Origin of the sequence: Aminobacter sp. LjRoot7 (genome assembly GCF_964252895.1) — a bacterium.
GTDB classification, from domain to species: Bacteria; Pseudomonadota; Alphaproteobacteria; order Rhizobiales; family Rhizobiaceae; genus Aminobacter; species Aminobacter aminovorans_B.
Genome location: NZ_CAXUPX020000005.1, coordinates 217,662 through 272,898, shown reverse-complemented (window position 1 = coordinate 272,898; position 55,237 = coordinate 217,662). Strand labels below are relative to the sequence as shown.

55 protein-coding genes (2 of these 55 only partly in view) are annotated in these 55,237 nt (G+C 64.7%); 29 read left to right on the top strand and 26 right to left on the bottom strand.

Translation table 11 applies throughout. The features are described from left to right. Positions 1-626: the 5' portion of a maleylacetoacetate isomerase gene (gene maiA / locus ACSQ3E_RS16850; RefSeq protein ID WP_436123586.1), read on the bottom strand. It extends 16 nt beyond the left edge of the window; only the first 626 of its 642 coding nucleotides appear in the window; it begins with the start codon at positions 624-626; the stop codon falls past the left edge of the window. 11 nt (positions 627-637) lie between these two features. Next, positions 638-1,006 carry a hypothetical protein gene (locus tag ACSQ3E_RS16845; protein ID WP_436123585.1) on the bottom strand — a complete coding sequence of 123 codons (369 nt, stop codon included), beginning with the start codon at positions 1,004-1,006 and terminating at the stop codon, positions 638-640. A 211-nt stretch (positions 1,007-1,217) separates the two neighbouring features. Here ACSQ3E_RS16845 and ACSQ3E_RS16840 point away from each other — a divergent pair, with 211 nt between their 5' ends. Further along, entirely contained in the window at positions 1,218-1,778 is a 561-nt protein-coding gene (locus tag ACSQ3E_RS16840; RefSeq protein ID WP_436123584.1) for a MarR family winged helix-turn-helix transcriptional regulator, read from the top strand. Between the two features lie 30 nt (positions 1,779-1,808). Here the strand turns inward: ACSQ3E_RS16840 and ACSQ3E_RS16835 are convergent, their stop codons facing one another. The 7 genes from ACSQ3E_RS16835 to ACSQ3E_RS16805 form a co-directional block, all read right to left on the bottom strand. Next, complete coding sequence (locus ACSQ3E_RS16835; protein WP_310320307.1) at positions 1,809-2,810, bottom strand: ABC transporter ATP-binding protein; 1,002 nt, start codon at positions 2,808-2,810, stop codon at positions 1,809-1,811. A 13-nt stretch (positions 2,811-2,823) separates the two neighbouring features. Further along, positions 2,824-3,852, bottom strand: coding sequence for an ABC transporter ATP-binding protein (locus tag ACSQ3E_RS16830; RefSeq protein WP_310320305.1), 1,029 nt, complete (start codon positions 3,850-3,852; stop codon positions 2,824-2,826). Continuing rightward, entirely contained in the window at positions 3,849-4,874 is a 1,026-nt protein-coding gene (locus ACSQ3E_RS16825; RefSeq protein WP_436123583.1) for an ABC transporter permease, read from the bottom strand. Before ACSQ3E_RS16825 ends, ACSQ3E_RS16830 begins: the two co-directional genes overlap by 4 nt. A 1-nt stretch (position 4,875) precedes the next feature. Beyond that, a complete protein-coding gene (locus ACSQ3E_RS16820; RefSeq protein WP_310320301.1) occupies positions 4,876-5,796 on the bottom strand; it encodes an ABC transporter permease in 921 nt (306 codons plus the stop codon). A gap of 99 nt (positions 5,797-5,895) precedes the next feature. Beyond that, positions 5,896-7,380, bottom strand: a complete 1,485-nt coding sequence (locus ACSQ3E_RS16815; RefSeq protein WP_409014569.1) for an ABC transporter substrate-binding protein — start codon at positions 7,378-7,380, stop codon at positions 5,896-5,898. Positions 7,381-8,039: 659 nt separating this feature from the next. Continuing rightward, positions 8,040-9,410, bottom strand: a complete 1,371-nt coding sequence (locus ACSQ3E_RS16810) for an amidase (RefSeq protein ID WP_436123582.1) — start codon at positions 9,408-9,410, stop codon at positions 8,040-8,042. After that, the gene (locus tag ACSQ3E_RS16805) at positions 9,407-9,574 is read right to left on the bottom strand and encodes a hypothetical protein (protein ID WP_436123581.1); all 168 of its coding nucleotides are present in this window, start codon (positions 9,572-9,574) and stop codon (positions 9,407-9,409) included. Before ACSQ3E_RS16805 ends, ACSQ3E_RS16810 begins: the two co-directional genes overlap by 4 nt. A 101-nt stretch (positions 9,575-9,675) precedes the next feature. Here ACSQ3E_RS16805 and ACSQ3E_RS16800 point away from each other — a divergent pair, with 101 nt between their 5' ends. Beyond that, positions 9,676-10,935, top strand: coding sequence for an NAD(P)/FAD-dependent oxidoreductase (locus ACSQ3E_RS16800; RefSeq protein WP_436123580.1), 1,260 nt, complete (start codon positions 9,676-9,678; stop codon positions 10,933-10,935). Positions 10,936-10,949: 14 nt separating this feature from the next. Here ACSQ3E_RS16800 and ACSQ3E_RS16795 read toward each other — a convergent pair whose 3' ends face one another. Together ACSQ3E_RS16795 and ACSQ3E_RS16790 are read right to left on the bottom strand one after the other, a co-directional pair. Then, entirely contained in the window at positions 10,950-11,714 is a 765-nt protein-coding gene (locus ACSQ3E_RS16795; protein WP_436123579.1) for an SDR family NAD(P)-dependent oxidoreductase, read from the bottom strand. A 46-nt stretch (positions 11,715-11,760) separates the two neighbouring features. After that, entirely contained in the window at positions 11,761-13,233 is a 1,473-nt protein-coding gene (locus ACSQ3E_RS16790; protein ID WP_436123578.1) for a gamma-glutamyltransferase family protein, read from the bottom strand. Positions 13,234-13,402: 169 nt separating this feature from the next. Between ACSQ3E_RS16790 and ACSQ3E_RS16785 the strand changes: the two genes are divergently transcribed. The 7 genes from ACSQ3E_RS16785 (at position 13,403) to ACSQ3E_RS16755 (ending at position 18,386) form a co-directional block, all read left to right on the top strand. Continuing rightward, positions 13,403-14,161 (top strand): TenA family transcriptional regulator, encoded by a 759-nt coding sequence (locus ACSQ3E_RS16785; protein WP_436123577.1) that lies wholly within the window; start codon positions 13,403-13,405, stop codon positions 14,159-14,161. Between the two features lie 21 nt (positions 14,162-14,182). Further along, on the top strand, positions 14,183-14,479 hold the full coding sequence (locus tag ACSQ3E_RS16780; RefSeq protein ID WP_436123576.1) for a 2Fe-2S iron-sulfur cluster-binding protein: 297 nt from the start codon (positions 14,183-14,185) through the stop codon (positions 14,477-14,479). A 99-nt stretch (positions 14,480-14,578) separates the two neighbouring features. Then, on the top strand, positions 14,579-14,878 hold the full coding sequence (locus tag ACSQ3E_RS16775) for a ferredoxin (RefSeq protein WP_436123575.1): 300 nt from the start codon (positions 14,579-14,581) through the stop codon (positions 14,876-14,878). 25 nt (positions 14,879-14,903) lie between these two features. Continuing rightward, complete coding sequence (locus ACSQ3E_RS16770; protein ID WP_018425848.1) at positions 14,904-15,197, top strand: 2Fe-2S iron-sulfur cluster-binding protein; 294 nt, start codon at positions 14,904-14,906, stop codon at positions 15,195-15,197. Positions 15,198-15,254: 57 nt separating this feature from the next. Continuing rightward, entirely contained in the window at positions 15,255-16,709 is a 1,455-nt protein-coding gene (locus ACSQ3E_RS16765) for an aldehyde dehydrogenase family protein (RefSeq protein ID WP_436123574.1), read from the top strand. A 1-nt stretch (position 16,710) separates the two neighbouring features. Beyond that, positions 16,711-17,466, top strand: coding sequence for a sulfite exporter TauE/SafE family protein (locus ACSQ3E_RS16760; protein WP_436123573.1), 756 nt, complete (start codon positions 16,711-16,713; stop codon positions 17,464-17,466). Further along, positions 17,463-18,386 (top strand): ornithine cyclodeaminase family protein, encoded by a 924-nt coding sequence (locus ACSQ3E_RS16755; RefSeq protein WP_436123572.1) that lies wholly within the window; start codon positions 17,463-17,465, stop codon positions 18,384-18,386. Before ACSQ3E_RS16760 ends, ACSQ3E_RS16755 begins: the two co-directional genes overlap by 4 nt. Before the next feature lie 58 nt (positions 18,387-18,444). Here the strand turns inward: ACSQ3E_RS16755 and ACSQ3E_RS16750 are convergent, their stop codons facing one another. The 7 genes from ACSQ3E_RS16750 to ACSQ3E_RS16720 form a co-directional block, all read right to left on the bottom strand. Continuing rightward, entirely contained in the window at positions 18,445-18,711 is a 267-nt protein-coding gene (locus tag ACSQ3E_RS16750; protein WP_310320278.1) for a YjhX family toxin, read from the bottom strand. Between the two features lie 239 nt (positions 18,712-18,950). Continuing rightward, a complete protein-coding gene (locus tag ACSQ3E_RS16745; RefSeq protein ID WP_436123571.1) occupies positions 18,951-19,259 on the bottom strand; it encodes a hypothetical protein in 309 nt (102 codons plus the stop codon). A gap of 53 nt (positions 19,260-19,312) precedes the next feature. Beyond that, complete coding sequence (locus ACSQ3E_RS16740; RefSeq protein WP_436123570.1) at positions 19,313-19,600, bottom strand: hypothetical protein; 288 nt, start codon at positions 19,598-19,600, stop codon at positions 19,313-19,315. Positions 19,601-19,886: 286 nt separating this feature from the next. Beyond that, the gene (locus ACSQ3E_RS16735; protein WP_436123569.1) at positions 19,887-20,144 is read right to left on the bottom strand and encodes a hypothetical protein; all 258 of its coding nucleotides are present in this window, start codon (positions 20,142-20,144) and stop codon (positions 19,887-19,889) included. Between the two features lie 171 nt (positions 20,145-20,315). Continuing rightward, the gene (locus tag ACSQ3E_RS16730) at positions 20,316-21,830 is read right to left on the bottom strand and encodes a S8 family serine peptidase (protein ID WP_436123568.1); all 1,515 of its coding nucleotides are present in this window, start codon (positions 21,828-21,830) and stop codon (positions 20,316-20,318) included. Further along, positions 21,827-22,489 carry an anti-sigma factor gene (locus ACSQ3E_RS16725; protein ID WP_436123567.1) on the bottom strand — a complete coding sequence of 221 codons (663 nt, stop codon included), beginning with the start codon at positions 22,487-22,489 and terminating at the stop codon, positions 21,827-21,829. Before ACSQ3E_RS16725 ends, ACSQ3E_RS16730 begins: the two co-directional genes overlap by 4 nt. Continuing rightward, positions 22,486-23,058: a sigma-70 family RNA polymerase sigma factor gene (locus ACSQ3E_RS16720; RefSeq protein WP_310320267.1), complete on the bottom strand. Its 573-nt coding sequence runs from the start codon at positions 23,056-23,058 to the stop codon at positions 22,486-22,488. The genes ACSQ3E_RS16725 and ACSQ3E_RS16720 overlap by 4 nt, the downstream gene beginning before the upstream one ends. Before the next feature lie 223 nt (positions 23,059-23,281). Between ACSQ3E_RS16720 and ACSQ3E_RS16715 the strand changes: the two genes are divergently transcribed. The 5 genes from ACSQ3E_RS16715 to ACSQ3E_RS16695 all read left to right on the top strand — a co-directional run bounded on the left by ACSQ3E_RS16715 (position 23,282) and on the right by ACSQ3E_RS16695 (position 27,956). Continuing rightward, on the top strand, positions 23,282-24,010 hold the full coding sequence (locus ACSQ3E_RS16715) for a TenA family transcriptional regulator (protein WP_067954995.1): 729 nt from the start codon (positions 23,282-23,284) through the stop codon (positions 24,008-24,010). Positions 24,011-24,099: 89 nt separating this feature from the next. Next, a complete protein-coding gene (locus ACSQ3E_RS16710; protein ID WP_436123566.1) occupies positions 24,100-24,579 on the top strand; it encodes a GlcG/HbpS family heme-binding protein in 480 nt (159 codons plus the stop codon). Positions 24,580-24,615: 36 nt separating this feature from the next. Further along, entirely contained in the window at positions 24,616-25,629 is a 1,014-nt protein-coding gene (locus ACSQ3E_RS16705) for a 2Fe-2S iron-sulfur cluster-binding protein (protein ID WP_436123565.1), read from the top strand. A 32-nt stretch (positions 25,630-25,661) separates the two neighbouring features. Continuing rightward, on the top strand, positions 25,662-27,221 hold the full coding sequence (locus ACSQ3E_RS16700) for a carboxylesterase/lipase family protein (RefSeq protein WP_436123564.1): 1,560 nt from the start codon (positions 25,662-25,664) through the stop codon (positions 27,219-27,221). Between the two features lie 93 nt (positions 27,222-27,314). Further along, the gene (locus ACSQ3E_RS16695) at positions 27,315-27,956 is read left to right on the top strand and encodes a GntR family transcriptional regulator (RefSeq protein WP_184769882.1); all 642 of its coding nucleotides are present in this window, start codon (positions 27,315-27,317) and stop codon (positions 27,954-27,956) included. 12 nt (positions 27,957-27,968) lie between these two features. On the opposite strand, the gene ACSQ3E_RS16690 is transcribed toward ACSQ3E_RS16695, so the two are convergent. Further along, on the bottom strand, positions 27,969-28,988 hold the full coding sequence (locus ACSQ3E_RS16690; RefSeq protein WP_436123563.1) for a LacI family DNA-binding transcriptional regulator: 1,020 nt from the start codon (positions 28,986-28,988) through the stop codon (positions 27,969-27,971). Positions 28,989-29,344: 356 nt separating this feature from the next. On the opposite strand from ACSQ3E_RS16690, the gene ACSQ3E_RS16685 reads away from it, so the two are divergent. The 5 genes from ACSQ3E_RS16685 (at position 29,345) to ACSQ3E_RS16665 (ending at position 35,875) form a co-directional block, all read left to right on the top strand. Beyond that, entirely contained in the window at positions 29,345-30,700 is a 1,356-nt protein-coding gene (locus tag ACSQ3E_RS16685; protein ID WP_310320255.1) for an ABC transporter substrate-binding protein, read from the top strand. 192 nt (positions 30,701-30,892) lie between these two features. Continuing rightward, positions 30,893-31,909 (top strand): carbohydrate ABC transporter permease, encoded by a 1,017-nt coding sequence (locus tag ACSQ3E_RS16680; RefSeq protein ID WP_436123562.1) that lies wholly within the window; start codon positions 30,893-30,895, stop codon positions 31,907-31,909. 1 nt (position 31,910) lies between these two features. Then, on the top strand, positions 31,911-33,065 hold the full coding sequence (locus ACSQ3E_RS16675) for a carbohydrate ABC transporter permease (protein WP_436123561.1): 1,155 nt from the start codon (positions 31,911-31,913) through the stop codon (positions 33,063-33,065). A 17-nt stretch (positions 33,066-33,082) separates the two neighbouring features. Continuing rightward, entirely contained in the window at positions 33,083-34,735 is a 1,653-nt protein-coding gene (gene bglA / locus ACSQ3E_RS16670; protein WP_436123560.1) for a beta-galactosidase BglA, read from the top strand. Between the two features lie 27 nt (positions 34,736-34,762). Continuing rightward, the gene (locus ACSQ3E_RS16665; protein ID WP_310320247.1) at positions 34,763-35,875 is read left to right on the top strand and encodes an ABC transporter ATP-binding protein; all 1,113 of its coding nucleotides are present in this window, start codon (positions 34,763-34,765) and stop codon (positions 35,873-35,875) included. A 206-nt stretch (positions 35,876-36,081) separates the two neighbouring features. Here the strand turns inward: ACSQ3E_RS16665 and ACSQ3E_RS16660 are convergent, their stop codons facing one another. Genes ACSQ3E_RS16660 through ACSQ3E_RS16645 form a run of 4 tightly spaced genes read right to left on the bottom strand, consistent with a single transcriptional unit; the run spans position 36,082 to position 39,498 of the window. Further along, positions 36,082-36,924, bottom strand: a complete 843-nt coding sequence (locus ACSQ3E_RS16660) for a metal ABC transporter permease (RefSeq protein WP_436123559.1) — start codon at positions 36,922-36,924, stop codon at positions 36,082-36,084. Further along, positions 36,921-37,781 (bottom strand): metal ABC transporter permease, encoded by an 861-nt coding sequence (locus ACSQ3E_RS16655; RefSeq protein WP_436123558.1) that lies wholly within the window; start codon positions 37,779-37,781, stop codon positions 36,921-36,923. The genes ACSQ3E_RS16660 and ACSQ3E_RS16655 overlap by 4 nt, the downstream gene beginning before the upstream one ends. After that, positions 37,778-38,689, bottom strand: a complete 912-nt coding sequence (locus tag ACSQ3E_RS16650; RefSeq protein ID WP_436123557.1) for a manganese/iron ABC transporter ATP-binding protein — start codon at positions 38,687-38,689, stop codon at positions 37,778-37,780. The genes ACSQ3E_RS16655 and ACSQ3E_RS16650 overlap by 4 nt, the downstream gene beginning before the upstream one ends. Beyond that, positions 38,686-39,498: a metal ABC transporter substrate-binding protein gene (locus ACSQ3E_RS16645; RefSeq protein WP_310320495.1), complete on the bottom strand. Its 813-nt coding sequence runs from the start codon at positions 39,496-39,498 to the stop codon at positions 38,686-38,688. The genes ACSQ3E_RS16650 and ACSQ3E_RS16645 overlap by 4 nt, the downstream gene beginning before the upstream one ends. A gap of 1,178 nt (positions 39,499-40,676) precedes the next feature. Here ACSQ3E_RS16645 and ACSQ3E_RS16640 point away from each other — a divergent pair. Continuing rightward, complete coding sequence (locus tag ACSQ3E_RS16640; RefSeq protein ID WP_310320241.1) at positions 40,677-41,117, top strand: Fur family transcriptional regulator; 441 nt, start codon at positions 40,677-40,679, stop codon at positions 41,115-41,117. Between the two features lie 135 nt (positions 41,118-41,252). Continuing rightward, a complete protein-coding gene (gene gndA, locus ACSQ3E_RS16635; RefSeq protein WP_436123556.1) occupies positions 41,253-42,671 on the top strand; it encodes an NADP-dependent phosphogluconate dehydrogenase in 1,419 nt (472 codons plus the stop codon). Here the strand turns inward: gndA and ACSQ3E_RS16630 are convergent. Continuing rightward, the gene (locus ACSQ3E_RS16630) at positions 42,668-43,723 is read right to left on the bottom strand and encodes a LacI family transcriptional regulator (RefSeq protein WP_436123555.1); all 1,056 of its coding nucleotides are present in this window, start codon (positions 43,721-43,723) and stop codon (positions 42,668-42,670) included. The genes gndA and ACSQ3E_RS16630 overlap by 4 nt on opposite strands. Before the next feature lie 364 nt (positions 43,724-44,087). Between ACSQ3E_RS16630 and ACSQ3E_RS16625 the strand changes: the two genes are divergently transcribed. The 8 genes from ACSQ3E_RS16625 (at position 44,088) to ACSQ3E_RS16590 (ending at position 52,018) form a co-directional block, all read left to right on the top strand. Further along, entirely contained in the window at positions 44,088-45,326 is a 1,239-nt protein-coding gene (locus ACSQ3E_RS16625) for an ABC transporter substrate-binding protein (RefSeq protein ID WP_436123554.1), read from the top strand. Positions 45,327-45,456: 130 nt separating this feature from the next. Then, positions 45,457-46,359: a carbohydrate ABC transporter permease gene (locus ACSQ3E_RS16620; RefSeq protein WP_436123553.1), complete on the top strand. Its 903-nt coding sequence runs from the start codon at positions 45,457-45,459 to the stop codon at positions 46,357-46,359. Next, positions 46,352-47,305, top strand: a complete 954-nt coding sequence (locus ACSQ3E_RS16615) for a carbohydrate ABC transporter permease (protein WP_436123552.1) — start codon at positions 46,352-46,354, stop codon at positions 47,303-47,305. Before ACSQ3E_RS16620 ends, ACSQ3E_RS16615 begins: the two co-directional genes overlap by 8 nt. A gap of 4 nt (positions 47,306-47,309) precedes the next feature. Beyond that, positions 47,310-48,392, top strand: coding sequence for an ABC transporter ATP-binding protein (locus tag ACSQ3E_RS16610; RefSeq protein ID WP_436123551.1), 1,083 nt, complete (start codon positions 47,310-47,312; stop codon positions 48,390-48,392). Between the two features lie 29 nt (positions 48,393-48,421). Then, positions 48,422-49,165, top strand: coding sequence for a sugar phosphate isomerase/epimerase family protein (locus ACSQ3E_RS16605; protein ID WP_436123550.1), 744 nt, complete (start codon positions 48,422-48,424; stop codon positions 49,163-49,165). A gap of 10 nt (positions 49,166-49,175) precedes the next feature. After that, positions 49,176-50,318, top strand: coding sequence for a Gfo/Idh/MocA family protein (locus ACSQ3E_RS16600; protein WP_436123549.1), 1,143 nt, complete (start codon positions 49,176-49,178; stop codon positions 50,316-50,318). A 57-nt stretch (positions 50,319-50,375) separates the two neighbouring features. Next, positions 50,376-51,428, top strand: coding sequence for an L-glyceraldehyde 3-phosphate reductase (gene mgrA / locus ACSQ3E_RS16595; RefSeq protein WP_436123548.1), 1,053 nt, complete (start codon positions 50,376-50,378; stop codon positions 51,426-51,428). A 176-nt stretch (positions 51,429-51,604) separates the two neighbouring features. After that, positions 51,605-52,018, top strand: coding sequence for a Fur family transcriptional regulator (locus ACSQ3E_RS16590; protein WP_436123547.1), 414 nt, complete (start codon positions 51,605-51,607; stop codon positions 52,016-52,018). Positions 52,019-52,024: 6 nt separating this feature from the next. On the opposite strand, the gene ACSQ3E_RS16585 is transcribed toward ACSQ3E_RS16590, so the two are convergent. Both ACSQ3E_RS16585 and polA read right to left on the bottom strand, forming a co-directional pair. Beyond that, positions 52,025-52,654, bottom strand: coding sequence for a LysE family translocator (locus ACSQ3E_RS16585; protein ID WP_436123546.1), 630 nt, complete (start codon positions 52,652-52,654; stop codon positions 52,025-52,027). A gap of 1 nt (position 52,655) precedes the next feature. Next, on the bottom strand, positions 52,656-55,237 hold the 3' portion of the coding sequence (polA, locus tag ACSQ3E_RS16580) for a DNA polymerase I (protein ID WP_436123545.1). 400 nt of this gene lie beyond the right edge of the window; only the last 2,582 of its 2,982 coding nucleotides appear in the window; its start codon lies off the right edge, out of view — the gene reads right to left on this strand; it ends in the stop codon at positions 52,656-52,658.

Below are 55,237 nucleotides of genomic sequence, written 5' to 3'. Positions count from 1 at the left end.
TGGAGGCTCGGATGCGCCGCAGCGAAGGCGGGCAGAGCGGCAGCTGAGCCCGCGATCTCGACCGACAGCGGGAATGCGGAAAGATCGCAGTCGAAGCGGCGGGCGTTGGCCACCTGCGGCACCAGGCAGATGTCGGCGATGGTGATCGTGTCGCCGAGGCAATAGCGGCCATGCCGGCCGGCGGCGCGGAGCGTTGCCTCGAAGGAGCGGAACCCTTCCTCGATCCAGTGGCGGTACCATTCGTTGGTGTCGTCGTCGGACAGCTGCCAGCGCGATTTGAGGTATTTCAGCACGCGCACATTGTTGAGCGGGTGGATGTCGCAGCCGATGATCTGGGCGAGGCCCCTGACATAGGCGCGCCCGGCCGGGTCAGTGGGCCGCAGCGGCGGTTCGGGATGGGTTTCGTCGAGATATTCGAGCACGGCGAGGCTCTGGGCGAAGACATGGCCGTCCTCGACCAGCGCCGGCACAAGCCCTTGCGGGTTGAGCGCCATGTAGTCGGCGGTGCGGTGATCCATCCTGGGCAGGCTGATGAAGCGGGGCTCGTAGTCGAGCCCCTTGAGCGCGAGCGCGATGCGCAGCCGGTACGAGGTCGACGACCTGAAGAAGGTGTAGAGCATGCGCATCGCTTTTGCCGTCAGTGTGACGCGGCGTTGAGGATCTCGTCCGGTGTCGACGAGACGACCTCGACATATTTGGGCACGAACTTGCGTCCCTCGATCAGGCCGACAAAAGCCGGCTTGAGCTCTTCCGCCAGCACTTTGCGAATCTTGGCATGCTCGACGATGTCGGACCACTCGGCGATGAGGAAGAAACGCTGCGGATCCTCGGTGTCGCGGCACAACACGCCGTCCTTCACCTGGGCCCAGGATTTATGCATCGGATTGCCGTCCGAATAGTCGAATTCCTCGAACAGTTGAACGAATTCGTCTTCGCGTCCGGCCTCCACACGGAAGTCGTAGATGTGGAGGAAGTTGCCTTTGGTGGCCAGCGGTTCCTGCGCCATGCTGCTTTCCTTTCCTGTGTTCTCAATAATCATCAGTATACCGCCTTTTATTGCGCGCGCAAGACGCAACGCCTTGCCGGGCAAGGCTCTCGGAGCGGGCAGGCGTCCCGCGATTGCTGTTCGGGTGGTCGGAAATATGAGGCGGTACCGCTCTTTCCCACTGGTCCGGCAGGGGCTAGACAGGGGGCAGCGACAAGCGAGGGAATTGAGCGTGGCCAAGTCGGCAAAGACGGACGGAACGCGGAAGACAAAGGCAGCGGTTGCCTCGCCGAGCGAGCCCAATCCCGAGCTGCAGCAGCTCATCGAGCGTCTGCCGCTGTGGAAGCGGCCGGGCTATCTCATCCGCCGGCTGCACCAGGTCCACTACGCCCTGTTCTTCGAGGAGTGCGAGGGCTTCGGCATCACCCCGGTGCAATACGGGCTGCTGACAATCCTCTCGGGCAATCCCGATTCCGACCAGATATCGCTTGCCCAGGCGCTCGGCATCGACCGCACCAATGTTGCCGATGTGCTGTCGCGGCTGGCGCAGCGCGGGCTGGTCGAGCGCACCCGCAGCACCGAGGACAAGCGCATGGTGCTGGCACGCCTGACCGGCGAGGGCGAGAAGCTGGTGGCGGCCATGCATCCGGCGATGAGCCGCGCCCAGGAAAGGCTGCTCGACACGCTCGGCGACAAGGAACGCGAGGCGTTCCTGGCGACGCTGATCAAGCTGCTCGAGGCCAACAACAAATACGGCCGGGCGGCGCTTGCCACCGCCAAGTTCGGCGACTGACCGGCGCTCGCCGGCTCCCCTGAAGAAAGTCTACCTGTTCCAGCAGGCGACGAGATGGCCGGCGGAACGCTCCGACAGCTTCGGCGCTTCCTTGTGGCACTGGTCTGTTGCCAGCGGGCAGCGGGTCGAGAAGCGGCAGCCGGCCGGCGGGTTGACCAGATCGGGGATCTCGCCGCCATAGACGATGCGCTTGCGCTGGCGCTGGGTGCGCGGGTCGGGCACCGGCACCGCCGATAGTAGCGCCTCGGTATAGGGGTGGATCGGATGGTCGTAGAGATCGTCGCGGTCGGCGATCTCGACCATGCGCCCGGCATAGAGGATCGCCACGCGATGTGAGATGTGGCGCACCACCGAGAGGTCGTGGGCGATGAACAGGTAGCTCAGCCCCAGCTCCCGCTGCAGGTCTTGCATCAGGTTCACCACCTGCGCCCGCACCGAGACGTCGAGGGCCGACACCGGCTCGTCGGCGACGATGAATTCGGGCTGCAACGCCAGCGCCCGGGCGATGCCGATGCGTTGACGCTGCCCCCCAGAAAAAGCGTGCGGAAAACGGTCATGCGCGTCCGCCGGCAGGCCGACGATGCGCAGCAGCTCGGTGATGCGGTCGCGCGCCTCGTCGACATGGCGGATCAGCCCGTGCACCAGAAGCGGCTCGGCGACGAGGTCGATCACCCGCATGCGTGGGTTGAGGCTGGCATAGGGGTCCTGGAACACCAGTTGCATGTTGCGGCGGAGCTTGCGCAGCGCCTCGCCCTTGGTGTGGGTGATGTCCTTGCCCTGGAACACGATCTTGCCCGACGAGGCCGTGATGCGCCGCAGCACGGCGCGGCCCGTCGTGGTCTTGCCGGAGCCGGATTCACCGACAAGTCCCAGCGTCTCGCCCGGGTGGAGGTCGAAGGAGATATCTTCCAGTGCCTTGAACGCCTTGGGCCGCCCCCAGAAGCCCTGCGCCCCGGTTTCATAGGTCACGTCGAGGCCCTGCACGCTGAGCAGCGGCGGTGCTGGCGGCTGGGCTGGCACGGGGTTGAGCATCGAAAAATTCCTGTCAGGGGAAGGTTGGCGACATCAGCGGCGTCGCCCAGGCCGGCACCGACGGCTGCCAGCAGGCGGCCTCGGCATCGGGGCGGATATGTTCGAGCTTGGGCGCCTTGCGGCAGGCCTCACCCGACAGCGGGCAGCGCTGCTGAAACGAGCAGCCCTCGGGCGGTGTCACCAGATTGGGCGGCGTGCCTTCGATCGAGACGAGCCGGTCCGAGACCTCGTCGAGCCGCGGCGTCGAGCGCAGAAGCCCTTGCGTGTAGGGATGGGCCGGGCGCTCGAACACGTCTTCGGCAAGGCCGGTCTCGATGATCTGGCCAGCATACATCACCGCCACGCGGTGGCAGAGGCCGGCGACCACGCCGAGGTCGTGGGTGATCAGCACCACCGACAGGCCGAGCGATTGCTGCAGCTCGGCGAGCAGTTCGAGGATCTGTGCCTGGATGGTGACGTCGAGCGCCGTCGTCGGCTCGTCGGCGATCAGCAGCTGCGGCTCGCAGGCGATCGCCATGGCGATCATCACGCGCTGGCGCATGCCGCCGGAAAATTCGTGCGGATACTGGTCGAGCCGGCGGACAGGCGCGCTGATGCCGACGGCGGCGAGCAGGTCTGCAGCACGGTTGCGCGCCTGCGCGCGCGTCATGCCGAGATGCCGCTCCAATACCTCGCCGATCTGCGTGCCGATCTTGAGCACCGGGTTGAGCGAGGTCATCGGGTCCTGGAAGACCATCGCCACTTCCTTGCCCCTGATGTCGCGGGCGTAACGCTCGCCGTCGGGGCCAAGCAGCGAACGGCCCTTCCACCTGATGTCGCCGGAAGCGATGCGGCCAGGCAGGTCGATCAGCCCCATCACCGCTTGCGCGGTCACGCTCTTGCCCGAGCCGGATTCGCCGACCACGCCGAGCGTCTCGCCGCGACCGATGGACAGGGTCACGCCGCGCAGGCCCTGGACCAGCCCACGCCTGGTGTCGAACTCGACCTTCAGCTTTTCGACCTCGAGCAGCGGTTCCTGGTTGCTCATGGCGCTGATATTCATGACCGGCCTCCCTGGCTCGTGGCTTTGGGGCTTTGGGCTTTTGGGCTGCGGCGCGCCTGCCGGGCGGCAAGCTTGGCGCGCTGGTAGGCGAAGCGCTTCTCGCGCTCCTGTGGGTCGGTGGTGACGCGCACCCAGCTGGCGAACAGATTGACCGCAAGCACCGTGGTGGCAATCGACAGGCCGGGGAAGGTGATCAGCCACCAGGCGACGAAGATGTAGTCGCGGCCGTTGGCGACATCGAGCCCCCAGCTCGTTGCCGGCGGCTGCACGCCGAGGCCGAGGAAGGAAAGTGCGGCTTCCGCCAGCACGATGTTGGTGAATTCGAGGATGCCGAGTGTCAGAAGCGGCGACGTCAAATTGGGCAGTATGTGGCGGAAGATGACGCGCGAGGTCTTGCAGCCGATCATTTCGGCAGCCTCGACATAGGGAGTCTGCCGCACCGACAGCACGATGCCGCGCACGACGCGGGCATAGACCATCCAGTTGGTGACGACGAGCACGATGATCATCGTCGTCATGCTCGGGCCGATGACCGAGATGACCAGCAGGATCAGCAGCAGGCCCGGGAATGCCACCTGCACGTCGACGATGCGCATGATGATCGAGTCGGTGCGTCCGCCCCTGAAGCCGGCCCACAGGCCGAGCACGACGCCGAAGCTGCCGGCGAAAAGCACCACCAATACGCCGACAAGCAGCGAGGCGCGGGCACCGTAGATGACGCGCGAAAGCACGTCGCGGCCGAGATGGTCGGTGCCGAGAATGTGCTCCCAGCTTCCCTTGGGCAGCCAGGCCGGCGGCTTGAGGCGCGAGATCACCGACTGCGCGGCAGGATCATAAGGCGCGATCAGCGGCGCGAAGATCGCCATCAGCAAAAGGCCGACGATGACGGCGAAGCCGAGCGTACCGAGCTTGTCCTGCCAGAGCTCGCGACCGAGCTCGTCGAGCTTGGTCAACAGCGTCGGGCGCTGCGTGGCCTTGCGGGCGGTTGCCACCGGCGTCGTCACAGGCATGGGTATAGCCATCTCAAGCCAACCTTATCCGTGGGTCGATGAGTTTGTAGAGGATATCGAGGCCGACATTGATGACCACGATCAGCACGGCGACGGTGAAGACGATCGCCTGCATCAAAAACAGGTCGCTCTTCTGGATCGCCTGCATCGCTGTCAGCCCGAGGCCGGGCCAGGCAAACACCGTCTCGACCACCACCGTGTAGCCGGCCAGCGCGCTGATCAGCTCCCAGCCGGCCAGCGTCACGAACGGCACCAGCGTGTTGCGCATCGCATGCACCATCACCACGCGCTTGAAATGCAGGCCCTTGGCGCGCGCGGTGCGGACATATTGCTGGTTCAGCTCGTCGATCATCGACGAACGCACCAGCATCACCAGCCGGGCGAGCGAGGGCAGGGCCAGCGTGATTGCCGGCAAGATGTAGTAACGTGCGCCGCCCATGCCCGATGTCGGCAGCCAGCCGAGGGTGACGGCGAAGAACACGATCATCAAAAGGCCGAACCAGAACTGCGGCAGGGACAGGCCGAACAAGCCGACAAAGACGGTTGTCCGGTCGACCCAGCCTCCGGGCCTGAGTGCGGCGATCGCGCCGAGCGGCAGCGACAAAAGGATCGCCAGGCCGAGGCCGGCGCCGATCAGCTTGAGCGTGTTGGGCAGGCGTTCGAGCACGACGTCGAGGGCCGGCCGGCGCTGCCACAGGCTGTCGCCGAAGTCGAGGCGGGCCATGTCGCTGACAAAATCGACGAATTGCGTGGCGATGGGCCGGTCGAGGCCGATCTGCTGGGCAAAGGCCGCGCGCTGGGCGTCGGTTGCCGACAGCGGCAGCATCACCTTGACCGGATCGCCGACCATGCGTGTGGCGATGAAAACGATCACGGTCACGCCGATCACGACAAGGAGACCTTGTCCAATACGGCGGAGCAGAAAACCACCCATATTCCTCTCCATTGGCTGGAGCCGGCTCTCCCTTTTTGAGCCGGCTCCAGAACTGTTGGGGTTCGCTTATGTTTTTGTTCGAACCCGCAATTGTCCCGGTTATTCCGTGACCTTCATCTCCTTGACCAGGAGCTTGGAGTCGACGCGCGGCTGCCATTCCAGGCGCTTGGAGAAGCCGTAAATGTCCTGCTGGTTGAGCAGCGGGACGAGATAGGACAGATCGTACGACTTCTTGGTGATGGCGTCATACATGGCCTGGCGCTTCTCGATGTCGGTCTCGGTCCTGGCGGCGCTGATCTGGTCCGACATTTCCTGGTCGCTGTTGGACGCGGAGCTCGCCTTGCTCTGTAGCACGGCGGTCATTTCGCGGTCGACGTCGAGCAGTTCGTTGGAGTTCGACAGGAAGATCGCATCCGGCCGCGTGTTCTTGTCGAACAGCTGGTTCAGGTACTCGCCGAAGTCCTCGATCTTGATGTCGACGTTGAGGCCCGCGTCCTTCCAGTAGGCGCCGACGGCCTCGATCAGCTCGCGGTCCTTGAGCCAGCGGCCGGCCTCGCCGACGAGCTTGATTGTCTTGCCCTCGGCGCCCGCCTCCTTGATCAGGGCCCTGGCCTTGTCGACGTCGAAGACGTAGTCGGGCAGCGACTTGTTGTAGCCGAAGGCCTTGGGGTTGACGACCTGGCCCTTGGCCGGCGTGGCATAGCCACCAAACAGGCTCTCGGCCAGCGCCTTGCGGTCGACCGAGATGTTCATCGCCTCGCGGACTCGCGGATCCTTGGTCACCTCATTGTCGGTCGACACGATCATCAGGCTGGTTTCGAGGCCGCTGACGGCCGCGAATTTCGGCGCCTGCTGGGCGAATTCCGGCAAAAGGTTGGTGATAACGTCGAGTTCGCCAGCCATCAGGCCGGAAAGGCGCGTGCCGGATTCGCCAACGAAGCGGTAGGTCACCTTGTCGATCGACGCGGCATCGCCCCAATAGTCGGCGTTCTTCTCCAGCACGATGTCCTGGCCGCGGTTCCAACTGGTGAACTTGTAGGGGCCGGTGCCAACAGGCGCCTCGGCGAACTTCGCGTCGCCTGCATAGGTCGCGGGGATCATCTTCATCCAGTACATGCGCGACGGCAGGATCGGATCCGGACCCGAGGTGATGATGCGCACGGTCAGGTCGTCGACCTTTTCAGCGCCGGTGATGGTACCGAAATAGGCGGCCTGCTCCGACTTCAGCGCCGGATCGATGACGCGCTTGACGCTGTTGACGACGGCGTCCGCATTGAACGCCTCGCCATTGTGGAACTTGATGTCGGGCCGGAGCTTGAACTCCCAGGTCTTGGCATCGACCGCAGTTGGTGCCGCTGCGGCCAGTCCGGCGACCAGTTCGCCGTCCGGCGTGCGCGCCATCAGCGTCTCATAGACATTGTCGTTGATCGCACGCTCGCCGCCATCGTCGCGGACCTGCGGGTCGAGCGTCGAGGGCTCGGAACCGATCGCGATGGTGATGTCGGCGGCCTGCGCCGACAGCGGGGAAAGTGCCATGATTGCCGCTACGGCGGCGCTGCTTGTCAGTCTCGTCAGTACGTTCATTGGTCCACCCATTCGCCAAAGACAACAAAATCGACCTGATGCGCGCAGTCTTGTGCTGCGTTGATAGTGTGGGCCGCCACATCCCTCGACCAGAAGAGTGGATTGTATGCAATCGACTGTCAAGCGATTGTTGATCAACTTTGCTGACGATGCCGGGTCGAGTTTCGGAAATTCACCTAAAGGCAGTGTAAATTATTGAAAATGCACAAAATTTAGAACGTGATTGCTGAAATTTCGTTCACGAATATCACGCGAGCAGTCGACTTGACCGCCCTTTTCGGCAATTTCTTGCATATAGTATACCAAAAATGATTGCTGCAAGGAGGATGCCGGCAATCCCCGACCTTCCCCGGTGGTCGCGTCGGCAGAAAATACATCGTCGCGACAGATGCGGCCGCACTTGATTTCAACGACAAGAGTGCAAATTGCGCCAGCCTGTTGGTGCAGCAGGAGACGTTATCCTGTTTAGATGATCTCCGACGCGGCATGAGATTGCTGGCCAATACTCGTTTCGAACAAGGAAATGCTTGTACGTTCTGTTATCGCGTTTCTCGCTGGCAACGATGTTGAACTGTTGCCCGCGCCTGCGGTGCTACGCGGGCAGCGCTCGGCTGTTACGGTGGTTCAAGGAGTGCGCCGCCAGATCGGCGGCGCTGGCGTCAGCTGAAATAGCGCGGCGGCAGCCGGACTGCCACACCGTCGAGGCGCTCGAACATGGCCGCGATGTCGAAGAGGCGGCTTTCATTCCCGGTTGCCCCGACGATCTGCAGCCCCAGCGGCATGCCGTTTCTGGCCTTGCCGAAGGGAAAAGCAAGTGCGGGGTGCCCGCTCAGGTTGGCCAGGATGTTGGGGATAGGCTCCTCGAGGAAATAGAACTTGTCGACCGTCTTGAGCGGCCCCGCAGGCGCCAGCGCGCCGGGTAGCAGGATCGCGTCGACAGTGGCGAGGCTGGCGTCTACCTTCTTCCGCAGCACATCGCGCAGCTTCCGCGCCGCGATGACGTCGGCGGCAGCGAGGCTCTCGCCGACAAGCGCGCGGCCGCGGAACATCTCGCCGAAGGCGGAGAAATTGCCGCGCACCTCGGCGCCGTAGTGCTCGGCGATCTCGGCCATCATCACCACCGCGCCGGGCGCGTGGAAGGTTTCGAGCGGCGGCAGGTCGAGTTCGACGATTTCGCCGCCATTGCTGGCAAACAGGTCGAGCGTGTTTTGCATGGCCGTTGCCATTTCGGGCCGCAGGCTGGCGCCCAGCCCCCAACCGTCAGGGGATACACCGAGGCGCATGCCGGCAAATGATGGCGTCTCTCCCAGGAGCATTGACCTGATTTCGGTCGCCGACATCGCGGCATGGAGCCTCCGGCAGTCGTCAACCCGCGCGGCGATCGGCCCGCAATGGTCCATCGAATGCGCCAGCGTGTCGATGCCTTCCACGGGAACGACGCCGAAGCCCGGCTTGAAGCCGACCATGCCGCACATGGTGGCCGGCAGCCGGATCGAGCCGGCAGTGTCGGTCGCGACCGACCCCAGGCACAGCCCCCCGGCGACCGTGACGCCCGACCCGCTCGACGAGCCGCCGGGAAACATCTCGGGGTTCCATGGATTCCGTGCCGGCGGAAACGGCAGGTCGAAGGACGGCCCGCCGAAGGCCAGTTCGTGGCAATTGGCCTTGCCGATGATGATCGCGCCCGCTTCGCTGAGCCGGCGGACGACAGGCGCATCCCGCGTCGGCCTGCGGTCGAGCCGCGAATGCGAGGCGCCGGTGTTGGGCATGCCGGCAACCTCGACGATGTCCTTGACCGAGATCGGCACGCCGGCCAGTGGACCGACGGTCTCGCCGGCCGCGAGGCGCGCGTCGAGACGCCGTGCCTGCGCCAACGCCGCCTCGTCGGCGACGTGGACGTAGCCCGAAAGCTCGCCATCGAAACGTGCGATGCGCTCGAGGAAGTAGCCCGTTACCTCGACGGCTGCGATCTCGCGGCTGGTCACGGCGCCTGCGAGTTCCGCGATGGAAAGCTGTTCCAGCCTGCTCATCGCTTGTCCTCCCGCTCCTGCGCGTGGGCCAGCTCGGCGACGCGCCTGGCCAGCCGGTCGAGCACCGCTATGCCGCGCGCGAAATCGGCGGCTTCGGCAGCGCTGGCCTCGGGCGGCAGCGCAATCTCGCGAAGGTCGGGAGCAGGCGGGGTCACGTCGCGCATGTTTTGTCCGGGGCTGAGAGATTGGAATTGATCAGTATACGTCTGTTATGCATTGTTGGAACCGGCCGGGATCGAACCGGCCGGGGCATCGGGTGGGCAGCGTGAAGCAGAATGAAAAGCCGTTCGACGTGGTCATTGTCGGCGGCGGCATCGTCGGGCTGTCGGTGGCGCTCGAAGCGCAATCGCGTGGTCTCACCGTCGCCGTCATCGATCCTGACGTTGCCGAGGCCCGCGCGTCCTTCGGCAATGCCGGCGTGCTCAGCCGCGGCTCGATCTTCCCGATGGCCGCACCCGGCATCCGCGCGCGCCTGCCACGTTATGCGCTCGGCCGTGATATCGCTGTGCGCGCTCGCCTGCGCTCGCTGCCTTATCTCGCGCCCTGGCTGGTGCGCTTTCTGGCTGCTGCCGAGGAAGACTCCTGGCGCCGCGCGGCGGCGGCACTCAACCCGATGGTCGCCGAGGCGTTCGACCGCCATGTCGCGCTGGCCAACCTCGTCGGCGGCCGCCACCTGATCAAGCGCAATGGCTGGCTGAGACTCTATCGCAGCACCGAGGCTTTCGCCGGCAGCGCGCTGGAGCAGGCGGTCCTGAAAGAGAACGGCGTCCGCATCGACTGCCTTGGCGAAGACGAGATCCGCCAGCTCGAACCGCATCTCGCCCGCCGTTTCAGCAATGGCATCTTCTTTCCCGATACCGGTTCCGTCGAAAGCCCCGGCGAGCTGGTCGAGCTCTACCGGCAGGCCGCCGAAGCGCGTGGGGCTGTACTGGTCGCCGGCAAGGCCGACACCATTGCAGATGCCGGCGAGACCATGGCGGTCATCGTGGCGGGCCGCAGGATCGAAGGTCGCCATGTCGTGCTCGCCGCCGGTGCCCGTTCGGCCGTGCTTGCCCGTACGCTCGGCTACCGTTTCCCGCTTGCCGCCGAGCGCGGCTATCACCGCCATTTCGCTTTGGCCGACGGTGTCGAGTTGCGCCGCCCGGTCTATGATGCCGGCGGCGGCTACGTGCTGTCGCCGATGAATGGCAACGTCCGCCTGCTCACCGGCGTCGAGCTGGCGCGGCCCGACGATCCTGCAAATCACGCCCAGATCGACGGCGTCGAACCCGACGCACGAAAGACGCTTTCCTTCACCACGCCGGTCGACGGCAAGACCTGGCTCGGCAGCCGGCCGTCGACACCAGACGGGCTGCCGGTCATCGGCCGCGCCGCCCGCCATAGCAGGCTGATCTTTGCCTTCGGCCATGGCCATATCGGCTTTGCCAACGGCCCGATGACCGGTGCTGTCGTCGCCAGCCTGATCAAGGGCGAGCGGCCGGCGGTGCCGATTGCCGCCTTTGCCCCGGCACGTTTCGGCGGCTAGGCGACTGACGGGCGTCACGGCAGCGTCAGCCCGCCGTCGACATGCAGCGACTGGCCGGTGATCTGCCTGGCGTCATGCGACAGCAGGAACAGGATCGCCGCCGCCACGTCGGCTGGCTCGGTCAGCCGCCCTGTCGGGGTGACGGCGATGGCCTTTTCGAGCGCCGAGGTCGTCGCGGCGAAATGGCCCGTCGGATCCTTGCGGGTGAAGCCGGGTACAACGCAGTTGACGGTCACGCCCTTCGGCGCGAGCTGCACGGCCATCGATTTCGCCAGCGCCTCGAGCGCGCCCTTGGCGGCCGACGTTGCCGGGAAATGGATCTCGGCGGTACCGAAGATGTGGGCGACGAAGGAGCTGACCACCACCACGCGCCCGCAGGCCGAGGCGACGAGGTCGGCCATCGCCGCATTGACGAGACGCAGCAGCGCGGTTGGCATCGTCTCGAACGCCTGCGCCAGGTCTTCCGGCCTGACCTCGCCGAGCGTCGAGCGTGTCGCCTGGGCGGCGTTGGAAACGATCTGGTCGACGCGGCCGAAGCGGGCGCGGGCGGCAGCGACCATCGCCGCGGGCACGTCAGGATCGGCGAGGTCGCCGAGCACGATCTCGGTTATGGCGCCCGATGCCTGGCAGGTCTCGGCGACGCTCTTCAGCCCTTCGGCGTTTTTGCGCGTGTGCAGCACGAGCCCGGTTCCCGGCGCGGCAAGCCGGCGGGCGGTTTCGGCGCCGATGCCGCTGCCGGCACCGGTGATGAGCACGATGCGATCGAATGGTGTGGTCAAGTCTCTGTCCTCGAAGCTGTTGAGAGTGATGTTGCAGGCGCCCGGCTCAGGCGCCTAGGGCCACGCCGTCCTTGCGCTTGTCCGAGCCGCCGAGCAGGCTGCCGTCTTCGTCGCGCACGACGAACTGCGCGCCGCCGAAATCGCTGCGGCCGGCCAGTTCGCCGGCACCTTCCGGATCACTGTAGCCGGCATTGCGCAGCGTCCTGATGATGGCTTCCGGCGTGCCCGGCTCGATCGCCAGCGCCATGTCGCCCTCTAGCCGCCAGCGCGGTTCGTCGATGGCCGGCTGCAGCTTCTCGCCCCAGGCGGCGAGGCGGACCATCATCTGGACATGGCCTTGCGGCTGCATCGCGCCGCCGACGACGCCGAAGCCGGCATGGAACCGGCCGTCCTTGAGCGCCGCTGCCGGGATTACCGTGTGATAGGGGCGCTTCGACGGTCCCGGCCCGTTGATGTGGCCGGGTTCGGAAAAGCCCAAGCCCCGGTTCTGCAGCACGAAGCCGTCGCCAGGCACGGCGATGCCGGAGCCGAAGCGCTTGAAGATGCTGCTCATCAGCGTCACCGCGAGGCCGTCTTTGTCGACGACCACGGTGCAGACGGTATTGCCCGAGGGATCGGCGACGGTCTTCTTGGCCTTTGCCATGGCGCGCCCGACGGCTTCGACCATGGCCAGGGTGGCCGCCGGATCGTCGCGGTCGAGCGGCAAGGCATCGAGCTCCTCCAGCGCGTCGAGCACGGCAACGCCGTGGGTGTTGGGCGGACATTCGAGCACTGTCAGGCCACGGAACTTACGTTCGAGCGGCAGGACGAAATCGCCGCGATGGCTGGCGAAGTCCTCTGCCGTCAGCAAGCCGCCCTTGGCCTGGGTCGCCGCCGCTGCCTGCCGGGCCGGGGCGCCGAGGTAGAAGGCGTCGGGGCCGTCGGCCGCGATCGTCCGCAGCACCGCCGCCAGCTCGGGATTGGCGAAGCGCTCGCCCGCGCACGGCGTGCTGCCGGCGCGATAGAGCTTGGCCGTGATCGGATCGAGCTTGATCACCGGCTCGAACACCGCCCATTCGCGCGCGGTGATCGGCAGGACCGCAAAGCCGTCCGTGGCGAGCGCGATTGCCGGAGCCAGCAACTGGGCAAAGGGCAGGCGGCCGAAGCGGGCGTGCAGGTCGAACCAGCCGCGCACCGCGCCGGGCACGGTGACCGCCAACCCGTGCCGTTCGGGGATGCGTTGGTTTGGCAGCTTCGCTATCGCCTCGACCGACAATGCGGCCGGCGAGCGCCCGGTGCCGTTGTAGCTGATGGCATGGCCATCCGGCTCGACAAGCATCGCCAGGAGGTCGCCGCCAATGCCCGTCGCCATCGGCTCGACCACGCCGAGGATCGTATCCGCCGCAATCGCCGCGTCGACCGCGGAGCCGCCGGCAGCCAGCATGTCCTGCGCGGCGCGAGCGGCGAGCGGGTGCCCGGTCGCCACCATCGCGGTGGTGCCGCGAACGCCTGCGTTGCCGTGTGTTTCGGAGCTGTCCATCGCCATTGTCCTAACCTGTTTCAGGCCTTTGATCATCGCCTCTGCAACATACTGTATGCGTGTGTCAGCCGCGATCACTGATACGACAGTAGAATGCGGCTTGCGTCGATGTCAATTTGGTATACAGTATTCTAAATCGAGTTTGACACATCGACGACAGGGGAACCGCATGACCAAGCCGATGAACCCGGATGAATTTCGCACCGCGCTGGAAAACGCCATCAAGGGCAAGAGCGCCAACAAGTCGCCCTTCAGCCTCGCCTGGGCCAGCGGCAAGCTCAGCCGCGACCATCTCTCGCGCTGGGCCGAGAACCACTACCACTATGTCGGGCCGTTCGCGGACTACCTCGGCTACATCTACTCCCGCATGCCCGAGCAATATGTCGAGGCCAAGGATTTCCTGCTCGCCAACATGTATGAGGAAGAGATCGGCGGCGACCGCCACACCGATCTTCTGATCCGCTTCGGCGAGGCTTGTGGCACCAGCCGCGTGCGCATGACCGATCCGGAGAACATGTCGCCGACGACGCGCGGCCTGCAGAGCTGGTGCTATGCGGTGGCCATGCGCGAGGACCCGATCGTCGCGGTTGCCGGCCTCGTCGTCGGCCTCGAATCCCAGGTGCCGTCGATCTACCGCAAGCAGACGCCGACCTTGCGCGACAGCTACGGCTTCACCGACGAGGAAGTCGAATTCTTCGACCTGCACATCGTTTCCGACGAGATCCATGGCGAGCGCGGCTACCAGATCGTGCTTGAGCACGCCCGCACCGTCGAGATGCAGGAGCGTTGCCTCAAGATCTGCGAAGTCGGCGCCCAGATGCGCCTGCTCTACACCACGGCGCTCTACAACGACTACGTCGCCGAGGATGTGAAGCTCGGCCGTATAGCCCCCATGGAGCCCGAGCTCGACGGTATAGGCGGGGTTTGAGGCACGCACATGCCGACAGTCGTGATCCATAGCAAGGGTGAGGCCTTCTCAGGTGAGGTCAAGGAGGACACCAACCTCGTCGTCCGCGCCGGCATCAAGCAGTTTCCCTATCCGCACCTCGCCTACAAATGCGGCATGGGAAAATGCGGCACCTGCGCCAGCCGTATCCTCGCTGGTGCCGAGCATCTGCCGCCGCCCAACTGGAAAGAGAAAAAGCAGCTCGGCGACAAGATCGACGAGGGTTTTAGGCTCGTCTGCCAGCTGTGGATCAAAAACGACATCGAGCTTCGCCAGGAAAAGGTGACGGAGCAGGCCTAGCGCCCCCGCCGCGCCGGAAGGCGGGGCACTTCCCAAGCAATCTTGCCGGCAACGCTTCGGTGGTGTCGGCGTGACCAGCAATCAGCATGAGGTGGACAAATGTATGTGGTTCTGACGACCAAGCCGGGCGAGTTCCGGACCGAGATGAGCCCCGGCGTGCAGCCGGTCGAGACCTACGACTACATCTTCTACGGCCGCAAGCGCGCCAGCTTCACCATCGCCAAGCTGACCGACCAGGACCAGACGCGCATCCGCATCGTCGAGGACGAGCCGCCGCAGATCGAAAACAACGTGCCGTGCAAGCTGTTCGAGAAATTCGACTCGGTCGAGGACGCCCGCCACGAGCTCAAGACGCTGACCACCTACGGCAGCATGGACATCCAGCTCAAGCTGGTCTGACCGGCCAACAGCATCGAGCGCGCCGATGATCAACATCACCTTCATCACCAACGACAACAAGCAGGTGTCCGCGCCCGAAAACAGCAATCTGCTGCGCGTGTCGCTGCGCGAGAAGGGGGGCATCCCCTTCAAGTGCGGCGGCGGGCTGTGCGGCACCTGCAAGTGCCGCATCGAGACCGGCATCGAGAACACCGATGCCGTCAAGCCCAAGGAACGCAACCACCTGACTGCCGACGATCTCGCCGCCGGCTTCCGCATGGCCTGCCAGACCTTCGTGCTCGGCGACGTCGCCGTCTCCTGGGTGCCCAAAGGACGCTGAAGCACGACGCGCCGAGGCGCATTCCCGAAGTAGAACGACCCCGAAAGCAAACTACTAATGACTGAGCGACACCTGAACTACATCGCCGGCGAGTGGCAGCCCGCTTTTTCAGGCGCCACCTTCGAGGACCGCAATCCCGCCGACGAGCGCGATCTCATCGGCCTGTTCCCGGATTCCGATGCCGCAGATGTTGCCGCCGCCGTGGCGGGCGTTTCAGCGGCCTGGCCGGCCTGGGCGGCCCAGTCGCCCGAGGTGCGCGCCGACGTGCTGTTTAAAACTGCCGACATCATGGCCCGACGCGCCGACGAGATTGCCTCCGAATTGACCCGCGAGGAAGGCAAGACGCTGACCGAGGCGCGCAACGAGGCCAGGCGCATCGCCGCCAATTTCCGCCTCTATGCCGGCGAGGCGCTGCGCCTAAATGGTGAGACCTATCCGAGCGAGAGTGGCCAGCTGGTACTCTCCGTGCGCCAGCCTGTCGGCGTGGTCGCCGTCGTCACGCCGTGGAACTTCCCGCTGTCGATGGCCGCGCGCAAGCTTGGCCCGGCACTCGCCGCCGGCAATGGCGTCGTGTTCAAGCCGTCCGAAATCACGCCGCTGATGGGCCAGCGCCTCGTCGAGGTGCTGCTTGAGGCTGGCCTGCCGCCGAAACTTGTCGCGCTCGTCCAGGGCAAGGGCGCCAAGGTCGGCCAGGCGATCACTGCGCAGCCGGGCGTCGACGCGCTCACCTTCACCGGCTCTTACACGGTCGGCAAACAGATCGCCGCGTCGCTTTCCACCGACACCCGCGTCCAGCTCGAAATGGGCGGCAAGAACGCGACTGTCGTTCTGGCCGACGCAAGCATCGACAAGGCCGTCGCCACCATCGAGCGCGGCGCCTTCGGACTGACGGGACAGGCCTGCACCGGCACCAGCCGCGTGCTCGTCGCCCGCCCGCTCTATGCTGAGCTCGTGGCGCGGCTCGAAAAATCCGCAGCAAGCATCAAGGTCGGCCCGGGTACGGCAGAAGGCGTGCAGATGGGCCCGCTCGCCACCCGCGCGCAATATGACAAGGTCTTGGCCTATGTCGGCATCGCCCGCGAGGAGGGCGGCCGCGTCGTCGGCGGCGATGCGCTGCGCGAGGCCGACTCGAGCCTGGCGCATGGCTATTTCGTCCGGCCAGCTGTCGTTTCCGACCTGCCAGATGACAGCCGCCTGTGGCGCGAGGAGATCTTTGGGCCGGTCGTTGCCATCCGTCCCATCGACAGCCTCGACGAGGCGATCAGGCTTGCCGACGACACCGAATACGGCCTCGCCGTCTCGCTGGTGACGGGCGACCTGCCATCGGTGCTGCGCTTCGCTCGCGAGACCCAGCACGGCATCGTCAAGGTCAACAGCCCGACCACGGGTGTCTCGCTCAACGCACCGTTCGGCGGCCTCAAGCATTCGAGCAACCAGGCGGCCAAGGAGCAGGGTGGCGCCAACGTCATGGACTTCTACAGCCGCATCAAGAGCATCTATCTTGGGGCCTGACATGCTCCAGTCCCTGACTGAGCTGATGCCCGGCGACTTCGTGCCGGGACATCTGTTCGGCATGGGCGCCATGGTTTTTGTAGCAGCACTTCTTCAGGGCATAGGCGGCCTAGGCTTTGCCATGGTCTCGGCGCCGCTCGCGGTGCTGTTTTTCCCCGAGATGGCGCCCGGGCCGTTGCTCGTGCTCGGCGCTGGCCTTGCGCTGCTTGGCCTTCTCCGCGACTTCGACGCCGTCGACTGGCCGAGCGTGACGACGTTGATGGCCGGCCGCGCCGGCGGCACGCTGGTTGCCGGCGCCACGCTCGCCGCCTTGCCGACCAATGCGTTTTCGATCGTCTTTGCGCTCTTGATCCTCGCCGGCGTCGGCCTGAGCTTCGCCGGCTGGAAGGTCAGGGCATCGCACCCCAACATGGCAATCGCCGGACTTGCCTCCGGGCTGATGGGCACCATCACCTCGTCGGGCGCACCGCCCTTCGCCATCGTCATGCAATATGTGCCACCGCGCCAGATGCGGGCGACCATCAGCTGCGTCTTCTTCGCCGGCGCCATCCTGTCGCTGCTGATGCTGGCCTATGTCGACCGTTTCACCCTGCCGCAGCTCTGGCTCGGCATCCTGCTGTTTCCGCTGATGCTCGGCGGCTTCTTCGTCTCCGGCCGGTTCCACCGCTATTTTTCGCCGCGCGGCGTCCGTTTGCTTCTGCTCACCATGTCCGGCCTCGGCGCGCTCGGCATCCTCGCAAGGACGCTTGTCCAATGAGTCTGCCCCACATCACGGACGAACTGGTCGAGGCCGCCGTCTCCGCCGCCGACGCGCGCGAGGCGCTGGCCGACGCCTTCCTGCGCTTCGGCCGCGAGGAAGCGTCGATGCAGGCGCGCATTCGCAGCGAGGCCGGCGGCGTCAAGCTGTCGACCCTGGGCGCGGTGATCCCCGGCCAGGAGGTGGTTGGCGCCAAGGTCTACACCACCATCAAGGGCCAGTTCTCCTTCATCATCCTGCTGTTCTCGTCGGTCGACGGCCGCGCGCTCGCCACCTTCGATGCCGGCGCCATCACCAGGCTCCGCACCGCCGGCTGCTCGGTCATATCAGCCCAGCGCCTTGCCCGCCCCGAGGCGTCGACGCTGGCCGTCTTCGGCTCCGGCCCGCTCGGCCGGGCGCATGCCGTGCAGATGGCCGAAGCCTTTCCGCTCAAGCGCGTGCTGCTGGTCAGCCGCTCGTCCGATCCAGCCCTTGCGGCCGAGCTGGAAGCCGCCTGCGGCATCCCCACGCGACTGGCCACGGCCGAACAGGCGGCCGCGGAGGCCGACATGATCGTCACCGCCTCGCGCGCGCCGACCGCGCTGTTTTCGGGCGATTTGCTCAAGCCTGGCTGCTTCATTGCTGCCGTCGGTTCGAGCCTGCCCAACACCCGCGAGCTCGACGACCGGGCGATGGCGCGGGCCTCGCTTGTGACAGTCGAATGGCGCGAACAGAGTTTGCGCGAGGCAGGCGATCTCGTGCTCGCCGATCCCGCGGCGCTCACTTCGGACAAGATCGTCGAGCTCGGCGAGATCCTCGCCGGCAAGGCGCGCGGCCGCACCTCAAACGACGAGATCATCATCTACAAGTCGGTCGGCGTCGGCTTGCAGGACATCGCGCTGGCAGGACTGGCCTACCGGCGGATCGTCGGCCTGGACTGATCGGCGATTGCCCGCAAATGCCGGAACCGGCGATTGCCGGCCCCGGCATCTGATGGGGCTATCCCTTCTTCGCGGCCTGTCGCGCCTGCTGCAGGCTGACCACGCCTTCCCTTGAGATGGTGTAGTTGCCGCCGTTGCGGGAGACCACCAGCCGCTTCGCCTTCAGCACCTTGAATTCGGCGAGGCCGGCGCCTTCGAGAGACCAGCCTTCCCGGGTGACGAACGAGGCTTCCAGCGGTCGGTTCCTGGAGTCCTTTTCAAGGATGATGGTGCCGCCAAACGACAGCAGTTCGAGCGCTTTGCGCTCCTTCTTCGAGATGTTCATGATGTTGTGAGTCCGCAGTCCCGGCGCCAAGGCACCGGGCGTCATCCACCTGGGCGAGCCGAAGGCTCACCGGTTTGGCTGAACACGGCCCCGGTCCACGCGAAGCGTGAAGCGGGGCTTTAGCGGGACTCAAAAGAACAGGTCATGATGGCGCGGAGCTATAGGTCCGATTGCGGCAGGCTCAAGGCACGACGCCAAGCATTGCGATGCCAGCTATTCTATGAGGCAGGACGGTCCGTCTACTGCTGGTTCTTGAAGCAACGCAGTTCGACTTCGTTGCGATAGTCCTCGACAGCGCGCTGCTGCATTGGGGCTGTCGAAAACCGTGGATGCTCATAAGCCGCCAGGATTTCATCCCGCGTGCCGGCGCCGGGCGCGTTTTCCAGGTGCAACTGGCTGCTCAAGGGAATGCCTGCCTGTCGCGCGGACATGACGGTTGCTGCCCACGACCCGCGAAGGTGGCAAAGCTGGTCCGGGCTGTGGTTGTTGGAGGACGCCTGCACGGGAAGGGGCGCCAACAGCAAGAGTGTAAGAACTGTCCTGCGCATTGCTGGTCAAGTCTCCTGTGACGGCGGGCGCACGTTAGGAAATCTGCCGTGGCTCAGCGGCCCTGCAGCACGCGGATCAGCTTGCTGTTGTCGGCTGTGGTGGAGTCGAGGTTGCGATAGTCCTGGTAGGTAATGCGGTTGCTGGCCATGCCGTTGATCATGCGCCTGCAGAAGGTCTGCGCGTAGTTGGCCGGGTTGATATTGAACACCGCTGCCATTTCGGCCTTGTCCTTGGCGGAGCGTGCGTTCTCGTCCTTGACGCAGCTTGCCATGATCTCGCGCTTGAGCGACGGGCTGCCGCTGAGCGCGGTCTGCGCTGTCTTGTATTCTCCTTGTGACATGGTCGTGCAGCCCGCAACAATTGCGGAGAGGCCAAGCAAGCTTATCTTACGGATCATGTCGTGCGCCCAGACGTGAAAATTGATTGAAGCAAATGGTCAGAACAAGTCGCCTACTGCAACAGGTCAGGTGCGTTCGTCAACTGTCAGTTGAAAATAAGATAGCGCAACAGGTTGCGTAAGTGCAGAGCGATCTCATGCTTAGTATTATTTAGAATAGGCTATATTAGCGATTGTTGCGTGATCTACATCCCGCCTTGTCGTAGCCACTAGCGGCGTAGCGACACGATCACCAGCCCAGCTGGGCTCCGCAGACGATGAGATAGCATTCGGCGTAGCGCTTGTACTCCGGCGTGCCGTATGCGGGTTTCGTGCCGCTGTCGTGGTAGCTATTGAGCAAGCTGGTACACTGAGCCGCTTCGACCGACGCCTGAGAATTGGTGGCCTTAACCTCTGGCGACAGCAGGGTCATGGCGGCAATGATGAAGCATCCAAGGCTGGCTGCTGCGAAAAGAGAAGCGTTGCGCATGGAGATAATCATGTACATCGCTTGACTATCGCCTGCAACTGGCGATGAGGTTCATGATGAACGCAGTAGTTCGTCAGAACGATGCCGGAAATACTGAGCAACCATCAAGCAGGCGAAGCATTTCAGCGCGAGGTGAGTCTCAACGGAGCCTCACCGGCGTCGCGCAACTCTATGTCGACGGGGCTATGCCTATTCCTTCGCCGCTTCCGCCGCCTTGGTGTTGATCAGCCCGAAACCGAAATCTGTGTCGCGGCCCTTGTCGCCGAGGTCGGTTGCGGTGCTGGCCAGTGCCTTTTCGATCGAGTCGGCGCTGCGCTTCGGCTCGGCGTGCAAAAGGTTGGCGATCGCGCCACTGACGACGGCCGCGGCAAAGGACGTGCCGGTGACGAGGTCGGTGCCGCCGCCGACGGGTGCCATCAGGTCGACGCCGGGCGCCGAGATGTAGACATAAGGGCCGCGATTGGCCTGCTTCATGATCGCGTCCTTGGCGTCGGTCGCCGTCACCGCGATCACGCCCTTGTAGGCGGCGGGATAGCCGTAGGGCGCGCCGGGGCCGTTATTGCCGGCGGCAGCGACGAGGATCATGCCACGCGCCCGTGCGCCGCGGCTCGCCTGCTCCAGCAGCGCGTTCTTGGGCCCGACGAAGCTCATATTGACGATCTGGACGTTCTGCTCGGCGGCCCAGTCGAGCGCGTTGAGGATGATCTCCATGTTCGACTTGCCGCCTTCGAAGGCACGGGCATGGAAAATCTTCGAACCCGGCGCCATGCCCTTGAAGTCGCCGGTGCCGGCGATGAGCCCGGCGACCGAGGTGGCATGGTCGCGGGCGGTGACGGCAACGCCCGGCATGGCGTCGAAGCTCTCTACGATGACGCCCTTGAGCGCCGGATGGGTCTCGTCGATTGCCGTGTCGATGACCGCGACATTGACGTTTTCGCCATTCGCCGCCGCCTCGTCGAGCGAGATGCGCTGGAAGGCGAAGCTGGGGCCCGCCGCTGCCTGCTGCAGTTCGTAGATGTGGTTGGGTTCGCGCTCGCTGGTGCGGCCGTCGCCGGCCAGTTGCGCCAGCACCACGCCGACCGGACGGCCGTCGGGAATGCCGAAGCGCACCAGGCTGGTGCCGAGCAGCGTCGACTGGCGCTGCGAGCGGATTTCGAGGCCATAGGCGGTGGCCAATGCCTGGGCGTCGGCGGCACCACCATCGACCGTCACCAGCACTTCGTCGGGAACGAACGCGCCGGAGATGGCGCGTGGCGCCGCGGTGATGGCGGGGCCAGGCGGTGTCGCATCGGCTGCCGGAGGTGTCGGCGGAGGAGGAGATCCGGCCTGCCCGCCACCGCCGGAAGGCGCGGAACCGCCTGCGGGGTCGCGCAGCGGATTGGGCGTCGGCACCGGTGTCGCCGGCTGTCCGCCCGAGGCGACACCGGGAAAGTCGCCGGGATTGGGAAACAGGTCGACGATCAGCTCAGGCAGCCCGACGGCGCCCGGTAGGCCGCTGCCGCCCGAGGGACCTCCCGGGGTGGAACCACCAGGCGCCGGGCCGCCCGGCTGCAGGCAATTGGCATTGCCGGCCGCGGTCGTCTGGTTGAGGCAGTCGAGCTGCTGCGGCGTCAGGCTGGGGTCGTTGGTCTGGGCGAAAACAGGCGTGGCGGCGAACAATGCCGCGGCCAGCACAAGCTGCGCTATTCGCCCTGACGTGGTCATCCAGCCGGTTTCCTTCCTGCCGTCACCGTGTCCGCGAAGGGTGCGGCCGCAATCACGCCGACGATGCGGTCGTAGTCGGCGACCGTTTCGGACGGGATGGCGATGCGGAACACGCCGCTGGCCGTCGGGCCGTCGATGATCGAGGCGCCATTGTCGCCGAGCAGGCCGGCGATGTCGGCCATTTTGGCGTCCGGCTTGAAGGTCACCAGCGCAAAGGGCAGCTTGCTCTGGTCCTCGCCGGTGCCGGCGACCTGGACGTCGTTGCCGCGGCCGCCGGGTTCGAGCACCGACTGCACCATGACCAGTGCCAGCAATGCTGCTGCGGCTCCCCAGGCGACGCCAACCGGCAGGCCCATGAAGCGTTCCCAGACACGCGACAAAAGCGACTGCGCCTGTGGCTCGCGCACCGGCCCGGCTTCGGCGTCGAGCAGCTTGGAGAAGCGGCTCAGCGCATCGGCGGGCGGGCGGATCGCCTCGTTGGAGGCCATCGTGCCGGAGAATTCGGCCTCGGCGGCTTCAAGCGCCGCGGGCGCCGCCGGATCGCTGGCAAGCCAGTCCTCCACGGTTGCCAGTTCGGAGCCTTCGAGCGTGCCGTTCAGGTAGAACGGCAGCAGCGTTTCGATCTCGTCGCGGCGCGACATCTTTTCGGCAGCGCTCATGGCCAGCCCCTGTCATATCCGGCGGCCTTCAAGGCTTCGCCGAGCTTCTTGCGGGCATAGAACATCCGCGTCTTCACGGTGGCGACCGGAATGTCGAGCACCTCGCCGATCTCGGTGACCGACTTGCCATGATAATAGGCGAGGTCGATGACCGTGCGATGCTCGTCGGCGAGCGTGTCGACAAGGCGGCGCAGGGCAGCACCCTTGTCCTGCTTCATCGTCGCCACTTCGGGCGTGTCGTTGTCGTCGGGTACCGCCGCCGCATCGTCGTCGTCGAGCCACTCTTCCTTGCGCTTGCGCAGCGACGACAGCGCCTTGAAGCGCGCTATGCCGAGCAGCCAGGTCGAGACTTCCGAACGGCCTTCGAATTTCGGCGCCTGGCGCCACAATTCGAGAAACACTTCATTGGCTACGTCATCCGCCATTGCTTCCGACCCCGTCTGGCGCGCCACGAAACGGTAGACCCGTGCGTGGTGCCGCGTGAACAGGAGCCGCAAAGCAGCGCGGTCGCCGTTTGCGACGCGGCTCACGAGATCACGATCGGACATGGGGTCTGATGCGATGTTCATGGCCGGTGCTACCGCCGGGCTCCTGTCTGCTTGGTCGTTGTTGGCCGCAAAAAGGTTCACCGGAATGTTTCGGATGCAAGAAAGCTAGCGGAACTTCCGCGGCATGGCCAGTCCGCCGCCACACACTACCCCAGAGTATCCTTTACCACCCCTTGCACTCAGGTCATTTTGGTATACAGTATTCCAAAATGACCTGCAGGCGACACCTCAAGGGGAACAGTGAATGACCGTTGCAATGAACCCGGACGAGTTCCGCACCGCGCTGGAAAACGCCATCAAGGGCAAGAGCGCCAACAAGTCGCCATTCAGCGTCGGCTGGGCGAGTGGCAAGCTCAGCCGTGACCATCTCGCCCGCTGGGCGGAGAACCACTATCACTATGTCGGGCCGTTCGCGGACTACCTCGGCTACATCTACGCCCGCATGCCGGAGGGCTATGTCGAGGCCAAGGATTTCCTGCTCGCCAACATGTATGAGGAAGAGATCGGCGGCGACCGCCACACCGATCTGCTGGTGCGTTTCGGCGAAGCCTGCGGTACTTCAGGCGACAGGATGCGCGACCCCGACAACATGTCGCCGACCACCCGCGCGCTGCAGAGCTGGTGTTATGCGGTGGCGATGCGCGAAGACCCGATCGTCGCCGTTGCCGGCCTCGTTGTCGGTCTCGAATCCCAGGTGCCGTCGATCTACCGCAAGCAGACGCCTACACTTCGCGACAAGTATGGCTTCACCGACGAGGAGGTCGAGTTCTTCGACCTGCACATCGTTTCCGACGAGATCCATGGCGAGCGCGGCTACCAGATCGTGCTCGAGCATGCCCGCACCGTCGAGATGCAGCAGCGCTGCCTCAAGATCTGCGAGGTCGGTGCCCAGATGCGGCTGCTCTACACCACGGCTCTCTACAACGACTACGTCGCGGCCGAACTGCCGCTCGACGAGCTGCTCGCAGCCTGATCCCGCCACAGTGGGGAGCGCGCGGGGCGGCCTGCCGCGTGCGTTCCCTCGGCGGCCTAAAATGCCAACAATTGCCGGACGATAACGACGTGAAACAGGTCCTGAAACTCGAAATCGAAGAAGCCCGTGTGATGGTGGCCGCGGCGGTCGCCAAGGCGCTGGAGCTCAACGTTCCCGAAACCGTCTGCATCGCCGACGACGGCGGCTATCCCATTGCGCTCGAACGCATGAACGGCGCGCGCGTCACCGGACCGCAGATCGCCTGGAACAAGGCTTTCACCGCCGCTGGCCACAAGCGCTCGACGCATCTGTTCACCACCCCGCCAAACGGCCCCGCACTGCCTGGCAACGAGGCCTTTGGCATCCAGCTCAGCTTCGAGGGCCGCTTCGCCGCCTTCGTCGGTGGTTTTCCCGTAGTCGTCGATGGCGAGGTGATCGGCGGCGTCGGCCTGAGCGGTGGGAATGGTGAGCAGGACATCGCCTGTGGCGTTGCGGCGCTCGCTGCACTGCAGGTGCTGCTCGAGCCCAAGGGCCACAAGGTCATGGTGCAGGCCGACATCAAGAAGTAGCGGCACCGCCGCATCCCAACCGTAGTGGAGACATGGATGGACCATGTTGTGCGCGTCCTCGAAACTGAGGACCAGTTTACTGTTGCCTCGGAAGAATCCGTGCTGATGGCGGCGATCCGCCAGGGTGTCCAGCTGCTGCATGACTGCACCGAGGGCGGCTGCGGCACCTGCCGTATCAGGCTGATGGAAGGCTGCGTCCGCTATGAGGAGTACCCACTGGCGCTAACGCCTGAGGATGAGGAGGAGGGCTTCGCGCTTGCCTGCCAGGCACGGCCCGAAAGCGACCTGCTGATCTCGACCGAACGGCCGATGGAACCGTGCTCCGATCCCGAACGGTATACCGCGACAGTCCAGTCCGTCCGCAATGTCGGCCGCGATGTCGTTCACCTGACGCTGGCGCTTCCCGGCGCGGAGGAGCTGGTCTACCGGCCGGGGCAATATCTCAACGTGCTGCTCGACGACGGCAACAAGCGCAGCTTCTCGATGGCTTCGGTGCCCAATGGCAAGACCGTCGACCTGCACATCCGCCGCGTCCGCGACGGCCATTTCACCGGCGGCCAGCTGACGCGGCTCGGCCCCGGCGACAGGCTCGACGTCGAGCTGCCGCACGGCCTGTTCTGCTGCCGCAAGGAGGATTTCCGGCCGATCGTGATGGTGGCGACGGGCACCGGGCTCGCTCCGATCAAGAGCATCCTGGAATCGCTGATGGACGATCCCGACTGTCCGCCCGTGTCGCTCTACTGGGGCATGCGGTCGGAGGAGGATCTCTATTTGCATGACGAGATCCAGTCCTGGGGCGAGCGGCTGAGCGACTTCCAGTATGTGCCGGTGCTGTCGCGGCCGAGCCCGTCCTGGACGGGTCGGCAGGGTTATGTCCAGGAGGTCGCTGCCGAGGACATCGGCGATTTTTCCGAGCACGCGATCTACATGTGCGGTTCGCCCAAGATGATATCGAGCGCGAAAAAGCTGTTCATCGAGAACGGCGCCAATCCCGGCTTCATTTACGCCGACGCCTTCAATTTCCAGCACACGCTGGTGCCGGCGGAGTAGCGGCGAACAGCGGGCGCGGGGCGGGGGGCAACATGGAAATCTCAGTCGCAACGCCCGCCGGCCGCGTCGCCGGGCGACGGCATGGCGACGTCGACCATTTCCTCGGCATTCCCTATGCGGCAGCACCCGTGGGCGCTTTCAGGCTGCGCTCGCCCAGGCCAGCGCCGCACTGGACCGGCACACTGCCGGCCGACCGCATCGGTCCTGCGGCGCCACAGCATCTCGCCGGCAGCCAGACCTGGCTCAACGAGCCGATCGCGCGCATGGACGAGAACTGCCTGACGCTGAATGTCTGGGCGCCCGCCGACGCCCGCGATGCGCCCGTGCTGGTCTGGTTCCACGGCGGGGCGACCCGCAACGGCCATGGCGGTGCTGCCGCCTGCGACGGTTTTCGCCTCGCCCGCGAGCACGGCATCGTCGTCGTGACGGTGACCTACCGGCTCGGGCCGTTGGGCGGTCTGGCGCATCCTGACCTTGCCGACCCCGACACGGGGACCTGCGCCAACTGGGGCATGCAGGACAAGATCGCGTCTTTGCGCTGGGTGCGTGAGAGTATTGCCGGCTTCGGCGGCGATCCCGGCAAGGTGACGATAGCGGGCCAGTCCTCGGGTGCCGCCAACGTCGTGCTGATCGCCCAGAACCCGGGCTGCAGGGAGCTGTTTTGCGGCGTCATCGCGCAGAGCCCGCCCTTGTTCCAGCCGCCGATGTTCGTCGGGCTCGACGAAGCAGCCGAATACACCGAGGCCGTCGCTGCAGCCCTCGGCACCTCGGTCGCCGGCCTGCGCGACCTCGATGGCGCCGACCTCGTCCGTCGAGAAGTCGCGTTGCTGCGCGATGCCGATTTCGCCAGGCGGTTCCCCCGGCCGCGCACGGCGCCGACACTCGATGGCAGGCTGGTGCATGCCTGGCCGTATGATGGCGTGATGGCCGACGTGCCGCTGCTGATCGGCTTCACCCGCGACGAGGCGAAGTTCTGGTACGACCTCGCTTTGCCCGACGGCACCAGGTTGTCGGCGCTGACACCACCCGAACCGGGTGCGCCGTTCGACGCGGCACTCGCGCGCTTGGTCGTGCTGCACTATCCCTTCGAGCCGTCGCCTTCGCCAGCGGCCATCCTCGCCGGCTATCGCGCGGCCATGCCGGACGCCGGCTCCGATGCGCTGTGGCTGGCAATCTATTCAGACCTCGTCTTCCGTGCCCCGATCTGGCGCTATGCAGCCCGCCATGCGCAGCGCGGCTCGCCCGCCTTCCTCTACGATTTCGCCTGGCCGCTCGCCGTTACCGGCGGCACGCCGCACGCCGCTTGCGTGCCATTCGTCTTCGGCACCCACCTCCATCCGCATCTAGCGCCCAAGATCGGCGCCGATCCCGAAGCTGCAGCCAGCGCCATGATGGCCGCCTGGGCGGCATTTGTCCGTGATGGCATGCCCGCAACGCCAACCTTTGAATGGCCAAGGCTCAACCCCGAGTTGCCAGCGGGCGACGCGAAGGCGATGAGCATCGGGCGTGACGGTATGCTGTTTGGGCCGCTTCATGGCGCAGCGCGGCTCGCTTCATGGCTGGCGATGGGCATATCTGATGGCGCGGATTGAATATTGTACTCCAAAGCCCGGACGCTATATCATCCGGCACAAGGCGTTGCTTCCGCAGGTTGATTCGACCCTTGCCACAGGAAGTGTAAGACCATGACCGTCGTACTCGGGGAAATCCACGCTCCGCTCACCAAGCTGATCACCGCCGCCTTGCGCGAGCGCATCGTCAGCGGCGAAATCGGTGTCGGCGAAAGACTGGTCGAGGGCCGCCTCTCCGAGGAGATGGGCGTGTCGCGCATGCCGGTGCGTGAGGCGCTGCGCGAACTCGCCGCCGAAGGCATCGTCACCATCGAGCCGCGCCGCGGCGCCTCGGTCACGGTGTTCAGCGAAGACCAGAAGCGCGAGCTGGTCGAGGTCCGCGCCACGCTCGAAGCGCTCAACGCCAAGCTGGCCGCCAAGCGCCACGATCCCGAACAGATCGCCGCCCTGCAGCGTATACTCGACGACGGCGCCAAGCTCGCCGACACTGACGATCCGGTGTTGTTGTCGCGCCAGAACACCGAGTTCCACGAAGCGCTGGCGACCGTTGCCGCCAATTCTGTGCTGCAGGACATGGTGCGTTCGCTGCGCGACCGTACGGTCATGCTGTTCGCGCCGATCAGCAAGCGCCGTGGCCGCCAGAACTGGGAAGAGCATGCCGGCATCCTGCGCGCGGTGATCGCCGGCGACAGCGAACTCGCCGCCCTTTTGGCCGCCCGCCACGTCTACAACGCCGCCGAGATGCCGCAGGAATAGCCTGCGCGTTTCCTACCTCACGCCTGAAATGGACCCGCGCACCACCAGGTCGACCGGCCAGATTTCGCCGCGCGCGCCATCTTCCAGTCCCGAGATGCGGGCTGCCAGCCTTTCGGCGACACGGGCGCCGGCTGCGCGGATCGACGAGCGCGTTGTTGTCAGCGGCACCGAAAAATGCTCGGGCTTCAGCCAGTGGAACACGTCGTCGTGGCTGACCAGAGAGAGGTCCCGCGGCATCGAAAGGTTGAGGTCGCGCGCGGCGCGCACGATGCCGAGCGCCATCAGCAGGCTGGAGCAGACGATCGCCGTTGGCGCATCCGGCCCCTCGAGCAGCCGACGCGCGGCGCGATAGCCGTTCTCCTCGGTCATGACCTCCGAGCGGATGTTCTTCGGCTCCAGCACCAGCCCGCTTTCGGCCAGCGCGCGTCTCACGCCGCGCTCGCGGAAGATGGCGAAGGTCTGGGTGTCGTCGCCATTGATCAGCGCCACCCGCTTGTGGCCGAGTTGGACGAGCAGCCGCGTCGCGTCGTGGAAGGCGCCTTCATTGTCGATGTCGATGAATGGATAGTCGAAATCGAGCCCTTCGCTGCGGCCATGCACGATGAAGGGGATGCCGAGCTGGTGGGCCAGCGCCACGCGCTTGTCGGCATTGTAGGGGGCGGAGATGTAGAGCGCGTCGACCTGCTTGTTGGCGACGATGCGGCGGTAGGTGGTCTCCTCGTCCTGGGCATCGGCCGGGCTCAGCACCAGGTCGAGCTCGTGGCCGCGGGCATAGTCGCCGAGGCCCGACAGGAACTCGACGAAATGCGGATCGATGTCGACCGACGCTCCCGTCGGCATGACGTAGCCGATCATGCCGGCCTTGCCGGTCGCCAGCCGGCGTGCGCTCGGGTTCGGCCGGTAGCCGTGGCGCTTGGCGGCATCGGTGACGCGCCGACGCGTCTCCTCGCTGACCTCGGGATAGCCGTTCAGTGCACGGCTCACCGTCGTCTGCGAGAGTTCGAGCATCTGTGACAGTTGCTTGAGGTTCACCTCGGCTCCGATTCCCAAAGCGCTTTCAATCGAGCTTCCCCCTGATGTCGGGCGAAGCAGCTGCGTGTTGCCGGCAAGAATAGCCGCCGGACTGCTTGCTTTGAAGCGAAATCTACTCGCGAGGTGCCCAAAAAGCATGCTGCAGCGCACGCTGCCACCAAATTTAAATCGATTAGTTGAGCTAGCCTCTTGACTCCTGACAATTCCAGTGGCGTGATGTGATCATCCAAAGCGCTTTGAAATGCCGTTACGTGAAGCAGTTGCAGCTCACGCAAGACTGGGGCACAGTTCGGGGCGGTGCAGGCGGGCGGAATGGAGGTTCCGTCCGGAGTTTTCGATCCACTGGGAGGAAGACCATGAGGAAGACCCTGTTGCTGGGCGTGGCTTTTGCTGCCGTCGCCCTGAGCGCGCCCGCGTCAGCGGAGCTGAAGTTCAAGCCGGGCGAGGACGCCCGTTTCACCTGGGCAAATTTCGACGAACTCAAGAAGGTCGACCTGAAGGGCGAGACGCTCTCGATCTTCGGGCCGTGGCGCGGCGAAGACGAAGCGCTGGCGCGTTCGGTGCTCGACTATTTCAGCGAGGCCACCGGCGCCACGATCAATTACTCGTCGTCCGAGAATTACGAACAGCAGATCGTCATCGACACCCAGGCCGGCAGCCCGCCCAACATCGCCATCCTGCCGCAGCCCGGCCTGATCCAGGATCTGGCCTCCAAGGGTCTACTGACGCCACTCGACGAGGGCACCGCCAATTTCGTCAAGGAGAACTACGGCGCCGGCCAGTCGTGGGTCGATCTCGGCACCTACAAGGACAAGGACGGCAAGCCCGGCTTCTACGGCTTCCCGTTCAAGGCTGATCTGAAGTCGCTGGTCTGGTACGTGCCGGAAAACTTCGAGGAAGCCGGTTATGAGGTTCCCAAGACCTGGGAAGAGATGCAGGCCCTGACCGACAAGATCGTCGCTGACGGCGGCGTGCCATGGTGCATCGGTCTGGGTTCGGGTGGTGCCACCGGCTGGCCGGCCACCGATTGGGTCGAAGACATCATGTTGCGCACCCAGGCGCCCGACGTTTATGACAAGTGGACCAAGAACGAGATTCCGTTCAACGATCCGGCGGTCGTCAACGCGCTCGACATTTTCGCCAAGATCGCCACCAACGACAAATATGTCGACGGCGGCAAGGCGGCAGTATCCGCAACCGACTTCCGCGATAGCCCCAAGGGCCTGTTTGCTGTTCCGCCCAAATGCTACCTGCACCGCCAGGCGTCGTTCATCTCGTCCTTCTTCCCTGAGGGCACGAAACTTGGCGAGGGTGCGGACTTCTTTTACCTTCCGCCCTTCGCTGCCAAGCCCGAGCTCGGCAACCCCGTGCTCGGCGGCGGCACGCTGTTCACCATCGCCAAGGACTCCAAGTCCGCGCGCGCCTTCATCGACTTCCTGAAGATGCCGCTGGCCCACGAAATCTGGATGGCGCAGTCGGGCTTCCTGACCCCGCTCAAGACGGCGAACAAGGAGGCCTATGCCAACGACGCGCTGAAGAAGCAGGGCGACATTCTCGTCAACGCCTCGACCTTCCGCTTCGACGGTTCCGACCTGATGCCCGGCAAGATCGGCGCCGGCGCCTTCTGGACCGGCATGATCGACCTCGTCGGCGGCAAGCCCGCAGCCGATGTCGCCGGCGATATCCAGAAGAGCTGGGACGCGATCAAGTAAGGGTCCGAGTTAGTCCCCTCGCCTTGCCGCTTCGCGGACGCCTTCCCCTTATGGGGGAGGCCCCGACGGCCCCGACCCGGTCCCCCTCCCGCCGGGAGAGGCGCCCCGGCGTGTCGCGGAGAGCGGGCGAGGGGGCTTCCTTCCAACACTGGCAGTCTGCTCGAACCAGCCCGTTGAAAAGGGACTGACCCCATGACCGCACAGATACTTTCGGCCATTTTCACCATCATCATCGGCGTCGGCGGCTGCGTCGTCTATTACTGGGGCGCCAACAAGATCCTCGACGCGGTCTTTCCCTCGCGCGGTGTCTCCGGCGCTGCCGCTGTCGACAATCTGCGCCGCCAGGGCCTGATCCGGCCATGGCTATTCGTCGGCCCGGCGATGCTGATCGTCACCGTCTACCTCGTCTATCCCGTGATCGAGACGCTCAGGCTCTCCTTCATGGATCGCGGCGGCGAGAATTTCGTTGGCTTCGCCAATTACAGCTGGGCCTTCGGCGACCGCGAGTTCCGCAATTCGATCTTCAACAACCTGCTGTGGCTCGCCGTCGTTCCGGCCGCCTGCACCTTCTTCGGGCTGATCATCGCCGTGCTCACCGACAAGATCTGGTGGGGCAACGTCGCAAAGAGCCTGGTCTTCCTGCCGCTCGCCATCTCCTTCGTCGGCGCCAGCGTCATCTGGAAGTTCGTCTACGAGTACCGCGCCGAAGGCCAGACCCAGATCGGCATCCTGAACGCCGCGGTGCAGTATCTCGGCGGCAATCCACAGGTGTGGATCTCGACGCCGTTCTGGAACAACTTCTTCCTGATGGTCATCCTGATCTGGATCCAGACCGGTTTTGCCATGGTCATCCTGTCGTCTGCCCTGCGTGGCATTCCCGAGGAGACCATCGAGGCAGCCGTCATCGACGGGGCCAACCCGTTCCAGATCTTCTGGAAGATCATGGTGCCGCAGATCTGGGGCACGATCGCTGTGGTCTGGACCACGATCACCATCCTGGTGCTCAAGGTCTTCGACATCGTGCTCACCATGACCAACGGCCAGTGGAACAGCCAGGTGCTGGCCAATCTGATGTTCGACTGGATGTTCCGTGGCGGCGGCGATTTCGGCCGCGGTGCGGCGATCGCCGTGATCATCATGCTCGCGGTGGTTCCGATCATGATCTGGAACATCCGCCAGGCCAATCGCGAAGGCGGGGGAGGGCACTGACATGGCTGCTTCAAGGGGAAGATCCTTCATCGGCCGCTTCGGCGTCCACATCGCGGTCCTCGTCTTCGTCGCCATCTGGACCATCCCGACGCTTGGCATCCTGATCAGTTCGCTGCGCGACAAGGACCAGCTCATCGTCTCGGGTTGGTGGACGGCACTTTCGACCTCGTCGCAGACCGAGGCCGGCCGCACCGATGCCGCCGACAAGCAGGTCGAGAAGGACGGCAAGTTCCTGATCATGGGCAATCTGTTCGGTGCCGGTGATGCCCGCACCGTGACTGCCTTCGGCACCAAGGCGCAGCAGCCGACGCAGTTTGAAGTCGGCACCGCCGCCGACCTCGGCGAGGGTGTGACGCTCCAGGTCAATGACGACGGCTCCTACGTGATGTCCTCGCCCAAGGCGTTTGAGATCACTCGTGGCCAGCGTGTCTATTTCTCGGCCTCGGCCCCGCCGCGCTTCACCACCGACAACTACCGCACCGTGCTGTTTTCGGAAGGCATCGGCCGCTCCTTCATCAACTCGCTGACGGTGACGATCCCGGCGACCATCATCCCGATCCTGATCGCCGCCTATGCTGCCTATGCACTCGCTTGGATGCGCTTTCCCGGCCGCGCGCTTTTGATCGCCGTCATCATCGGCCTGCTGGTCGTGCCGCTGCAGATGTCGCTCATCCCGCTGCTCAAGCTCTACAACGGCGTCGGCCTGTTCTTCGGCGTACCGGCCAAGACCTATCTTGGCATATGGTTGGCGCATACCGGCTTCGGGTTGCCGTTCGCCATCTATCTCTTGCGCAGCTACATCGCCGGCCTGCCGCGCGAGATCATGGAGTCGGCCCGCATCGATGGCGCCAGCGACTTCGAAATCTTCGTCAAGATCGTGCTGCCGCTGTCCTTCCCCGTGCTCGCCTCCTTCGCCATCTTCCAGTTCCTCTGGGTTTGGAACGACCTCCTGGTGGCGATGGTGTTCCTCGGCTCAGGCTCCGACCAGCTGGTGCTGACCGGCAAGCTCAACGCGCTGCTCGGCTCGCGCGGCGGTGACTGGGAAATCCTCACCACCTCGGCCTTCGTCACCATCATCGTGCCGTTGATCGTGTTCTTCTCGCTCCAACGTTATTTCGTCCGCGGCCTGCTCGCGGGCTCAGTCAAGGGAGGCTAGCTCAGATGCAAGCCGCAATGCGCAAGTTCGAAAACCCTGAAACCGCTGTCGATCGCGACTGGTGGCGCGGGGCGGTGATCTACCAGATCTACCCCCGCAGCTATCAGGATTCGAACGGCGATGGCATCGGCGACCTCCGGGGCATCATCGACCGGCTGTCGCACATCGCCTCCCTTGGCGCGGATGCCGTCTGGATCTCGCCCTTCTTCAAGTCGCCGATGAAGGATTTCGGCTACGACATCTCGGACTATCTCGACATCGACCCGATGTTCGGAACGCTGGCCGACTTCGATGCGATGATCGCGGAAGCACACCGCCTCGGCCTCAAGGTGATGATCGACGGCGTCATCTCGCACACCTCCGACCTGCACGCCTGGTTCAAGGAGAGCCGGGCGAGCCGCGACAACGCCAAGGCCGACTGGTACGTCTGGGCCGACGCCAAGCCGGACGGCAGCCCGCCCAACAACTGGCTGTCGATCTTTGGTGGCTCGGCCTGGCAGTGGGACACCCGGCGCATGCAGTATTACCTGCATAACTTCCTGTCCGAGCAGCCCGACCTCAACTTCCACAACCGCGATGTCCAGGACGCGTTGCTCGACGTTGCTCGCTTCTGGCTCGACCGCGGCGTCGACGGCTTCCGCCTCGACACCATCAACTTCTACTTCCATTCGGCAGGCCTTGAGGACAATCCGGCGCTGCCGCCGGAAGAGCGCAACGACCAGACAGCGCCGGCGGTGAATCCCTACAATTTCCAGGACCACATCTACGACAAGAGCCGGCCGGAGAACCTCGACTTCCTCGCTCGCTTCCGCGCCATGCTCGACGAGTATCCGGCGGCCGCTGCCGTCGGCGAAGTCGGCGATTCCCAGCGCGGGTTGGAGGTTGTTGCCTCCTACACCGCCGGCGGCGACAAGGTGCAGATGTGCTACGCCTTCGACTTCCTGGCGCCGGAAAAGATCTCGGCCGCCAAGGTGCGTACCGTGCTCGAAGACTTCGGCAAGGCCGCCAGCGACGGCTGGTCGTGCTGGGCTTTTTCCAACCACGACGTCGTCCGCCACGCCTCGCGCTGGGGCATGGGCGAGGCCGACCGCACCGCCTATCTCAAGGTCATCTCGGCGCTTTTGATGTCGCTGCGCGGCTCGGTCTGCATCTACCAGGGCGAGGAGCTCGGCCTGACCGAAGCCAGCCTCGCCTTCGAGGATTTGCAGGATCCCTATGGCATCCGCTTCTGGCCCGAGTTCAAGGGCCGCGACGGCTGCCGCACGCCGATGGTGTGGAGCAAGGACGCCGCCAATGGCGGCTTCTCCAGGGCCAAGCCCTGGCTGCCGGTGCCCGCGGATCATCTTGCCAAGGCCGTCGACACGCAGGAGGGCGATGCGGCCTCGCTGCTCGAGCACTACAGGCGCTTCCTCGCCTTCCGCCGTTCGCATCCGGCGCTTGCCAAGGGCGAGATCGCCTTCCTCAAGGCTGAGGACGACGTCGTCGCCTTCACCCGCCGCGAAGGCAATGAGGAGGTCGTCTGCGTCTTCAATCTTGGCAGCGCGCCGGCTAACATCGACCTCGGAGGTCGTGGTCTGCAGCCCTTGCCGGGGCATGGACTCGATGGAAATGCCAATGCCGGCGCAGTCCGGCTCGGTGGTTACGGCGCCTGGTTCGGGCGCTTCGTCTGACCGCAAATTAGGTACTGGGAGGAAACCATGGCCGATCTAACGCTCAGGGACGTCAAGAAGTCATACGGCAATCTCAACATTCTTCACGGCATCGACCTCGACATCAAGTCGGGCGAGTTCATCGTCTTCGTCGGACCGTCGGGCTGCGGAAAGTCGACGCTTTTGCGTTCGATCGCCGGGCTTGAGGAGATCACCGGCGGTGAACTGCACATCGCCGGCGAGAAGGTCAACGACGTGCCGCCGTCCAAGCGCGGCATCGCCATGGTGTTCCAGTCCTACGCGCTCTACCCGCACATGACGGTCTACGACAACATGGCCTTTGGCATGAAGATCGCCGGCGAAAGCAAGGCCGAGATCGACAAGCGGGTGCGCGCCGCAGCCGAAATCCTGCAGCTGACCAAATATCTCGACCGCCTGCCCAAGGCCATGTCGGGCGGCCAGCGCCAGCGCGTCGCCATCGGGCGCGCCATCGTGCGCAACCCGAAGGTCTTCCTGTTCGACGAGCCGCTGTCCAACCTTGACGCGGCGCTCCGCGTCGCCACCCGTATCGAGATCGCCAAGCTCAAGGAGTCGATGCCCGAAACGACGATGATCTACGTCACCCACGACCAGGTCGAAGCGATGACGCTGGCCGACCGCATCGTCGTGCTCAAGGACGGCCGCATCGAGCAGGTCGGCTCGCCGATGGAGCTCTACAAACACCCCGGCAACCTGTTCGTCGCCCAGTTCATCGGCTCGCCGGCGATGAACATCGTTGCCGGTACCATCGAAAGGACGGGCGAGACGAGCCTTGTCAGCCATGTCGGTGGCCACAAGAGCTCTGTTCCGGTGGCGACACCCTCTGAGGCCCAGGGCAAGCCAGTCAGCTTCGGCGTCCGACCCGAGGATCTCTATGTTGCGACCGGTGACGACTACCTGTTCGAGGGACTCGTCGACTATGTCGAGCAGCTCGGCGAGGTCCAACTGGTCTATGTCGATATCGGTCGCGCGGATCAGCCGCTGGTGGCCAAGCTGCCCGGCAATGTCGAGGTCAAGCGCGGTGCCAAGATTCGGCTCGCCGCCAGTCCCGACGAACTGCATATCTTCGACAGTGAGGGTCATTCCTTTGCCCGCCGCAGATTGGCTGCGGCAGCGGCATAGGCTTTTGACCAAGCCGCTTGTGGCGCTGCCTTTGTGCTACCCCGACAGCAGGTTCGAGGGTGAGGCTGGACGTTGACGTCCCCCTCTCCCCGCCTGCGGGGAGAGGGTAAGGGTGAGGGGCAGTGCTGCAACGTTCGCACAGCCCCTCATCTGCCTGCCGGCATCTTCTCCCCGTAAGGACGGGGAGAAGAAGGCTACCCGGCCGATCACTCCACCGTCACCTGCTTCTGCTTCAGCTCGGTCCGCCGCCTGGAGACGAAGAACGCCACCACGAACGTCAGGCTCATCAACAGCACGATTGTCGGCGCCGGCGCACTGTCGATGAAGAAGCTGAGATAGACGCCCGACAACGAGCACAACACCGCCACTAGCACTGACACAACAAGCATGCGCTCGAAGCGGTCGGTGAGCAGGTAGGCGATCGCGCCGGGTGCGATCAGCATGGCGATGGCGATGATGATGCCGACCGCCTTCAGCGCCCCGACGATGGTCAGAGACAGGATCGTCAGCAGCCCGTAATGCAACAGCTTGACCGGCAGGCCGATGGCCTGGGCGTGCTGTGGATCGAACGCATGCAGCAACAGGTCTCGGCGGAAGAAACCGATGGCACCCGTCGCCACCAGCGCGATGGTGGCGGTTTGGCCGACATCGCTCCAGCTCACGCCGAGCATGTCGCCAAATAGGATATGGTCAAGATGCACGTCGGTCTGGATCTTGGTGTAGAGCACGATGCCGAGGCCGAACATGCCGGAGAAGACGATGCCCATGACGGTGTCTTCCTTGATCCGGCTGTTCTGCTTGAGATAGCCGGTCGCCAACGCGCAGGTCATGCCGGCGGCAAAGGCACCGACCGCCAGTGGCAGGCCGGCGATGTAGGCGAGCACCACGCCCGGCAACACCGCATGGCTGATGGCATCGCCCATCAGCGACCAGCCCTTGAGCACCAGGAAACACGACAACAGCGCCATTGGCACTGCGACGAGCAGCGAGATGGCAAACGCCTGCTGCATGAACGGGAAGGCGAAGGGCAGGGTGAGGGTTTCGATCATGCCCCCGCCTCCAGCTCCAGCCGCGCCCGTCGTCGTGCCGCCAGCAAACCGTGCTTGGGCGCGAAGACAAAGGCCACCAGGAAGATCAGCGTCTGTGCCACGACGATGATGCCGCCGGTCGCGCCATCGAGAAAGTAGCTGGCATAGGCGCCGACGAAGCTGGTGATCGATCCGATCGCCACACTGATGACGATCAGCCGGGGAAACCGGTCGGTGAGCAGATAGGCCGTCGCGCCCGGGGTCACCACCATGGCGATGACCAGGAACGCGCCCACCGTCTGCAGTGCTGCCACCGTCGAGGCCGACAGCAGCATGAAGAACAGCACCTTGAGCAAATCAGGATTGAGGCCGATCGAGCGCGCGTGGCTCTCGTCGAAGAACGCGACCATCAGGTCCTTCCACTTGGCGAGCAGGATCGCTAGCGAAATCCCACCGATCAGCACCAGCTGCAGCGTGTCGGAAGGCGTCACCGCCAGGATGTTGCCGAGCACGATTGTCTGGATGTTCACCGAGGCCGGCGACAGCGAGATCATGAACAGGCCAAGCCCGAAGAAGGAGGTGAAGATCAGGCCGATGATGGCGTCCTCCTTCAGCTTTGTGCGCTGGTTGAGGAACAGCATGGCGCCAGCCGCCAGCCCGCCCGACAGGAACGCGCCGAGCGCGAATGGCAGTCCGAGCATGTAGGCACCGGCGACGCCCGGCACGATCGAGTGTGAGAGCGCGTCGCCGATCAGCGACCAGCCCTTGAGCATGAGGTAGGCCGACAGGAAGGCGCAGACGCCGCCGACAAGTGCCGACACCCACATGGCGTTGAGCATGTAGCCGTAGCCGAACGGCTCCAGGAGCGTGGAGATCATTTCCGGCGCCCGCCTTTCTTGGCGGCGCCGTCATTGCCGTTGCCGTCGCCATAGATGACGAAGGGGCGTTCGTCGTCGGTCAGCACGGTCACCTGCCGCGTGTCGGCATCGTCATGCAGTTCGGAGCCGCCGAGGATGAACTGGCGCAGCACGCCGCCGAATGCCTTTTCCAGATTGGCCTTGGTGAAGGTTTCCGCCGTTGGGCCGGCGGCTAGAACGGTTCGGTTGATCAGCACGGCGCGGTCGCAGAAGCGCGGCACCGAACCCAGATTATGCGTCGACACTAGCATCACCCGGCCTTCGTCGCGCAGGCCTTGCAGCAGCGCGATGATCGCTTCTTCGGTGCGCACGTCGACGCCGGTGAAGGGCTCGTCGAGCAGGATCAGCTCGCCCTCCTGCGCCAGCGCGCGCGCCAGGAACACGCGCTTCTTCTGCCCGCCCGACAGTTCGCCGATCTGTCGCTTGCGGAAGTCGGCCATGCCGACGCGTTCGAGCGCTGCGTCCACCGCCTCGCGGTCGATGCCGCGCGTCATGCGCAGGAAGTTCATGTGGCCATAACGGCCCATCATCACCACGTCCTCGACAAGGACGGGAAAATTCCAGTCGACGTCCTCGCTTTGCGGCACATAGGCGACGAGGTTTTTCTTGAGCGCCTCGCGCGCCGGCTGTCCCAAAATCTCGACGCTGCCTGACGCAAGCGGCACGAAGCCCATGATCGACTTGAACAGGGTCGACTTGCCCGAGCCGTTGACGCCGACGAGCGCGGTGATTGTGCCGCGCGGAATGGCGAAGGAGGCGTTGCGCAGCGCGGTGTGGCCGTTGCGGTAGGTCACCGAGATGTTGGCAACGTTGAGCCCGTTGCCCGGAGCGGCCTCCGCCTGGGGCCGCCCTTTCAGGGGTATTGTCATTGGGTCAGTCCCTTGACGATGGTCTGGGTGGTGACGCTCAACAGGTCGAGATAGGTCGGCACCGGGCCGCTCTCATCGCTCAGCGAGTCGACATAAAGCACGCCGCCGTACTTTGCTCCCGTCTCCCGCGCCACCTGCTCGGCCGGCTTCGACGACACGGTGCTTTCGCTGAACACGGCCGGAATGTTGTTGGCCTTGACGAGGTCGATCACCTTGCGCACCTGCTGGGGGGTACCTTGCTGGTCGGCGTTGATCGGCCAAAGATAGACCTCCTTCAGGCCGAAGTCGCGGGCCAGGTAGGAGAAGGCGCCTTCGCTGGTGGCGAGCCAGCGGCGCTCGGCGGGAATGGTCTCGATAGCCTTGTGGATCGGCGCCACCGTCGCCTTGATCTTCTCGGCATAGGCGGCGGCGTTCTTGGCGTAGACCTCCGCATTCTTGGGGTCCTTCTCGGCGAAGGCCTTGCGGATGTTCTCGACATAGATCAGCGCCGCCTCGGGTGACATCCAGGCATGCGGGTTGGGCTTGCCGGTGTAGGGGCCCTCGGCAATGCCCATCGGCACCACGCCATCGGAGACGACGGCCTGGCTGACGCCGTCGAGGTTTTCGAAGAACTTCTGGAACCACAGTTCGAGGTTCAGCCCGTTCCACAGCACCAGGTCGGCTTTCTGGGCGCGCAGGATGTCGCCTGGCGTCGGCTGGTAGTTGTGGATCTCGGCATTGGGCTTGGTGATCGATTCCACCTCGGCCGCGTCGCCCGCGACGTTACGGGCGATGTCGGCGATCACGGTAAAGGTGGTCACCACCTTCATCTTGTCGTTCGCCGCGCTTTCCTGGGAGCAGGCCGAAAGCCCGAGCGCCGCCGCAAGCAAGGCGATGGCGGCGAAGGTGGTGCGAAGTGCTGTCATGGAAATCCCGTTTCGGAATGCCGCACCGAACGGGCGGCAGCTACGATGCCTTACCTAATGGCAGTTGGCGCGCCTGTCAATGCAATTGCAAATCGTTTGCAAGTAGGAGGCTGATGGTTCCTGCTTGACCTTCCGAGGAGGGCTGGCTGCGCAGTGTGAACGGCAATCGCCGGCCATCTCCCCGCGAGGGGTAGGCAGCCATCGTCGCCTACGCGCCCAGCGTGCCGCCGGTGGTTGGCTTGAGGTTCAAGGAGACAGTGCCGGTTGCGGTTGCGGTAACGTAACTAAGGTGAGTGATGGACGGGATAGTGAAAGCGTGGAGAGCTTTTCCACGCTCTCAGATTTTTTTTGGACACCAACCGCCAGGCGGAGCTCCCGCAGATCGCCTGCGTCGCGATCCTTCGCACCCCCCTCTGGCCTGCCGGCCATCTCCCCCACAAGGAGGGAGATTAGTCTCGTCGCCGGCGGCTCCCATCCTGCAGCTTCGCATGGGCCAGCCTTGCGACGTTCGCGATTGGCCGCGGCGTCGATGACGGCGTGATCTCCCTCCTTGTGGGGGAGATGGCCGGCAGGCCAGAGGGGGGTGCGAAGGAACGAGAGGCGGAAGATTGGCTTCGTAAAGCGCGGTCAGTCTTGTCACCCCTTGTCACCAACCACCGTGGATAGCCGCGCCGGTTTCTCCACGCCCCAAACACCTCCCGTACAATGCCCCTCGCGATCTTCCACGGGACCCCGGTGCGCACCGGGCAGCGGGGGGAAGCGCCGGTGCCGGGCTGGCAGGAGGTCGGATCTCCTGCTGGGTGATGAGCCCCCAAGCCCGGGCCTTGCGGCGGCTGGCGGTGAAAGCGAGGCGACTGAGCGGGGCAAGAACACCGAGCGGGGTGCGAACGTCGCGCCACATAGTATCAATCGGAAGGCACGGCCTCGCGTCCCGCTTCCCGAACTATCTCCGGAAACGGAGCGTTCTTTGACAATGGCCAGGCGCGAAAGCGAGCGTGGCGGTGAAGATCTGCATCATCATCTGGGGATGAACACCGACATAATCTTTTGCAACTGGGTGTCATCTGGCACATAGTCGCGCCATGACGAAGACGCCTGTGAAACATGTTCCCAAGAAGCCCGACTATGAGAAGGCGCTGCGCAAGGCGGGCATCCGCATCACGCGGCCGCGCAAGATCATATTGGGCATTCTGGGCGAGACCGAAGACCATCCCGACGCGCTAGAAATCTTCCGCCGCGCCGAGCAGGTCGACAAGAGCATCTCGCTTTCGACAGTTTACCGCACCATGAAGCTGCTTGAGGAAATGGGCGCGATCCACCGCCATGCGTTCGAGGGTGGGCCGTCGCGTTTCGAGCAGGCCGGTGGCGATCACCATGATCACCTCATTGACATGGACACCGGCGACGTCATCGAATTCCGTTCGGACCGCATCGAGCAGCTGCAGCAGGAAATCGCCCGCCAGCTCGGCTACGACATCGTCCATCACCGGCTCGAGCTCTACGGTCGCCGCCGCAAGGATTGATGACGCAAGGTCAGGCCACGACGAGTTGATCGCCAAGCATCGAGGCGTGCCGGGCGGCGAGTTGACCTTGGCAAAAGCGCGGTCAATCATGCCGCGTCTTTCGACGACAGCAATCAGCAGACAGGACCAGCGACGATGGAAAAAGCCGAAATCGGACTGATCGGATTGGGTACGATGGGCTCGAACCTGGCGCTGAACATCGCCGAAAAAGGCCATCGCATCGCCGTCTTCAACCGCACGCCGGCCCGCACCCAGGCGTTTGTCGAATCGGCGGGCGCCCTGCGCGACATGGTCGTGCCCTGCGGCTCGATCGAGGAGCTGGCCGCCGCCATCCGCCCGCCGCGGCCGATCATCATCATGGTGCTGGCCGGCGATCCCGTCGACCAGCAGATCGCGGCCCTGCGCCCGGTTCTGGCCGGCAAAGACATCATCATCGACGCAGGCAACGCCAATTTCCGCGACACGATGCGCCGCTTCAAGGAGCTCGACGGCTCGGGCCTGACCTTCATCGGCATGGGCGTTTCGGGCGGTGAAGAGGGCGCGCGCCACGGCCCCTCGATCATGGTCGGCGGCACGCCCGAATCCTATGCCCGCGTCGAGGACGTGCTGACCGCGATCTCGGCCAAGTACAAGGGCGAGCCTTGCGCTGCCTGGCTCGGACCGAACGGTGCCGGCCATTTCGTCAAGACCATCCACAACGGCATCGAATATGCCGACATGCAGATGATCGCCGAAATCTACGGCATCCTGCGCGACGGGCTTTCGATGAAGCCGAAGCAGATCGCGCCCGTCTTTGCCGGTTGGAACAAGGGCCGGCTCGAATCCTACCTGATCGAAATCACCGCATCGGTGCTCGAAGCCGACGACCCCAAGACCGGCAGGCCGGTGGTCGACATCATCCTCGACCGCGCCGGCCAGAAGGGCACCGGCAAGTGGTCGGTGATCGAGGCGCAGCAGCTCGGCATTCCGGCGACGGCGATCGAAGCCGCGGTCGCGGCGCGCGTGCTGTCGTCGATGAAGGACGAGCGGCTGGCGGCGGAAAAGGCCTACGGTGCCAACACGCTGAAGTTTGCCGGCAACAAGGACGAGGTGCTGGGCGATCTCGAGCTGGCGCTGTTTGCCGGCAAGATCGCTGCCTATGCGCAAGGTTTTGCCGTGATGGCGGGCGCGTCGAAGGAATTCGGCTGGAACCTGCCGATGCCGACAATCGCCAAGATCTGGCGCGCCGGCTGCATCATCCGTTCGCAGTTCCTCGACACCATCGCCGAAGCCTTCGGTAAGGCCGATCCGTCGACCAACCTTCTGATGGTGCCGGCCTTCGTCGAGATGATGGGCAAGGCGCATCCGTCGCTGCGCCGCATCGTTGCCCGCGCCGCCGAGGCCGGGCTGCCGGTGCCGGCGCTGTCGTCGGCGCTGGCTTATTTCGACGGCTATCGCCAGGGTCGCGGCTCGACCGATCTCACCCAGGCGCAGCGCGACTTCTTCGGTGCCCACGGCTTCGAGCGCATCGACGCGCCGGGCGCGCACCACGGGCCATGGGGCAGCGGCAGCTAAGCTTCGTAAGCCTCGACCGCCTTGGGCCTGCTGAGGCTCTGCAGTGCCGCGATGTCGCGGCCGGCGATGCGGCCGAGCACGGCGCGGGCGAGTTCGGCGCCGGCCAGCCGCACATCCTCGTTGACGACATAGAGCTGCGGCCGAAGCAAGTGCAGCAGCTTTGACGACTGCTTGGAAACGATGTCGACGTCTTGGCCGATGCGGAAGCCGGCCTCCTCGATGCCCGCGACCAGCGCGAAGGTGCCGGCGCCCGCGCCGCTGACGAAGGCGTCGGGACGGTTGGGGCGGCGCATCAGCTCGACGGTCTGCTTTCGGATATCCTCGATCGAGTGGTCGACGGTGGCCATCGGGAACGGCACCTCGCTCAGGCCGTACTCCATCAGGGCATCGGCGAAGCCATCGCGCATATGGTGGTAGTAGCTGAGGTTGGACGGCGGGGCGAGCAGCGCCAGGCGCTTGCGCCCGAGTGCGGCGAGCTTCTTCACCGCCTCGACCGAATAGGCATGGTTGTCGAAGTCGTGGAACGCATGGTCGATGCCCATATGGGTGCGGCCATGGGTGGCAAAAGGCATGCCGCGCTCGGTCATGTAGCGCACGCGTTTGTCGTCGGGCTCGGTGCGCGAGATGATGACGCCGTCGGCCGACGCCGTCTCGACGACATAACGCACCGGCTCCAGCGGGTCGTTGTTGCGCGAATAGGGCGTCACCACCAGGTGATAGGGAGTCTGCGCCAGCGCCTCGGAGATGCCGTAGATGAGGTCCGAAACGAAGCCGCCGACCTGCTCCTCGGTATCGAGCACCAGGCTGATGACATTGGTCTTGCCAGTGCGCAGGCGCACGCCGGCGCGGTTGGGGCGGTAGCCGATCTGGCGGGCGACGAGCTGCACGCGCTGCCTGGTCGCGGCACCAATTTCAGGGGCGTCCTTGAGCGCGCGCGACACGGTTGTGACGCCGAGGCCGGTCATGAAGGCGATGGTCTTCAGCGTCGGCGGATTGGCCTCGCCGCCAGCGGCCTGGTCGGCATTTTCATCCGGCGGTGTCTTGTCGTTCATGGCCGTTGCCCCGCCGTGATCCCTGCTCGGCGCATATCGCACTTGCATGATGGGCCTGACAAGCGCTTTCCTGCAAGAACTGTAACGTTTCAGATTGTGCTAATTCATGATAAATCAGGAGACCGGTTGGGACGTCGGCGTGATCCGATTTCGTGCGCTGCGGTAGGGCCGGCGGCTGTTGATTCCACTGCATGTTTTGCTTGGAAATGCTGCATTGCCGCACGGTATGTTGGCCTTGTTCGCCGAGAACTTAATAGCCGGCTTTAGTTCGGCTCGCGAAGAAAATATCGCGCACCCATTGCGGCGGCCAAAAACTTCGCCTACCGTCCATACCTGTAACGTTTCAGATTCAGGGAGGAGTGCGATGCGTTATAGGCTGACGACCGCTGCTTTTGCGGCAGGCGTCGTGTTCGGGGCTGCAGGTTCAGCCTCCGCGACCGATCTTGAAGTGACGCACTGGTGGACATCAGGTGGAGAGGCGGCGGCGGTTGCCGAACTCGCCAAGGCGTTCGATGCCACCGGCAACAAATGGGTCGACGGCGCCATCGCCGGTTCCGGCGACGTCGCCCGCCCGATCATGATTGGCCGCATTACCGGCGGCGATCCGATGGGCGCAACGCAGTTCAATCACGGCCGCCAGGCGGAGGAACTCGTCCAGGCCGGATTGATGCGCGATTTCACCGAACTGGCTGAAAAGGAGGGCTGGACCAAGTTCATCCATCCCAAGAGCCTGCTCGACGGCTGCACGCTGGACGGCAAGATCTACTGCGTGCCGGTCAACATCCACTCGCAGCAGTGGCTGTGGCTGTCCAACAAGGCCTTCGCCGACGCCGGCGTTGCCGTTCCTAAGAACTGGGACGAGTTCGTCGCGGCGGCTCCGGCACTGGAGAAGGCCGGCATCGTGCCGCTCGCCATCGGCCAGCAGCCCTGGCAGACGACGCTTGCCTTCCAGGTCATTCTCGTGGCGCTTGCCGGTCCGGAAACGTTCCAGAAAGTGTTCGGCGACAAGGACGCGACTTTGGCTGCCGGCCCCGAAATGGCCAAGGTATTCGCTGCCGCCGACCAGGCGCGCCAGATGTCGGCCAAGTCCAACGTCCAGGAGTGGAACCAGGCGACAAGCATGGTCATCAACGGCAAGGCCGGCGGACAAATCATGGGCGACTGGGCCCAGGGCGAGTTCCAGGTCGCCGGCCAGGTTGCCGGCAAGGACTACACCTGCCTGCCCGGCCTCGGCGTCAACGAGATCATCTCGACCGGCGGCGACGCCTTCTATTTCCCCAAGCAGACCGATCCAGAAAAGGCCAAGGCACAGGAGGCGCTTGCCTCGGTGATGCTGTCGCCGGCGACGCAGGTTGCCTTCAACCTCAAGAAGGGTTCGCTGCCGGTGCGCGGCGACGTCGACCTCAACGCCGCCAACGACTGCATGAAGAAGGGGCTCGAGATTCTCGCGAAGGGCAACATCATCCCTGCGCCTGACCAGCTGATGTCGGCTGACGGCGTGACCCAGGTCAACGACCTGTTCGTCGAGTTCTTCGCCAACAAGGAGCTTTCGGCAGCCGACGCGCAGAAGCGTTTTGCCGAAATCATCGCCGCTGCGGACTAGGGAAGGGCCTTCCGGGCTTCCCGACCCGGGCCTTGCCTGAGATGCTGCAATCATGTCCAGCGGCGTTCTGCCGGCCCCGGTTCGCACCGGGACCGGCAGATTGCCCCGCGATTCGGATGGGTGCCGACCGATGACACCGACACATGCGGGACGACCGTTCAGGTTGTTTCGCAACCTGAACGCCAAGATCGCCTCGATCCCGATGATCCTGACCGCATTGGTCATTTTCGTCGGCGGCACGGCGTGGACGGTGTTCTACTCCTTCACCAACTCCAAGCTTCTGCCGCGCGCCAGCTTTGTCGGCTTCGACCAGTATGAGCGCCTGTGGGCGACGCCGCGCTGGCTGGTGGCGGTCGAGAACCTCGCCATCTACGGCGTCTGCACGCTGGTCTTCTCGCTGGTCATCGGCTTCCTGCTGGCCGCGCTGATGGACCAGAAGATCCGCTTCGAGAACACCTTCCGCACGATCTTCCTCTACCCCTTCGCGCTGTCCTTCATAGTCACCGGCCTGGCGTGGCAGTGGATCCTCAATCCGAACTTCGGCATCCAGCAGGTTGTGCGCAATCTCGGCTGGGAGAGCTTCACCTTCGACCCGCTCTACAATGCCGACATCGTCATCTACGGCATCCTGATCGCCGGGCTGTGGCAGGGCACCGGGCTGATCATGTGCCTGATGCTGGCAGGCTTGCGCGGCATTGACGGCGACATCTGGAAGGCGGCGCGTGTCGACGGCATCCCGACCTGGAAGACCTATGTCTTCATCGTCATCCCGATGATGCGGCCGGTGCTTGTCACCACGCTGGTCATCATCGCCAGCGGCATCGTCAAGGTCTACGACCTCGTTGTCGCCCAGACCAGCGGCGGCCCCGGTATCGCCTCCGAAGTGCCGGCCAAATATGTCTACAACTACATGTTCCTGGCGCAGAACCTGGGGCAGGGCTTCGCCGCCTCGACGATGATGCTGCTGTCGGTGGTCATCGTCATCGTGCCCTGGGCCTATCTCGAATTTGGCAGGAGGCGCCGCCATGGCTGAGCAGGTTCTGCGCGCCGCCCCCGACCTTGCCGTGGCAAGCGCTGTGCCCGCCCGCACAAACGCGCTGTCGGGTCCGCAGGGCCCCAAGCCGCGCCGCCGCTTCTCCCGCCGCAACATCTTCATCTACGGCACGCTGGCGGTTGTCGCCGTCTACTACCTGTTGCCGCTCTACGTGATGGTCGTGACGTCGCTGAAGGGCATGCCCGAGATCAGGCTCGGCAACATCTTCTCGCCGCCGGTCGAGATCACCTTCGAGCCGTGGGTCAAGGCATGGTCGACGGCCTGCACCGGCCTCAATTGCGACGGGCTTTCGCGCGGCTTCTGGAACTCGGTGCGCATCACCGTGCCGTCGGTGTTCCTGTCGATAGCCATTGCCTCGATCAATGGCTACGCGCTCGCCAACTGGCGCTTCAAGGGCGCCGAGGTGTTCTTCACCGTGCTCGTCGTCGGTGCCTTCATCCCCTACCAGGTGATGCTCTATCCGATCGTCATCGTGCTGCGCGAGATCGGCCTCTATGGCAGCCTGTGGGGCCTGGTACTGGTGCACACCATCTTCGGCATGCCGATCCTGACGCTGTTGTTCCGCAACTATTTCGCCTCGCTGCCGGAGGAGCTGTTCAAGGCCGCGCGTGTTGACGGCGCCGGCTTCTGGACGATTTATCTCAGGATCATGCTGCCGATGTCGCTGCCGATCTTTGTCGTGGCGATCATCCTGCAGGTCACCGGCATCTGGAACGATTTCCTGTTCGGCGTCGTCTACACCAAGCCCGACACCTACCCGATGACCGTCCAGCTCAACAACATCGTCAACGCCGTCCAGGGCGTGAAGGAGTACAACGTCAACATGGCAGCCACCTTGCTGACCGGACTGGTCCCGCTCGTCATCTACTTCATCTCGGGCAAGCTTTTCGTCCGCGGCATCGCCGCCGGCGCGGTGAAGGGGTGAGGCGATGACGAGTGTTCAGGTCAGGGACGTGTCGCTCAGCTTTGGCGCCTATGACGTGCTGAAGGAGCTCAATCTGGACGTGCCGGAAGGCGAGTTCCTGGTGCTGCTCGGGCCCTCCGGCTGCGGCAAGTCCACGCTGCTCAATTGCATTGCCGGCCTGCTCGACGTGTCCGAGGGGCAGATATTCATCAAGGGCAAGAACGTCACCTGGGAAGAGCCAAAGGATCGCGGCATCGGCATGGTGTTCCAGTCCTACGCGCTCTATCCGCAGATGACGGTGGAAGGGAACCTGTCCTTCGGCCTGAAGACGGCGGGCATGGCGAAGGATGAGATCGCAAGGCGTATCGCCCGCGCAGCCGAGATCCTGCAGATCGAGGCGCTGCTCCAGCGCAAGCCGGCAGCGCTTTCAGGCGGCCAGCGCCAGCGTGTGGCGATCGGCCGGGCGCTGGTGCGTGATGTCGACGTGTTCCTGTTCGACGAACCGTTGTCCAACCTCGACGCCAAGCTGCGCTCGGAGCTGCGCGTCGAGATCAAGCGGCTGCACCAGAAGCTCGCCAACACGATGATCTACGTCACCCACGACCAGATCGAGGCGATGACGCTGGCCGACCGCATCGCCGTCATGAAGGGCGGCGTGATCCAGCAGCTCGACGCGCCGCAGGTGATCTACAACAAGCCGGTCAACCGCTTCGTCGCCGGCTTCCTTGGCTCGCCCGGTATGAATTTTCTCGACGGCGAGGTCGAGGGCGGCAATGCGCCTGTTTTCGCCGCCACGGGGACGAAGATACCGCTCGGCCGTTATGGCTTTGGCAGCACGGCAAAACCCGGCAAGGCGGTGTTCGGCGTGCGGCCCGAGCATATCGCCACGGGTGATGCCGCTGCTGGCCTGCCGTTTCACGCGGACGCCCGGGTCGAGCTTGTCGAGCCGATGGGCTCGGACACGCTGGTCTGGACGAAGCTCGGCGGCCAGAGCCTTGCCTTCCGCGTCGAAGCCGAACGCCATCTGACGTCAGGCGATCAGCTGCGCATCGGCTTCGATCCGGCGCGCGCCTCGCTGTTCGACGGCCCAAGCGGCAACCGCATGTGAAATCCCCTCCCAAGCAAACGGACAGAACTATGGACTGGTCATTCCAACTCTACAGCGCCCGTAACTTCCAACCCTGGCAGAATGTGCTCAAGACGCTCAGTGCGCTCGGCTACGCCCAAGTCGAGGGTTTTGGCGCCGTCTATGAAGAGCCCGAGGCCTTTCGCGCCGAGCTCGACAAGAACAGTCTCGCCATGCCGAGCGGCCATTTCGGCATCGACCTTCTGGAGCAAGATTTTGGCAAGGCGGCATCTATCGCGAACACGCTTGGCATGAAGCTGATCGCTTGCCCGTGGCTCGAACCGTCGGAGCGGCCAAAAGATACCGAAGGCTGGCGGGCGTTCGGCAAGCGCCTCGCCGCCATCGGCGCCAAGGCTAGGGACGCGGGCTTCGATTTCGCCTGGCACAACCATGATTTCGAGTTCGTGCCGGTTGGTGGCGTGGTGCCGCAGCGCCTGATCCTGGAGGCCGCCCCCGATGTCGGCTGGGAGATGGACGTCGCCTGGGTGATCCGCGGCGGCTCCGACCCGTTGCACTGGATCGAGGAGTTTGGCCCGCGCATCCTGGCTGTCCACGTCAAGGACATCTCGCCCTCGGGCGAGGCGGCTGGTGAGGACGGCTGGTCCGATGTCGGCCATGGCACGGTCGACTGGGCCGGGCTGGTGACGGCTTTGCGCAAGAACACGCCGGCGAAGTATTTTGTCATGGAACACGACAACCCGGCCGATTTCGAGCGCTTCGCAAGCCGCTCGATCGCAGCCGCCAAGACGTTTTGAGGGGGAGCATATGGCAAGGAAACTCGGGGTCGGGGTGATCGGCTGCGGCAACATCTCGAAAACCTATTTCAAGCACGCGCCTGAGTTCAAAGGCATCGAGATGCGCGCCTGCGCCGACATCAACATGGATGCAGCCAAGGCAAGGGCCAAGGAATTCAAGCTGCGCGCCGAGACGGTCGAGGGGCTTTTGGCGGCCAAGGATATCGACATCGTCGTCAACCTGACCATTCCGGCGGTGCACTACGAGGTGTCGAGGCAAGCGATCGAGGCGGGCAAGCACGTCTATTCGGAAAAGCCCTTCGTGCTCACCATCAAGGACGGGCTCGACCTCAAGAAGCGCGCCGACAAGAAAGGCGTGCGCATCGGCTCGGCGCCCGACACCTTCCTCGGCGGTTCGCACCAGCTGGCGCGGCACCTGATCGACACCGGCAAGCTCGGCAGGATTACCTCGGGCACCTGCCACGTGATGAGCCACGGCATGGAGCACTGGCACCCCAATCCCGACTTCTTCTTCCAGCCGGGCGGCGGGCCGATCCTCGACCTCGGGCCCTATTACATTGCCAATCTGGTCCAACTGATCGGGCCGGTTGCCCGGGTGGCTGCACTGTCGTCGATCCCGGCCAAGGAACGCACCATTTCGTCCAAGCCACGGGCAGGCGAGAAGATCCCGGTGACGACGCCGACGACGATCCTGGCGCTGATGGAGTTCGAGAACGGGGCGGTGTTCACCTTCAACGCCAGCTGGGACGTCTGGGACAGCGGCCATGCGCCGATGGAGCTCTATGGCGAGCAGGGCACAATCCACATGCCGGACCCCAATTTCTTCGGCGGCGAGTTGCGCTACACCAGGGGCGAAAAGCCGGTGAAGGCGCTGCCGAAATGGGACCACCCCTTCTCCGTCGCCAATGAGAAGCATCCGCACGGCATGATGGCCAATTATCGCACGGCGGGCCTCGCCGACATGGCGCTGGCGATCATGCAGGGCCGGCCGCATCGCTGCTCGCTCGAACTCGCCAACCACGTCATCGACATCATGACCGGCATCCTGAAATCGGGCGAGACGAAGAAATTCGTCGAGATGCAGACGACCTGCGAGCGGCCCGAGCCGCTTGGCCCGGCTGCTGCAAGGGGGCTGCTGGCACCGTCGAAATAGGCTATGAGAGGGGAACGGCGTATCAGCCGATTCCCCTTTCCATTCGAGGACAGCATCATGACCTGGCAGCCGGCTGCGAACCGTTACGAAAACATGGTCTACAATCGCTGCGGCAGGTCGGGGCTCAAGCTGCCGGCGATCTCGCTCGGCCTGTGGCACAATTTCGGCGAGGACACGCCGCACAAGACCAAGCGCGCCATCTGCCAGAAGGCCTTCGACCTCGGCATCACCCATTTCGACCTCGCCAACAATTACGGCCCGCCTCCCGGCTCGGCCGAGACCGCCTTCGGCGACATCCTGCGCACGGACTTTGCCGGCCTGCGCGACGAGATGATCATCTCGACCAAGGCCGGTTACGACATGTGGCCCGGTCCCTACGGCGAGTGGGGCAGCCGCAAATATGTGCTGGCGAGCCTCGATCAGAGCCTGAAGCGCATGGGCCTCGATTATGTCGACATCTTCTACTCGCACCGCTTCGACCCCGACACGCCGCTCGAAGAGACGATGGGTGCGCTCGACCATGCCGTGCGTTCGGGCAAGGCGCTTTATGCCGGCATCTCGTCCTACAATGCCCAGCGCACCCGCGAGGCGGCCGACATCCTGAAGCGGCTCGGCACGCCCTGCCTGATCCACCAACCGAGCTATTCGCTGATCAACCGCTGGGTCGAGGATGACGGCCTGCTCGATGCGCTCGACGGGCTCGGCATCGGCTCCATCGTGTTCTCGCCGCTGGCGCAGGGCATGCTGACCGGCAAGTACCTCGGCGGCGTGCCGGAAGGCAGCCGCGCGTCGCAGGGCAAGTCGCTGCGCCCGGCCTTCCTCAACGACAAGAACCTAGCCAACATCCGCGCGCTGAACAGCATTGCCGAACGCCGCGGCCAGACGCTGGCGCAGATGGCGCTGGCCTGGGTGCTGCGCGGCGGCCGGGTGACCTCGGCGCTGATCGGCGCCAGCCGTCCCGAGCAGGTCGAGGATTGTGTCGGCGCTCTGAAGAACGCGACCTTCACCGATGCGGAACTGGCCGAGATCGACACCTATGCCCGCGAGGCCGACATCAACCTCTGGGCCCGCTCGTCCGAGCGCGAAGGGCCGGCGCGGCAGAAGAAGTAAGCCGGCGCTCTGAAGGTTCGAACCATGCAGGCGGCGGGAGTTCCCGCCGTTTGCTTTTGGTGCAGATTGTCTTTGCCGGCGGGACGCGCTAGCAAAACCCTTGTCCAGTCGCCATCTTAGGCGATGGATTGTTCCGTCCGGGCATTGGCCTGGCCGAGGAAGGTGAAAACGGAAAGATGGCGGCGCGGGTTAAGCTGACGAAGAACCAGCAGAAGGTTCTGGAGAAACTCGAAGTGGCGACCGGGCCGCTCAGCGCCTACACGCTGCTCGACCAGTTGCGCGACGAGGGTTTTCGCGCGCCGCTGCAGGTCTACCGTGCCCTCGAAGCGCTGATGAAGGACGGGTTCGTCCACCGCCTGGAAAGCCTCAACGCCTTCGTCGCCTGCTCCGAGCCGCACGACCACAGCCATCACAACCACCGCATGACGGCATTCGCCATCTGCGACACCTGCGGCCAGGTCACCGAAATCTCGGACGAAACGATCGGCAAGCAGCTCGACCAGTGGGTCGGCTCGACCGGCTTCGTCGCCAAAAAGGCGGTCATCGAATTCCGCGGCACCTGCGCCAAGTGTGCTGCGATCGCCGCCTGATCCAGCCTATCGCGCTGTCGAAAACGCGAACCAGACGGCCACCGCCGCCAGCAGCGCCGACAAGATCTTTCGCGCGACCTGCTCAATCCGTGGGTTATTGAGCAAAGGCTCGAGCGTTCCTGCCAGTGCCACGATCAACGCATGGATGATGGTCGCGACCGCGACATAGATGGCGGTCAGTGTGAGCGTCTGCGACAGCACCGGCTTGTCGGCGACGATGAAGGTTGGCAGCACCGCGACATAGAACACCGCAGCCTTCGGGTTCAAAAGGTTGGTCACCAACCCGCGCGTGAAATAGCGCCGGTCGGCATCGCCGCCTTCAGACACCGCTTCGCCCGGACCGCGCCAGCCTTCATAGGCGAGAAAGAGCAGGAACAGCACGCCGGCCCAGCGCAGGCCCTCGTAGAGCAGGTGCGACGACTGGATCAGTTCGGTGACGCCAAGTGCCGCGACCACGCCGATGGTGGCGAGGCCGAGCGCGATGCCGGCCACCGTGGCGAAGCCGGCCCGGCGGCCTTCACCCGCTGACACCAGCGCTAGGTAGGTCATGTTCGGCCCTGGCGTCAGCTCGATGATGACAGAGGTCAGGGTGAAGGAGAGCAACGTCGGCAGGTCAGACGACGTCGCGAACCCCATCTCAGTGCGCTTCGTCCCAGCTGTCGGCAGCGTTGGCGTCGACATGCAGCGGCACCGACATCGATGCGGCCGGCATGGCGGCATTTTCCATCACGTGCCGGACCACCGGGATCGTCGCTGCGACCTCGCTCTCGACGGTTTCGAAGATCAGTTCGTCGTGCACTTGCAGCAGCATGCGCGCCGACAGCTTGGCCGCGACCAGCGCGTCGTCCATGCGGATCATCGCCCGGCGGATGATGTCGGCGGCGGTGCCCTGCAGGCGGGCGTTGATCGAGGCGCGTTCGTTGAAGGCGCGCACCGACGGGTTCGACGAGCGGATTTCCGGATAGTGGATGCGCCTGCCGAAGATGGTCTCGACATAGCCGTTGTCGCGGCAGAACGCCTTGGTCTCGTCCATGTAGGCGCGGATGCCGGGGAAGCGCTCGAAATACTTCTTGATGTAGTCGGAGGCTTCCTCGCGCGGGATCGACAGCTGGTTGGCGAGGCCGAAGGCCGAGATGCCGTAGATGATGCCGAAATTGATCGCCTTGGCGCGGCGGCGCACTTCCGACGGCATGCCCTCGACCGGCACCGAAAACATCTCGGACGCGGTCATGGCATGGATGTCGACGCCGTCAGCGAAGGCCTGCTTGAGCTGGCCGATGTCGGCGACGTGGGCAAGCACGCGCAGCTCGATCTGGCTGTAGTCGGCCGAGATCAGCTTGTTGCCCTTGTCTGCGATGAAGGCGGTGCGGATCTTGCGCCCTTCGGCGGTGCGGATCGGGATGTTCTGCAGGTTCGGGTCCGACGACGACAGCCGCCCGGTGGTGGTGGCGGCCAGCGCGTAGGAGGTGTGGACGCGCTTGGTCTCCGGATTGATGAATCCGGGCAGGGCGTCGGTGTAGGTCGATTTCAGCTTGGTCAGTTGGCGCCAGTCAACGATCTTGCGCGGCAGCTCATGGCCTTCGGCGGCGAGGTCTTCGAGCACCTGGGCCGAGGTCGACCATTGGCCGGTCTTGGTCTTGGTGCCACCGGGCAGGCCCATGCGGCCGAACAGGATGTCGCCGAGTTGCTTGGGCGAGCCGATGTTGAAGCGCTCGCCGGCGAGGTTGTTGATCTCGTCCTCAAGTCGTGCCGCACCCTGGGCGAGTTCGCCCGACAGGCGCGACAGGATCTGGCGGTCGACCGAGATGCCACGCTGCTCCATCTGGGCCAGCACCGGCACCAGCGGCCGTTCCAGCCGCTCGTAGACCGATGTCAGCCCCTTGGCGGCCAGACGCGGCTTCAGCACGCGCCACAGGCGCAGCGTCACGTCGGCATCCTCGGCGGCATAGGCCGTCGCCTTGTCGATGTCGACCTGGTCGAAGCCGACGAAGCTTTTGCCGGAGCCGGCGATGTCCTTGAAGGCGATCGGCGTGTGGCCGAGCCATTTCTCCGAGAGTGGGTCCATGCCATGGCCGCCATTGGTGCCGCCGTCGAGCACATAGGACAACAGCATCGTGTCGTCGAACGGACGTACGTCGACGCCGTGGCGGTTCATCACCACCAGGTCGTATTTCAGGTTTTGCGCGATCTTCAGCACCGAGCCGTCTTCGAGCAGCGGCTTGAGGGTGGCGAGGGCGTCGCGCACCGGAATCTGGTTCTCGACCAGCCCGCCGCCGAGCAGGTCGCCGCGCCCGCTCTTGTGGGCGAGCGGCACATAGGCGGCGCGGCCCGGCGCGGTGGCAAAGGAAATGCCGACGAGCTCGGCCTGCATCGGATCGAGCGAGTTGGTCTCGGTGTCGAATGCCATGACGCCGGCCTCGGTCGCCTCGGCCACCCAGGCCTTCAGCGTCGCGAGGTCGCGGATTGTCACATAAGCGGCGTGGTCGAACTTTTCCGAGACAGCGGCTGCAGCGATCTTGTTGGCGAGGTCGGTGGGGGTCTCGAGCGCGGTGCCGCTGTCGGATGGTGCGGACGAGGGTGCTGCGGCAGGCGTGCTGCCGCCGTTCGCACGCGCGGCGGGAGCTGCAGCGGCTGCCGCCGCAGGTGTTGCGCCCGCTCCGACATCCGGCCCATGCGCGTCAGCGCCCCATTGCACGGAAACCGGCACGGCCTCGATCTCGCCCGCCTCGGTACCCGTGGCCTCGGCGACGCGGCGCGTCAGCGAGGTGAATTCCATGGTCTTGAGGAAGCCGATCAACTTCGGCCCGTTCGGCGGCTGCAGAACGAAGTCTTCGAGCCCGTCGGTCACCGGCACGTCGATCTTGAGCCGCACCAGCTCGCGCGAAATGCGTGCCTTTTCGGTGTTGTCGATGATCGACTGCCGGCGCTTGTCCTGCTTGATCTCGGAGGCGCGGGCGAGCAGCGTGTCGAGGTCGCCGAACTGTTCGAGCAGCTGCGCCGCCGTCTTGGGCCCGATGCCGGGCACGCCGGGCACGTTGTCGACCGAGTCGCCGGTCAGCGCCTGCAGGTCGATCATCTTCTCGGGCGGCACGCCCCACTTCTCGATGACCTCGGGGATGTTGATCTGGCGATCCTTCATCGGGTCGTACATCGACACGCTGGGACCGACGAGCTGCATCAGGTCCTTGTCGGAGGAGACGATGGTGGTGTCGCCGCCTG

Excerpts from the sequence above, each read along its gene's own strand:
- ACSQ3E_RS16845 (WP_436123585.1), bottom strand. The coding sequence starts at position 1,006 with ATGGCGCAGGAACCGCTGGCCACCAAAGGCAACTTCCTCCACATCTAC.
- ACSQ3E_RS16835 (WP_310320307.1), bottom strand. The coding sequence starts at position 2,810 with ATGCTCAACCCCGTGCCAGCCCAGCCGCCAGCACCGCCGCTGCTCAGC.
- ACSQ3E_RS16830 (WP_310320305.1), bottom strand. The coding sequence starts at position 3,852 with ATGAATATCAGCGCCATGAGCAACCAGGAACCGCTGCTCGAGGTCGAA.
- ACSQ3E_RS16825 (WP_436123583.1), bottom strand. The coding sequence starts at position 4,874 with ATGGCTATACCCATGCCTGTGACGACGCCGGTGGCAACCGCCCGCAAG.
- ACSQ3E_RS16820 (WP_310320301.1), bottom strand. The coding sequence starts at position 5,796 with ATGGGTGGTTTTCTGCTCCGCCGTATTGGACAAGGTCTCCTTGTCGTG.
- ACSQ3E_RS16815 (WP_409014569.1), bottom strand. The coding sequence starts at position 7,380 with ATGAACGTACTGACGAGACTGACAAGCAGCGCCGCCGTAGCGGCAATC.
- ACSQ3E_RS16810 (WP_436123582.1), bottom strand. The coding sequence starts at position 9,410 with ATGAGCAGGCTGGAACAGCTTTCCATCGCGGAACTCGCAGGCGCCGTG.
- ACSQ3E_RS16805 (WP_436123581.1), bottom strand. The coding sequence starts at position 9,574 with ATGCGCGACGTGACCCCGCCTGCTCCCGACCTTCGCGAGATTGCGCTG.
- ACSQ3E_RS16790 (WP_436123578.1), bottom strand. The coding sequence starts at position 13,233 with ATGGACAGCTCCGAAACACACGGCAACGCAGGCGTTCGCGGCACCACC.
- ACSQ3E_RS16785 (WP_436123577.1), top strand. The coding sequence starts at position 13,403 with ATGACCAAGCCGATGAACCCGGATGAATTTCGCACCGCGCTGGAAAAC.
- ACSQ3E_RS16775 (WP_436123575.1), top strand. The coding sequence starts at position 14,579 with ATGTATGTGGTTCTGACGACCAAGCCGGGCGAGTTCCGGACCGAGATG.
- ACSQ3E_RS16770 (WP_018425848.1), top strand. The coding sequence starts at position 14,904 with ATGATCAACATCACCTTCATCACCAACGACAACAAGCAGGTGTCCGCG.
- ACSQ3E_RS16765 (WP_436123574.1), top strand. The coding sequence starts at position 15,255 with ATGACTGAGCGACACCTGAACTACATCGCCGGCGAGTGGCAGCCCGCT.
- ACSQ3E_RS16760 (WP_436123573.1), top strand. The coding sequence starts at position 16,711 with ATGCTCCAGTCCCTGACTGAGCTGATGCCCGGCGACTTCGTGCCGGGA.
- ACSQ3E_RS16755 (WP_436123572.1), top strand. The coding sequence starts at position 17,463 with ATGAGTCTGCCCCACATCACGGACGAACTGGTCGAGGCCGCCGTCTCC.
- ACSQ3E_RS16750 (WP_310320278.1), bottom strand. The coding sequence starts at position 18,711 with ATGAACATCTCGAAGAAGGAGCGCAAAGCGCTCGAACTGCTGTCGTTT.
- ACSQ3E_RS16745 (WP_436123571.1), bottom strand. The coding sequence starts at position 19,259 with ATGCGCAGGACAGTTCTTACACTCTTGCTGTTGGCGCCCCTTCCCGTG.
- ACSQ3E_RS16740 (WP_436123570.1), bottom strand. The coding sequence starts at position 19,600 with ATGTCACAAGGAGAATACAAGACAGCGCAGACCGCGCTCAGCGGCAGC.
- ACSQ3E_RS16735 (WP_436123569.1), bottom strand. The coding sequence starts at position 20,144 with ATGTACATGATTATCTCCATGCGCAACGCTTCTCTTTTCGCAGCAGCC.
- ACSQ3E_RS16730 (WP_436123568.1), bottom strand. The coding sequence starts at position 21,830 with ATGACCACGTCAGGGCGAATAGCGCAGCTTGTGCTGGCCGCGGCATTG.
- ACSQ3E_RS16725 (WP_436123567.1), bottom strand. The coding sequence starts at position 22,489 with ATGAGCGCTGCCGAAAAGATGTCGCGCCGCGACGAGATCGAAACGCTG.
- ACSQ3E_RS16720 (WP_310320267.1), bottom strand. The coding sequence starts at position 23,058 with ATGAACATCGCATCAGACCCCATGTCCGATCGTGATCTCGTGAGCCGC.
- ACSQ3E_RS16715 (WP_067954995.1), top strand. The coding sequence starts at position 23,282 with ATGACCGTTGCAATGAACCCGGACGAGTTCCGCACCGCGCTGGAAAAC.
- ACSQ3E_RS16705 (WP_436123565.1), top strand. The coding sequence starts at position 24,616 with ATGGACCATGTTGTGCGCGTCCTCGAAACTGAGGACCAGTTTACTGTT.
- ACSQ3E_RS16700 (WP_436123564.1), top strand. The coding sequence starts at position 25,662 with ATGGAAATCTCAGTCGCAACGCCCGCCGGCCGCGTCGCCGGGCGACGG.
- ACSQ3E_RS16695 (WP_184769882.1), top strand. The coding sequence starts at position 27,315 with ATGACCGTCGTACTCGGGGAAATCCACGCTCCGCTCACCAAGCTGATC.
- ACSQ3E_RS16685 (WP_310320255.1), top strand. The coding sequence starts at position 29,345 with ATGAGGAAGACCCTGTTGCTGGGCGTGGCTTTTGCTGCCGTCGCCCTG.
- ACSQ3E_RS16680 (WP_436123562.1), top strand. The coding sequence starts at position 30,893 with ATGACCGCACAGATACTTTCGGCCATTTTCACCATCATCATCGGCGTC.
- ACSQ3E_RS16675 (WP_436123561.1), top strand. The coding sequence starts at position 31,911 with ATGGCTGCTTCAAGGGGAAGATCCTTCATCGGCCGCTTCGGCGTCCAC.
- bglA (WP_436123560.1), top strand. The coding sequence starts at position 33,083 with ATGCGCAAGTTCGAAAACCCTGAAACCGCTGTCGATCGCGACTGGTGG.
- ACSQ3E_RS16665 (WP_310320247.1), top strand. The coding sequence starts at position 34,763 with ATGGCCGATCTAACGCTCAGGGACGTCAAGAAGTCATACGGCAATCTC.
- ACSQ3E_RS16660 (WP_436123559.1), bottom strand. The coding sequence starts at position 36,924 with ATGATCGAAACCCTCACCCTGCCCTTCGCCTTCCCGTTCATGCAGCAG.
- ACSQ3E_RS16655 (WP_436123558.1), bottom strand. The coding sequence starts at position 37,781 with ATGATCTCCACGCTCCTGGAGCCGTTCGGCTACGGCTACATGCTCAAC.
- ACSQ3E_RS16650 (WP_436123557.1), bottom strand. The coding sequence starts at position 38,689 with ATGACAATACCCCTGAAAGGGCGGCCCCAGGCGGAGGCCGCTCCGGGC.
- ACSQ3E_RS16645 (WP_310320495.1), bottom strand. The coding sequence starts at position 39,498 with ATGAAGGTGGTGACCACCTTTACCGTGATCGCCGACATCGCCCGTAAC.
- ACSQ3E_RS16640 (WP_310320241.1), top strand. The coding sequence starts at position 40,677 with ATGACGAAGACGCCTGTGAAACATGTTCCCAAGAAGCCCGACTATGAG.
- gndA (WP_436123556.1), top strand. The coding sequence starts at position 41,253 with ATGGAAAAAGCCGAAATCGGACTGATCGGATTGGGTACGATGGGCTCG.
- ACSQ3E_RS16630 (WP_436123555.1), bottom strand. The coding sequence starts at position 43,723 with ATGAACGACAAGACACCGCCGGATGAAAATGCCGACCAGGCCGCTGGC.
- ACSQ3E_RS16625 (WP_436123554.1), top strand. The coding sequence starts at position 44,088 with ATGCGTTATAGGCTGACGACCGCTGCTTTTGCGGCAGGCGTCGTGTTC.
- ACSQ3E_RS16620 (WP_436123553.1), top strand. The coding sequence starts at position 45,457 with ATGACACCGACACATGCGGGACGACCGTTCAGGTTGTTTCGCAACCTG.
- ACSQ3E_RS16615 (WP_436123552.1), top strand. The coding sequence starts at position 46,352 with ATGGCTGAGCAGGTTCTGCGCGCCGCCCCCGACCTTGCCGTGGCAAGC.
- ACSQ3E_RS16610 (WP_436123551.1), top strand. The coding sequence starts at position 47,310 with ATGACGAGTGTTCAGGTCAGGGACGTGTCGCTCAGCTTTGGCGCCTAT.
- ACSQ3E_RS16605 (WP_436123550.1), top strand. The coding sequence starts at position 48,422 with ATGGACTGGTCATTCCAACTCTACAGCGCCCGTAACTTCCAACCCTGG.
- ACSQ3E_RS16600 (WP_436123549.1), top strand. The coding sequence starts at position 49,176 with ATGGCAAGGAAACTCGGGGTCGGGGTGATCGGCTGCGGCAACATCTCG.
- mgrA (WP_436123548.1), top strand. The coding sequence starts at position 50,376 with ATGACCTGGCAGCCGGCTGCGAACCGTTACGAAAACATGGTCTACAAT.
- ACSQ3E_RS16590 (WP_436123547.1), top strand. The coding sequence starts at position 51,605 with ATGGCGGCGCGGGTTAAGCTGACGAAGAACCAGCAGAAGGTTCTGGAG.
- ACSQ3E_RS16585 (WP_436123546.1), bottom strand. The coding sequence starts at position 52,654 with ATGGGGTTCGCGACGTCGTCTGACCTGCCGACGTTGCTCTCCTTCACC.